42 protein-coding genes and 1 pseudogene are annotated in these 44,562 nt (G+C 67.5%); 18 read left to right on the forward strand and 25 right to left on the reverse strand.

Annotated elements, in window-relative coordinates; translation table 11 throughout:
- Positions 1-223: 223 nt before the first annotated feature.
- A complete protein-coding gene (locus tag U4Y91_RS35495) occupies positions 224-712 on the reverse strand; it encodes an aminoacyl-tRNA deacylase (protein ID WP_044848239.1) in 489 nt (162 codons plus the stop codon).
- Between the two features lie 474 nt (positions 713-1,186).
- Between U4Y91_RS35495 and U4Y91_RS35500 the strand changes: the two genes are divergently transcribed.
- Positions 1,187-1,474 (forward strand): YciI-like protein, encoded by a 288-nt coding sequence (locus U4Y91_RS35500; RefSeq protein ID WP_124485447.1) that lies wholly within the window; start codon positions 1,187-1,189, stop codon positions 1,472-1,474.
- A 19-nt stretch (positions 1,475-1,493) separates the two neighbouring features.
- On the opposite strand, the gene corA is transcribed toward U4Y91_RS35500, so the two are convergent.
- A complete protein-coding gene (gene corA / locus U4Y91_RS35505; protein ID WP_321808991.1) occupies positions 1,494-2,471 on the reverse strand; it encodes a magnesium/cobalt transporter CorA in 978 nt (325 codons plus the stop codon).
- 179 nt (positions 2,472-2,650) lie between these two features.
- Between corA and cydX the strand changes: the two genes are divergently transcribed.
- Complete coding sequence (gene cydX, locus U4Y91_RS35510; protein WP_321808957.1) at positions 2,651-2,797, forward strand: cytochrome bd-I oxidase subunit CydX; 147 nt, start codon at positions 2,651-2,653, stop codon at positions 2,795-2,797.
- The gene (locus U4Y91_RS35515; RefSeq protein WP_321808958.1) at positions 2,794-3,411 is read left to right on the forward strand and encodes an ATP-binding protein; all 618 of its coding nucleotides are present in this window, start codon (positions 2,794-2,796) and stop codon (positions 3,409-3,411) included. The genes cydX and U4Y91_RS35515 overlap by 4 nt, the downstream gene beginning before the upstream one ends.
- Positions 3,412-3,604: 193 nt before the next feature.
- Here the strand turns inward: U4Y91_RS35515 and U4Y91_RS35520 are convergent, their stop codons facing one another.
- On the reverse strand, positions 3,605-4,705 hold the full coding sequence (locus tag U4Y91_RS35520) for a saccharopine dehydrogenase family protein (RefSeq protein WP_040144221.1): 1,101 nt from the start codon (positions 4,703-4,705) through the stop codon (positions 3,605-3,607).
- Between the two features lie 466 nt (positions 4,706-5,171).
- Complete coding sequence (locus U4Y91_RS35525) at positions 5,172-5,636, reverse strand: Lrp/AsnC family transcriptional regulator (RefSeq protein ID WP_006481526.1); 465 nt, start codon at positions 5,634-5,636, stop codon at positions 5,172-5,174.
- A gap of 339 nt (positions 5,637-5,975) precedes the next feature.
- Here U4Y91_RS35525 and U4Y91_RS35530 point away from each other — a divergent pair, with 339 nt between their 5' ends.
- Together U4Y91_RS35530 and U4Y91_RS35535 are read left to right on the forward strand one after the other, a co-directional pair.
- The gene (locus U4Y91_RS35530; protein ID WP_044848243.1) at positions 5,976-6,521 is read left to right on the forward strand and encodes a Spy/CpxP family protein refolding chaperone; all 546 of its coding nucleotides are present in this window, start codon (positions 5,976-5,978) and stop codon (positions 6,519-6,521) included.
- A gap of 132 nt (positions 6,522-6,653) precedes the next feature.
- Positions 6,654-7,085, forward strand: a complete 432-nt coding sequence (locus U4Y91_RS35535; protein ID WP_321808959.1) for a PGDYG domain-containing protein — start codon at positions 6,654-6,656, stop codon at positions 7,083-7,085.
- A gap of 59 nt (positions 7,086-7,144) precedes the next feature.
- On the opposite strand, the gene U4Y91_RS35540 is transcribed toward U4Y91_RS35535, so the two are convergent.
- The 8 genes from U4Y91_RS35540 to U4Y91_RS35575 all read right to left on the reverse strand — a co-directional run bounded on the left by U4Y91_RS35540 (position 7,145) and on the right by U4Y91_RS35575 (position 14,988).
- Positions 7,145-7,507: a DUF3022 domain-containing protein gene (locus U4Y91_RS35540; RefSeq protein WP_321808960.1), complete on the reverse strand. Its 363-nt coding sequence runs from the start codon at positions 7,505-7,507 to the stop codon at positions 7,145-7,147.
- A gap of 13 nt (positions 7,508-7,520) precedes the next feature.
- A complete protein-coding gene (locus U4Y91_RS35545; RefSeq protein ID WP_321808961.1) occupies positions 7,521-8,309 on the reverse strand; it encodes a YhfC family intramembrane metalloprotease in 789 nt (262 codons plus the stop codon).
- 54 nt (positions 8,310-8,363) lie between these two features.
- Positions 8,364-9,407, reverse strand: a complete 1,044-nt coding sequence (locus U4Y91_RS35550) for a LacI family DNA-binding transcriptional regulator (RefSeq protein ID WP_321808962.1) — start codon at positions 9,405-9,407, stop codon at positions 8,364-8,366.
- A gap of 322 nt (positions 9,408-9,729) precedes the next feature.
- Positions 9,730-10,695, reverse strand: coding sequence for an NAD(P)-dependent oxidoreductase (locus U4Y91_RS35555; RefSeq protein ID WP_321808963.1), 966 nt, complete (start codon positions 10,693-10,695; stop codon positions 9,730-9,732).
- A gap of 5 nt (positions 10,696-10,700) precedes the next feature.
- Entirely contained in the window at positions 10,701-11,981 is a 1,281-nt protein-coding gene (locus tag U4Y91_RS35560; protein WP_321808964.1) for an MFS transporter, read from the reverse strand.
- Between the two features lie 165 nt (positions 11,982-12,146).
- On the reverse strand, positions 12,147-13,139 hold the full coding sequence (locus tag U4Y91_RS35565; protein ID WP_321808965.1) for a sugar kinase: 993 nt from the start codon (positions 13,137-13,139) through the stop codon (positions 12,147-12,149).
- A 28-nt stretch (positions 13,140-13,167) separates the two neighbouring features.
- Complete coding sequence (locus U4Y91_RS35570; RefSeq protein ID WP_321808966.1) at positions 13,168-13,932, reverse strand: sugar phosphate isomerase/epimerase; 765 nt, start codon at positions 13,930-13,932, stop codon at positions 13,168-13,170.
- A gap of 162 nt (positions 13,933-14,094) precedes the next feature.
- Positions 14,095-14,988: a LysR family transcriptional regulator gene (locus U4Y91_RS35575; RefSeq protein WP_321808967.1), complete on the reverse strand. Its 894-nt coding sequence runs from the start codon at positions 14,986-14,988 to the stop codon at positions 14,095-14,097.
- 112 nt (positions 14,989-15,100) lie between these two features.
- Here U4Y91_RS35575 and U4Y91_RS35580 point away from each other — a divergent pair, with 112 nt between their 5' ends.
- Both U4Y91_RS35580 and U4Y91_RS35585 read left to right on the forward strand, forming a co-directional pair.
- Positions 15,101-16,177: a YeiH family protein gene (locus U4Y91_RS35580; protein ID WP_321808968.1), complete on the forward strand. Its 1,077-nt coding sequence runs from the start codon at positions 15,101-15,103 to the stop codon at positions 16,175-16,177.
- A 115-nt stretch (positions 16,178-16,292) separates the two neighbouring features.
- Entirely contained in the window at positions 16,293-18,026 is a 1,734-nt protein-coding gene (locus U4Y91_RS35585; protein WP_321808992.1) for a ClcB-like voltage-gated chloride channel protein, read from the forward strand.
- A gap of 106 nt (positions 18,027-18,132) precedes the next feature.
- Here U4Y91_RS35585 and U4Y91_RS35590 read toward each other — a convergent pair whose 3' ends face one another.
- Positions 18,133-18,753, reverse strand: a complete 621-nt coding sequence (locus U4Y91_RS35590) for a TetR/AcrR family transcriptional regulator (protein WP_321808969.1) — start codon at positions 18,751-18,753, stop codon at positions 18,133-18,135.
- Between the two features lie 191 nt (positions 18,754-18,944).
- Between U4Y91_RS35590 and U4Y91_RS35595 the strand changes: the two genes are divergently transcribed.
- The 4 genes from U4Y91_RS35595 to U4Y91_RS35610 all read left to right on the forward strand — a co-directional run bounded on the left by U4Y91_RS35595 (position 18,945) and on the right by U4Y91_RS35610 (position 25,957).
- Positions 18,945-20,054, forward strand: a complete 1,110-nt coding sequence (locus U4Y91_RS35595; RefSeq protein ID WP_321808970.1) for an efflux RND transporter periplasmic adaptor subunit — start codon at positions 18,945-18,947, stop codon at positions 20,052-20,054.
- Complete coding sequence (locus tag U4Y91_RS35600) at positions 20,051-23,200, forward strand: efflux RND transporter permease subunit (RefSeq protein WP_321808971.1); 3,150 nt, start codon at positions 20,051-20,053, stop codon at positions 23,198-23,200. The genes U4Y91_RS35595 and U4Y91_RS35600 overlap by 4 nt, the downstream gene beginning before the upstream one ends.
- 2 nt (positions 23,201-23,202) lie before the next feature.
- A complete protein-coding gene (locus U4Y91_RS35605) occupies positions 23,203-24,801 on the forward strand; it encodes an efflux transporter outer membrane subunit (RefSeq protein WP_321808972.1) in 1,599 nt (532 codons plus the stop codon).
- 127 nt (positions 24,802-24,928) lie between these two features.
- On the forward strand, positions 24,929-25,957 hold the full coding sequence (locus U4Y91_RS35610; protein ID WP_321808973.1) for a MerR family transcriptional regulator: 1,029 nt from the start codon (positions 24,929-24,931) through the stop codon (positions 25,955-25,957).
- Between the two features lie 145 nt (positions 25,958-26,102).
- On the opposite strand, the gene U4Y91_RS35615 is transcribed toward U4Y91_RS35610, so the two are convergent.
- The 4 genes from U4Y91_RS35615 to U4Y91_RS35630 all read right to left on the reverse strand — a co-directional run bounded on the left by U4Y91_RS35615 (position 26,103) and on the right by U4Y91_RS35630 (position 29,094).
- Positions 26,103-26,792 carry a hypothetical protein gene (locus U4Y91_RS35615; protein ID WP_321808974.1) on the reverse strand — a complete coding sequence of 230 codons (690 nt, stop codon included), beginning with the start codon at positions 26,790-26,792 and terminating at the stop codon, positions 26,103-26,105.
- Entirely contained in the window at positions 26,767-26,991 is a 225-nt protein-coding gene (locus tag U4Y91_RS35620) for a helix-turn-helix domain-containing protein (protein WP_048250941.1), read from the reverse strand. Before U4Y91_RS35620 ends, U4Y91_RS35615 begins: the two co-directional genes overlap by 26 nt.
- Before the next feature lie 8 nt (positions 26,992-26,999).
- A complete protein-coding gene (locus tag U4Y91_RS35625; protein WP_321808975.1) occupies positions 27,000-27,560 on the reverse strand; it encodes a DUF2975 domain-containing protein in 561 nt (186 codons plus the stop codon).
- A gap of 136 nt (positions 27,561-27,696) precedes the next feature.
- Positions 27,697-29,094 (reverse strand): sigma-54 interaction domain-containing protein, encoded by a 1,398-nt coding sequence (locus U4Y91_RS35630; RefSeq protein ID WP_321808976.1) that lies wholly within the window; start codon positions 29,092-29,094, stop codon positions 27,697-27,699.
- Positions 29,095-29,298: 204 nt separating this feature from the next.
- Here U4Y91_RS35630 and U4Y91_RS35635 point away from each other — a divergent pair, with 204 nt between their 5' ends.
- Genes U4Y91_RS35635 through U4Y91_RS35645 form a run of 3 tightly spaced genes read left to right on the forward strand, consistent with a single transcriptional unit; the run spans position 29,299 to position 32,762 of the window.
- A complete protein-coding gene (locus tag U4Y91_RS35635; RefSeq protein WP_415750530.1) occupies positions 29,299-30,228 on the forward strand; it encodes an MBL fold metallo-hydrolase in 930 nt (309 codons plus the stop codon).
- 29 nt (positions 30,229-30,257) lie between these two features.
- Positions 30,258-31,937 carry a TIGR01244 family sulfur transferase gene (locus U4Y91_RS35640; RefSeq protein ID WP_321808978.1) on the forward strand — a complete coding sequence of 560 codons (1,680 nt, stop codon included), beginning with the start codon at positions 30,258-30,260 and terminating at the stop codon, positions 31,935-31,937.
- Positions 31,938-31,955: 18 nt separating this feature from the next.
- On the forward strand, positions 31,956-32,762 hold the full coding sequence (locus U4Y91_RS35645; RefSeq protein WP_321808979.1) for a sulfite exporter TauE/SafE family protein: 807 nt from the start codon (positions 31,956-31,958) through the stop codon (positions 32,760-32,762).
- Positions 32,763-32,858: 96 nt separating this feature from the next.
- Here U4Y91_RS35645 and U4Y91_RS35650 read toward each other — a convergent pair whose 3' ends face one another.
- From U4Y91_RS35650 to U4Y91_RS35665, 4 genes are all read right to left on the reverse strand, one after another.
- Entirely contained in the window at positions 32,859-33,680 is an 822-nt protein-coding gene (locus U4Y91_RS35650) for an ABC transporter permease subunit (protein WP_321808980.1), read from the reverse strand.
- Complete coding sequence (locus U4Y91_RS35655; protein WP_321808981.1) at positions 33,677-34,606, reverse strand: ABC transporter permease subunit; 930 nt, start codon at positions 34,604-34,606, stop codon at positions 33,677-33,679. Before U4Y91_RS35655 ends, U4Y91_RS35650 begins: the two co-directional genes overlap by 4 nt.
- Positions 34,603-35,763 carry an ABC transporter ATP-binding protein gene (locus U4Y91_RS35660; protein ID WP_321808982.1) on the reverse strand — a complete coding sequence of 387 codons (1,161 nt, stop codon included), beginning with the start codon at positions 35,761-35,763 and terminating at the stop codon, positions 34,603-34,605. Before U4Y91_RS35660 ends, U4Y91_RS35655 begins: the two co-directional genes overlap by 4 nt.
- 86 nt (positions 35,764-35,849) lie before the next feature.
- Positions 35,850-36,944, reverse strand: coding sequence for a polyamine ABC transporter substrate-binding protein (locus U4Y91_RS35665; protein WP_321808983.1), 1,095 nt, complete (start codon positions 36,942-36,944; stop codon positions 35,850-35,852).
- A 528-nt stretch (positions 36,945-37,472) separates the two neighbouring features.
- Between U4Y91_RS35665 and U4Y91_RS35670 the strand changes: the two genes are divergently transcribed.
- Complete coding sequence (locus U4Y91_RS35670; protein WP_321808984.1) at positions 37,473-37,676, forward strand: DUF1289 domain-containing protein; 204 nt, start codon at positions 37,473-37,475, stop codon at positions 37,674-37,676.
- A gap of 75 nt (positions 37,677-37,751) precedes the next feature.
- Here U4Y91_RS35670 and U4Y91_RS35675 read toward each other — a convergent pair whose 3' ends face one another.
- From U4Y91_RS35675 to U4Y91_RS35685, 3 genes are all read right to left on the reverse strand, one after another.
- Positions 37,752-38,393 carry an OmpW/AlkL family protein gene (locus tag U4Y91_RS35675; RefSeq protein WP_321808985.1) on the reverse strand — a complete coding sequence of 214 codons (642 nt, stop codon included), beginning with the start codon at positions 38,391-38,393 and terminating at the stop codon, positions 37,752-37,754.
- Between the two features lie 65 nt (positions 38,394-38,458).
- On the reverse strand, positions 38,459-39,649 hold the full coding sequence (locus tag U4Y91_RS35680; protein WP_321808986.1) for a nitronate monooxygenase family protein: 1,191 nt from the start codon (positions 39,647-39,649) through the stop codon (positions 38,459-38,461).
- A gap of 128 nt (positions 39,650-39,777) precedes the next feature.
- Positions 39,778-41,214: an aldehyde dehydrogenase family protein gene (locus U4Y91_RS35685; RefSeq protein WP_321808987.1), complete on the reverse strand. Its 1,437-nt coding sequence runs from the start codon at positions 41,212-41,214 to the stop codon at positions 39,778-39,780.
- A gap of 268 nt (positions 41,215-41,482) precedes the next feature.
- Here U4Y91_RS35685 and U4Y91_RS35690 point away from each other — a divergent pair, with 268 nt between their 5' ends.
- Entirely contained in the window at positions 41,483-41,848 is a 366-nt protein-coding gene (locus U4Y91_RS35690) for a hypothetical protein (protein WP_321808988.1), read from the forward strand.
- A gap of 251 nt (positions 41,849-42,099) precedes the next feature.
- On the opposite strand, the pseudogene U4Y91_RS35695 reads toward U4Y91_RS35690, so the two are convergent.
- Positions 42,100-42,225 (reverse strand): annotated as a pseudogene (locus U4Y91_RS35695) (hypothetical protein); the annotation flags it as partial.
- 43 nt (positions 42,226-42,268) lie between these two features.
- Here U4Y91_RS35695 and U4Y91_RS35700 point away from each other — a divergent pair.
- Positions 42,269-43,237: a site-specific integrase gene (locus U4Y91_RS35700; RefSeq protein ID WP_321808989.1), complete on the forward strand. Its 969-nt coding sequence runs from the start codon at positions 42,269-42,271 to the stop codon at positions 43,235-43,237.
- Between the two features lie 331 nt (positions 43,238-43,568).
- Entirely contained in the window at positions 43,569-44,426 is an 858-nt protein-coding gene (locus U4Y91_RS35705; RefSeq protein WP_321808990.1) for an AbiJ-NTD4 domain-containing protein, read from the forward strand.
- Positions 44,427-44,562 lie beyond the last annotated feature (136 nt).

A 44,562-nucleotide genomic window follows, 5' to 3' on the forward strand; every position in this document is an offset into this window, starting at 1 on the left:
GATTTAACGTTGATAATTGAGATTATGTCAAATATGAAATTTACCCGAAAACACCCCTGAAATCCCTCCCGCACACTGCCCGAATCCTTCCTCACCAGTCACCCGCAGCCACCGTTTTTGCAGCGTGAACCCAGCCTCAGCAAAAACTGCGGCACGCAATGCCCCCGACGGCCGCCCGCCAGACGCCGTCTCCAACCACCGCAAACCGCCCGCAACAGGACGATCAGGACAACCACATCCCCTGCATCTTGTGCGAGAAATGCGCGCGCTCGGCCGTCTCCATCAGCGACAGGAATTCATCCTGCATCATGTGGATCAGTGCTTCGTGGTCGCCGGCCTCGAAATACACTTCCGGCTGCTGCGCGAGATGTTCCTCGAGGAACGTCTTCATCCCGTACGCCATGCAAACCGGCGGCAACGCGCCCAGGTCGCAATCCTTGAAGAGTTCGCGCAGTTCGATTTCCCTGGCGAGCACGAGATGGCGGCCGGTCTTGACCCAGAGGTCCGACAGCCGCACTGCGTGCGACGTCGGCAGCACGGCGGCGACGTAGCCTTCGTCGTCCTCGAGCAGCACGGTTTTCGCGAGGCGATCGCCGGGGATATGCGCGGCGGCGGCCGTCTCCATGCTGGTATGGCTATACGGGTGGTACACGACTTCGTACCGCGATGACTTCTGGCGCAGGCAATCCTGCAGGGTGGCTGAGACAGGCATGGCACACCTCTCTGGACGAATCGGACGAACGAAGTTCGCTCCGGGTTTGTTCAGCATAGGTCGCATTGCGGCCAATGGAAACGCCCTCGCGCGGCGCCCGCACCGACGGCTCGCCCCGGCTTCGGCCCCTTTTCCGCGCAACGCGGTCATCCTTGCCGGCACGCGCAATCCGGGCCCGGAATCCGCATGGAACATGCCTGCCTGCCCCGCCTTTCCTGAAGACACAACCAGACACAACGGGCGATAACGGTTCCGGTGCGAGGACCCCAACACATGTGATGGCGGATCCGCACTAGACCGTTAGTTGCATTTTAACGAAGGGCGTCGAAGCCTGAAAATCATCGTCATCGGCCGCCGGGGATCGACCGGCCACGCACCAACGAGGCCGCCGCAAACCGCGCCGACAAAGACCGAACCTCGCCCTATACTGAGCCAACACCCGTCATCCCGCGGCGGCCGATTCCGGGAGCGACCATGCATTACCAGCTGATCTACGAACTCGTCGACGATTACCTGTCCCGGCGCGAACAGTACCGCGCCGAGCACCTCGCACTCGCGCGGGCGGCAACCGAACGCGGCGAACTCGTGCTCGCCGGCGCGTTGCAGGATCCGGCCGACCAGGCCGTGCTCGTGTTCGAAGGCGATTCGCCGGAAGCCGCCGAATCGTTCGCGCGCGCCGATCCATACGTGCAGAACGGCCTCGTCAAGTCCTGGCGCGTGCGTCCGTGGCGCGTCGTGGTCGGCAAGCACGCCCCGCGCTGACGGGTGCACGGGGCAACGGCTACAGCCACCCCGCCCGCTTGAAGCGCCACCACAACGCGAGATCGGCTCCGACCATCACGGCGATGCAGCCGTAGAAGCCGTACTTGAGGTGCAGTTCGGGCATGTTCGCGAAGTTCATCCCGTAGATGCCGGCGATCATCGTCGGTATCGCGAACAGCGCGGCGAACGAGCCGAGCCGCTTGGTCACCTCGTTCTCCGCGAGCGAGATCATCCCGAGATTGACCTGGATCGCGGTCACGACCATCTCGCGCCGCCCTTCGATCGTCTTCACGATCCGCTGCAGGTGGTCGTACACGTCGCGAAAGTAATGCTCCATCCCGCTGCAGACCTGCGGAATGCGTCCGCCGGTGAGCTTCGCGAGCGGCTCGATCAGCGGCGCCGTGTGCTGGTGCAGCATCACGAGCCGGCGTTTCAGCGAATAGAGATCCTCGATGATCGCGCGCGACGACGCGGGCGTGGCCTTGGTGAAGATGCGGTCCTCGAGTTCCTCGAGCTCGTTGCCGAGCGTCTCGAGGATCGGGAAATAACGGTCGACGACCTGGTCCATCAACGCATAGAACACGAACGCCGACCCTTCCTGCAGCAGATGCGGCTCGCGCTCGCAGCGCTTGCGCACCGCGCGGAAGTCCTGTTCGGTATGGTTACGGATCGACAGCACGTAGTTCGGGCCGACGAACACGTTCAGCTCGCCGACATTGAATTCGCCGTCGTGGTCGAGCTCGACCGTGTGCAGCACCGCGAACAGCGAATCGCCGTACTCCTCGATCTTCGGACGCTGATGCCCCTTGCGGGCATCCTCGAGCGCGAGCTCGTGCAGCCCGAATTCCTCGCCCATCAGGTCGATCTCGTCCGGCGTCGGATCCTTCAGCGCGACCCATACGAAACATTCGGGTTTCGACACGTAGTCGCTGATGACGTCGATATCGATGTCGGCCAGCTTGCGGCCGTCCTGGTATGCAGCACAATTGATCAGCATGATGTCCGTCATGTTGCCGTTATCACACCAGTTTACCGGTTTGCCGCGCGGGCGGCCCGGCTTGCACGGCACGCCGATATTGGTCATGATCGGACTGCGTGCGCCGCGGCATGCGCACGGCATCGCTTCGACAGGTGCACGGCACGGCCGTGCGGCCCAACCGTCAAGGAGACAGACCCATGTGGTATTTCTCGTGGATACTCGGCATCGGCGTGGCGCTCGGCTTCGGCATCATCAACGCGATGTGGCTGGAGGCGGAAGTGTTCTCGAGCGACGACAAGCGCACCGCCGCACCGCGCGCGGATTCGGGGAGCCGGTATTCGTGACGCACCTGGTGTTCTTCTGCGGTCATGCCGGCACCGGCAAGACCACGCTCGCGAAGCGGCTGATCGGGCCGCTGATGCGCGCGACCGGCGAAGCCTTCTGCCTGCTCGACAAGGACACGCTCTACGGCCGCTACAGCTCGGCCGCGATGGGCGCCCTCACCTCCGATCCGAACGACCGCGACAGCCCGCTCTACCTGAAACATCTGCGCGATCCCGAATACCAGGGCCTGCTCGACACGGCCCGCGAGAACCTCGCGCTCGGCATCGGCGCGCTCGTGGTCGGCCCGCTGTCGCGCGAAGTGCGTGACCGGCGCATCCTCGACCGCACGTGGCTCGGCATCGGGCCGGACGTCGCGCTGACGGTCGTGTGGGTCCACACCGCGGAGGACGTCGCGCACCAGCGGATCGTCGCGCGCGGCAATCCGAACGACGCGTACAAGCTCGCGCACTGGGACGAATACCGGCAACGCCGCTTCGTGCCGACCGGCCACGAATGCGACGGCATCGTGATGTTTGACAACACCGCACCGTCCGACGCGGACATCGATGCGCTGCTGTACCGCATCGTGCCGCCCCCGCCGGCGGCAACGATCGTCCCGCCGCTGCCCGCCTGAGCGGCGCGTATCGCCCTGCTCTTCGTCGCTTCGCCATGCCGGGTGAAGGCATCGCGACGCAACGTGTCGATTCGGCCGACGCCAATGCGATCCGTGAAGCCGTGAAGGGCTTCGATGCGCTCGTCAAAAAAACAACGCCGGGAGCGCTGTTGCGCTCCCGGCGTCACACGGCCCTCGTGCCTGAGACCGATCGTCAGGCGACTTCGTGCACGCGCTCCATCGTGCCGCCTTCGTACAGCTTGCCGAAGCGGTTCGCGAGGAACGCCTTCAGCGACACCTTTTCCTGCGGGATGAAACCGCTTTGCGGCAGCTTCTTTTCGCGGAACAGATCCAGCACCGCGCACATCGCGCCGGCCGTCGTGATCTGGATGGCGCTCATGTGCATCCCGCACACGTCCTTCGCGAAGATCTTGCGGGTGAACACGTCCTGCACGAGCTGGCCGTCCTTCACGCCCGTCACTGTGACGAACACGAGCACGACGTCCTGCTTCGTCGACGGCACCGCGCGGCGCATGATCGACTTCAGCGTGTCGCGGTCGCTCGACAGGCGCAGGTCCTCGAGCAGGAACTGCACGAGTTCGCGGTGGCCCGGATAGCGCACCGACTTGTAGTCGAGCGTCTCGACCTTGCCCGACAGCGTCTCGCACAGCGTACCCAGGCCGCCCGACGTGTTGAAGGCTTCGTATTCGGTGCCGTCGAGCGAGAAATGCTCGAGGCCTTCGAGCGGCTGCACCCACTGCTTGCGGCCATCGCGGATCGCTTCGCACGGCTGGCAGTATTCGTTGATCAGGCCGTCGACGCTCCACGTCAGGTTGTACTTCAGCGCGTTGGTCGGATACTCGGGCAGCGCGCCGACGCGCATCTTCACGTCGCGCACTTCGCTGAAGCCGTTCACGAGCTCGTGCGCGGCGATGCCGATGAAGCCCGGTGCGAGGCCGCACTGCGGCATGAACGCGCGGTCCGAACCGTCGGCCAGTTCGCGGATCGCGTGGGTCGCGCGCACGTCTTCGGTCAGGTCGAAGTAATGGACGCCGGCCGCCTTGGCCGCCGCGGCGACGTTGACCGCCAGGTAGTACGGCAGCGCGTTGACGAGCGCATCGAAGCCCTTCACGGCTTCACGGATCGCATTGGCGTCGGCCGAATCGACACGTTGCGTCGCGATGCCTTCACGCGACAGCTTGGCGAGCGCATCCGCATCGCGGTCGAACGCGACGACTTCGTAGTCGCCCGTTTCACGCAGCATGTGAGCAATGGTGTGGCCGATCAGACCTGCGCCGACGATGGCGATTTTCATGCGCTTATCTCCTGATGATGGGTTTGGTGTTGGTGTACGGCATCGAGCCATGAACACAGTTTAGGGACGTGCAAAATCAGTTCCAAGACGAAGAATGATGCGAAACGACCGATACTTTCGACGAAATGACTACACATTTCGTCACAACGACCAAATCATCTAAAAAATGCGTATACGACGTGCCGCAGACGGGCCGCAGACGGGCCGCGATCGACGCGTGTGGACGCGTGTGGACGGACAGGAAGGAAAACGCAAGGCGGGACATGGCAGGCGAATCAATCGTTGCGCGCGCCCGGGCACGCATTCGACACAACGACGCGCGCGTGCAGATGCACGAGGCAACGCCCCGCCCCGCGGCGAGCGCAGGCGGCGGGCATCAAGGCATCAAGGGAAGGGAAAGGAGGAAAAGCCTGCGCGACGAATCGAATCGCGCCGCGGCGTCACACGCGACACCGCATGCGACGCGTCATCCGCCGATCGTGCCGCGATCGATCTTGCGCGACAGAATGATCGACGTCGTCGTGCGCTCGACGCCTTCGAGCGTGCCGATCTGGTCGAGCAGATCGTTGAGCCGTTCCGGCGAATCGGCACGCAACCACGCGACATAGTCGTATTCGCCGCTCACCGCGCACAGCAGCTGCACCTCGGGCATCCGGTCGAGCTTGCGCAGCACGTCCTTGCCGAACTTCGGCGTGAGAATGATGCCGACGTACGCGTAAATGCTCGCGTCGAGCACGTCCTGACCGAGCCGCACGCTGTAACCGGCGATCACGTTGGTACGCTCGAGCCGCGCGATGCGCGCGACGACCGTCGTGCGGGCAACGTCGAGCTGTCGCGCGAGATCGGCGACGCTTGCGCGCGCATCCGCTTGCAGCAGCGCGACGAGTTGCCGGTCGAGGTCGTCGAGTTGGTCGAGGCGAGGAGGACGCATGAGGCTGGGCCGGCGTGCAACGCGCCGGCGAAATGGAACGTGACGCGATGATAGCGCCGAACGCCGGTGCGCCCAAACGGCATCGCACGCGGTCACGGGTTCGCGCGTTCGCATCGCCCCACCTCGTTCGCGCGCGGCGCCCGACGTGCCGATCGAACACCATCGATCGTCGGACTTCACCATGTCCCTTTCAATTTCGATTCGTATCGGATGTAAGCAAGTGTCGCTTTCGCTGCTGCACTGCACGCAACGTGCTACTAATAAGGTGCGACGCGAGATGCGCGCTCGCGGCACTGACCGCCGCGCCCGCTCGCACGACACCACCCCGGAGAGCCACCCATGAAGAAGATCTCGCTCACCCTCGCTACGCTCGCCGTTGCAGCCAGCGCATTCGCGCAAACCCCGCCGCAACCGCAGACGCCCGCTCCGGCGGCGGCAACGGCCGCGTCGGCCCCGAGCGCCGAGCAGCGTGCGGCGCGCCACGAAGCGCGCATCGAGCAGCGCATCAAGTACCTGCACGACCAGTTGAAGATCACGTCGGCGCAGGAACCGCAATGGAAGACGTTCGCCGACACGATGCGCGAGAACGGCGACACGATGGGCCGCCTCTATCGCGCCCGGATGGAAAGCCACGACGTGTCCGCGGTCGACGACATGAAGCAGTACGCGGAACTCGCGCAGGCGAACGCGGACGGCGCGAAAAAGCTCGCCGACGCATTCGCGCCGCTCTACGAGCGCTTCCCGGCCGACCAGAAGGCGCTCGCCGACACGACGTTCCGCAGCTGGCTGCACCACGGCGGCGAACACCGCGGCAAGGGCAAGGCCGCGAGCAAGGAAGGCAAGGCAGCGGCCGCGCCGGCCGCCAGCGCGCCCGCGCAACCCTGACGTCCGCCCCGCCGGCGCCGCGCTGCCCGTCCGGGCCGAACGGCGTCGCGCATCCCGCCGGGAATCCGGCGCGTCACACGGCGCGCCGGATTCGGGATAAGCTCCCGGCTTTTCCCGCACTTCCCCCCTGCCATGCTCGAACTCAAGCACATCGATCTGCGTACCGACCCGCAGGCCCGTCGCGTCGTGAAGGATGAAACCGTCACGGTCGCATTCGCGGATGCCGACGGCGAACTGATGAGCCTCGAAGGCCCGAACCGCTATGTTGCGGGCGACGCGCTGATCACCGGCTCGACCGGCGACCGTTGGGTCGTGTCGCGCGCGCGCTTCGACGCGAAGTACCTGCCCGCCGATCCGGCGCTCGCGCCCGGCGCGCCGGGCGCCTACCGGAACCGGCCGGCCGTCGTGCTCGCCCGCCGCATGGACGAGCCGTTCACGATCGCCCGCTCGGAAAACGGCGACACGCTGAGCGGCATGGCCGGCGACTGGGTCATGCAATATGCACCCGGCGACTATGGCGTCGTGCAGGCGCAGCGCTTCGCGCAGGTTTATCGCGACGCGTAAGCGCGCGTCGCGTGACACGCGCTGCGCCGCATCGAGCCGGCGCGCGCCGGCGTCACCGCTCACGCAAAGTCTTCGTCGAGTTCGAGTTCGGCGTCGCGCTCGACGGCTTCACCCGCCGCGTGCCGCTCCTCGAGCGAGCCCAGCATCGCTTCCGTGTACGCATGCAGCACCGCGTGGCTGCGGGCACGCTGCATCGGCCTGAGCGCCAGATAGCGCGCCAGCGCGGCCGGCACGATGCGGATATCGAGCGTCATCCGTTTCGGCGTCGAACCGAAACGCATCGCGAGCCACTGCACGGACAGGAAGCGCCCGCGTTCGTCGCTGCTTTCGGCAAAACGCGTCTGCTCCGGAAAGAGATCGCAGATCACGCGCGCGAGCGCGTCGAATTCCGCGCTCTGGCATTCGATCAGATAGTCGTCCACTCCGCCTCTCCCGTCAGACCGCCGCACGCGGCGACCGGCACGTCTTCACCAGCACGGCGACCAGGATCGCGGTCAGCACGAAATACACGGCCTCGATCGATCCGGCCGGCAGCACGCGCACCTGGTACAGCAACGCCGGTGCAGCCGCCAGCGCATGCAGCACGATCGCGAGCGGCAGTACGCCCGCGCGGCCGGCACGCACGCCGCGCCAGACCAGCACCGACAGCGCGAGCTGCACCGCAAACGCCGCGCAGCGCTCGATCAGCAACAGCAGGATCGACTGTGCCGACAGCGTCGCCAGCATCACGTGCAGCCGCACGACGGTATCGCCCGGCAGGTCCGCGAGCTGCGTCTCGAGCTGCCCGCGGCTCGCGAGCCACGCGAGATACGACCACTGGCCCCAGACGAGCACACCGACGAACCAGACTTCGGCACCGGCATGGCCGATCCCGTAGCCGATGCCGCGCCCGTCGCCGGCCGACGCGCCGTAGCGGCGGTTCAGGAACCGCATCCCGAGATAACGGCCGACTTCCTCGAACACGGCGGTCGCGAGCGCGCTGTACGCAACGAATGCGAGCGGCTGCGTGAGCCAGCCGCCGGCGGGCGTCTGGCTCAGCACGAGGCCATGGAATGCGCGTTCGACGATCATCGCGAACAGCGTGAAGACGGCGACGCCGACGATCGTGTCGCGGCGGTCGAGCGCAAGCGGCTTGCGCAGGGTACGGAAGAGAACGAACGGCAGTAGCGCGATGATCAGCGTGGCGGCGATCAGCACCGCCAGCGTGACGGGAGCGACAGTCATGAATTTCCTTGTTCGGGGCAGCGCACCTGACGCGCCGCGTGCCCCGCATGATACTCAGCTTGCGGTCGACGCGCGCGCAATCAGCTCGCCCGGCAGCATCGCGACGCGCACGTCGCCGACCGCGCCGTCGATGCGCTCGTGCACGAATTCGACGGCCTTGTAGCCGATCTCGTAGGTCGGCTGGCGGATCGTCGTGATGCCGATCAGCTCGGCCCACTCCGGATCGTCGATCGACAGCAGCGCGGCCTGTTCCTGCCACGCGGCGCCGAAGCGTGCGCGCAGGTGGCGCGCGATCGCGAGCGCGACCGGCGCGTTCGCGGCGAACAGCGCCGCCCGCACGCCGCGCTGCGTGGCCGCGTCGACGCGTGCGTCGAGGTCGGCGAGCGCTGCTGCGGCCGCGGCCGGCTCGTTCAGGTCGAGCACGACCGTCGGCGGCACCGGCAGCCCGCGCGCGTCGAGCGCCGCGCGGAACGCGGCCTCGCGCAGGCGCCGCGAGCTGACGTGCTCGAACGGCTGCACGACGAAATGAATCGCATCGAAGCCGCGCGCGATCAGGTGCGCGAGCGCCGTCTCGATCGCATCGGTGTTGTCGAGTCCGATCAGGTCCGCCTCGAAGCCCTCGACCGTGCGGTCGACGAGCACGGCCGGGATGCCGCCGCCGCGCAGCGGGCGCAACACGTCTTCCTCGGCGCCCAGCGCATTGACGATCAGCCCTTCGACCCGGTAGGTCGTGAGCAGCTGCAGGAAGCGCCGCTCCATCTCGACTTCATTCGCTGCGTGGCAGATGAGCGGCATGTAGCCGAGCGCGTGGCACGCGGCCTCGACGCCCTGCAGCACTTCGACGGTATAGGGATTGGTCAGGTCGGCCGCGAGCATGCCGAGCAGCCGGTTGCGGCCGCGCTTCAGCCCGCGCGCCATCTGGTTCGGCCGGTAGTTGAGGCGCGCGATCGCCGTCTCGATCCGCTGGCGCAGATCGGCGGACAGCACGTGCGTCTCGCCGTTCAGATAGCGCGAAACGCTGGTCTTGCCCGTGCCGGCTTCGCGTGCGACATCGCTGATCGTCGCCGGACGCTGCGTGGAAGGTTGCGAATCGCTCAAGTCGTGCCTCGCGACGTACGATCCGCGCCGCTTCGTGTGCGGACGGACCTTTGTTGTTGGATACGAAAGCCAGCCGGCGCACGCCGCCGCTCCCCTGCTTCGCGGTCGATCGAAGCCGGCGCATTCGCGCCCGCTCCGCTCGCCTGACACGCACGGCGATCGGCCGCACCGGGCTGGCGCGGATGCCCGTCGCCGGACGCCGCCGGCCGCGTGGCCGGGTCGTCGATGCGCGACGAGCGGGCGATCATAACGCAGCCTGCCCTCCCGCACCAAGACCATCGACTCTAACGGCAGCGGCGGCCCCCCGGCCGGCCGCCGCCGCTCAGACGCGCGCGAGCGCGTCCGGATTGACGAGATTCGTGCGCAGCGTGCCGGCCAGCGCGCCGACCAGGTTTTCTGCGGCGCAGCGCGCCATCGCATGGCGCGTCTCGTGCGTCGCCGAGCCGATATGCGGCAGCGCGACGACGTTGCTCATCCGCAGCAGCGGCGAGTCCGCCGCCAGCGGCTCCTTCTCGAACACGTCGAGCCCCGCGCCGCGGATCGTGCCGGCCCGCAGCGCGTCGATCAGCGCGGCCTCGTCGACCACCGGCCCGCGCGACGCGTTGATCAGGATCGCGCCGCGCTTCATCTTCGCGAATTCGGCCGCGCCGATCAGGTGATGCGTTTCCGGCGACAGCGGCACCTGCAGGCACACGAAGTCCGACTGCGCGAGCAGTTCGTCGAGCGTCACGCGGCGGGCGCCGTACTGCGTCTCGGCTTCGGCGTGCGCGGCACGGTTCGTGTACAGCACCTGCATCCGGAAGCCGAGCGCCGCGCGGCGCGCGACCGCGCCGCCGATCCTCCCGAGCCCGACGATGCCGAGCGTCTTGCCCTGCACGTCGGTGCCGTACAGATCGGGGCCGATGCTGCGCTGCCAGTGGCCGGCCTTCACCCACTCCGCCAGTTCGACCACACGCCGCGCGGACGCGAGGATCAACGAGAACACGGTATCGGCGGTCGATTCGGTCAGCACGTCGGGCGTATGCGCGAGCACGATCCCGCGCCGCGTGAGATCCGCGACGTCGAAGTTGTCGTAGCCGACCGAGATCGTCGACCAGGCCTTCAGCCGCGGCGCGCGATCGAGCATCTGCGGCGTGACCTTCAGGCTCGCGCCGATCGCGCCGTCCGCGTCGCCGAGGGCGTCGGCGAGCGCGTCGGCGCCGTCGGCCTGCACGAGCTCCGCGTGCTCGCGCAGGTACGCGAGAACGTCATCGGGCAGCGGCTTGTACGCGACGATACGAGGCTTCATCGTTTTCATTTTCCTTGCAGCGGCGTCGCGAGCGGGTGCGCATCGCGCGCCTGGGGTTTGACGGACAGCGTGAGGATCACCGCGGCGATGAGCGCGACGCTCATGAACGCATACGATGCGACGGGCGACCCGGTCGCCCCGTTCAGGTAGCCGACGAAATACGAGCCGACGAACGAGCCGAGCGCGCCCATGCTGTTGATCAGCGCCATCGCGCCGCCGGCGACGTTCCTCGGCAGCAGTTCCGGCACGATCGCGAAGAACGGGCCGTACGGCGCGTACATCGCGGCGCCCGCGACGACCAGCAGCGCATACGAGATCCAGAAATGCGACGAGCCGAGCGCATACGACGCGGCGAACGCGGCCGCGCCGACCAGCAGGAACGGCCACACGAAGCCGCGGCGCGAGCCGACCTTGTCGGACGCCCACGACGCGACCAGCATCGCGATCGTCGCCGCGAGGTACGGCAGCGCCGACAGCCAGCCGGTCGCGACCATGCCAAGCTCGGAGCCGTTCTTGACGATCGACGGCAGCCACAGCACGAAGCCGTACACGCCGATGCTCCAGCAGAAGTACTGCGCGCACAGCTTGATCACGGCCGGCGAGCGGAACGCCTCGCCGTAGTTGCGCACGGGCTTGATCGCCGCCTGTTCGGCCGCGAGCGCGGCGTCGAGGTCGCGCTTTTCCTGCGCGGTGAGCCACGGCGAATCGGCCGGCTTGTCCTGCACGAGGAACCACCAGCATACGGCCCAGATGATGGCCGGCACGCCTTCGGCGATGAACATGTGGCGCCAGCCGAATTCGTGCACGAGATAGCCCGACACGATCGACATCCACAGCACCGTGACCGGGTTGCCGAGGATCAGGAACGTGTTCGCGCGCGAGCGTTCGTTCTTCGTGAACCAGTTGCTGATGTAGATCAGCATCGCCGGCATCACCGCCGCCTCGACCACGCCGAGCACGAAGCGGATCGCCATCAGCGACGGGATGTTGGCGACCACCCCCGTGAGCGCCGCGCACGCGCCCCACAGCACGAGGCTGACGAACACGAGCTTCTTGACGCTGCGGCGCTCCGCATAGATCGCGCCCGGAATCTGGAAGAAGAAGTAGCCGAGGAAGAACAGCGCGCCGATCAGCGACGACAGGCCCTTGCTGATCCCCAGGTCCTGGTTGATGCCGGCTGCGGCCGCGAACCCGTAGTTCGCGCGGTCGAGGTAAGCGAGGCTGTAGGTGATGAACACGATCGGCATGATCGTCCACCAGCGTCGTGCTGCGAGATTGGCTGCCATCAAAGTGTCTCCTTGGGTGATCGGAGTGGGCGGGTCAAACGCCCGGCTCCGCTCCCGTCCTTTCGGGAATCGACCGGCGTCGGCGCGATGGCGCCTGCTCCGGCCTCATGCAAAACCGTGCACGAAGCACGAATTGGGTCCGCGGATTGTGCCGTGTCCGGCCTCTCATTGCGCGGTGACGGTTTCCTCTAAGCGATCGGCGCGATTGCTGACGTTTTCGAGCCGATCGAGCGCCGTGCGGGTCGGCAAGCCTTCCGAATCGCCGATCACCTGGATCGCGAGCGCCCCGATGCGATTGCCGCGCGCGACCGCCTGCTCGACGGAGCGGCCTTCCAGCAGCGCGCTGACCACGCCGACCGCGAAGCCGTCGCCGGCGCCGACCGTGTCGACCACGTTCGCGACACGCTCGCCCGCCACCGTGCCCTCGCGGCCGTCGGCCGTGCGGAAGTACGCGCCCTCGGCGCCCAGCTTGATCACCACGCCGCGCGCCCCCTGTGCCAGGTAGAAGGCCGCGATGTCGGCCGGCGTGTCGTGCCCGGTGAGCTGCTGCCCTTCGGCCAGGCCCGGCAGCACCCAGTCGGCGAGCGACGCGAGCGCGTTCAGCGTCTTCGCCATCACGTCGGCGGACGGCCACAGCGTCGGGCGCAGGTTCGGATCGAACGAGATCGTCTTGCCGGCCGCACGCATCTCGCGCGCCAGCCGGAACGCAAGCTCGCACGACGTCGCGGAGATCGCTGGTGCGACGCCCGTCAAATGCAGATGCCGTGCGCCGAGCACGTAGTCGGCCACGTAGTCGTCGCACGACAGGTGGCTCGCGGCCGAGCCCTTGCGGAAATATTCGACGGTCGGGTCGCTGCCGTCGTCGTTGCGCGACTTCAGCTGGAAGCCGGTCGGATAGCGCGGATCGACGGTCACGCACGACGCGTCGATGCCTTCGCGCGCGAGCGTGTCGAGCACGTAGCCGCCGAACGAATCGCGGCCCACCCGGCTCATCCAGCCGACCCGGAAGCCGAGCCGCGACAGGCCGATCGCGACGTTCAGGTCCGCGCCCGCGATCCGTTTCGTGAATTGCGCGGCGTGCGCGAGGTGGCCGGGCTCGGCGGCGACGAACATCGCCATCGCTTCGCCGTAGGTCACGACATCGAGTGCTGCCTTCATGAGTGCATTCCTCCGTATCCTTCGGGCGTCACGCGGCGGCGAGCCACGCGACGCGCCGGCCGGCATCGCCCGCCAGGTCGGCCGCATCGAACGGGAATTCGATGCCGCGCGGCGCCGCTTGCGGCAGGGCCGCGAGCACGCCCGTGACGAGCGTGTCGCCCGACGCCGGCGCCACCGCGAAACGGCGCGCGCCCTCGCCAGCGACCGCCTTGCAATGAATGTATTCCACATGCGGCGCGAGTGCGTGCGCGCATGCGAGCGGCGCTTCGCCCGGCCACTGCCAGTTGCCGATGTCGAACGTCATGCCGAGCGCATCGGGCGCGCCCGCTTCGGCCAGCGCCGCGAACAGCCCGCTGAATTGCGCGAGCGCGCCGCCCACCGGTAGCTGGCCGTTCTCGACCACCACGCGGGCACGCGCGCCGCGCGACAGCGCGACGATCTCGGCTGCGTGCGCGTCGCCGGCGAAGCCGCCGAGCTGGAACTTGACGAAGCGCGCGCCGAGCGCGTCGGCTTCGACGAGCGTGTCGCGCAGCGCGTCGGCATCGAGCGCGCCGGTTTCCGTGTACAACGTGGCCGGCGTCGAATAGACCGACCACAGCCCTTGCGCGGCGAGTGCCGTGCCGAGCTCGGCCAGCGCGCCGGGCGTCGCGTCGTCGTCCGATGCGAACAGTTCGCGCCGCACCTCGAAACCGGTCGCGCCGGATGCCGCCGCGGTCGCGATGAATGCACGGTGGCCCTCCTGACGCACGCGGTCCATCCCGAATGCGCTCGCCACGATCACGATGTCTGCCATGTCTGCCCTTTTTTCTCCGGAATGGAACCGGTTCCATTTGCTTGAGACGGATGGTGCGCTTCGCCCCGGGTGCACGCCATAGAGGAAATCCCTAAGGACGGCCGCCGCACGAACGTGCGCGGGCGCATGGGCATCCGGCGTTCCCGGACCGGCTTCGATCGCCTATCCGGCGTCGTGCGCGAGGCTCATTTCGAGGAACTGGGCGGCCACGCGCGACGGCGCCGCGCCGTGCGGCACCAGGATCGAGAAATGACGCGTGAGCGGCGCGGGGGCGAGCGAGCGCGGCACGAGCACCGCGTCCTCGTGACGCAGCGACATCGCGGACACGAAGCCGACGCCCATCCCCGCGCGCACGGCCTCCTTCACGGCCTCGACGCCGGCAATCTCGAACGCGACACGCATCGGCGCGCCGCCGTGCGCGAACGCGCGTTCCACGAGTTGCCGCACACCGGAGCCCTCCTCGCGCAGCACGAGCGGATGCGCGGCAAGTGCCTCGAGCGTGACGCCGGCTTCGTACTCGGGGGCGGCGAGCGCATGCCCGGCCGGCACGACCGCGACGATCTCGTCCTCGTGCCATGCATGCACGGCGGTGCCGGGCGGCAGCGCCTCGCCGGGCGGCCCTTCGATCATCGCAATGTCGAGCGATGCCAGCGCGGCGACCACGTCGGCCGTGTTGCCGCTCATCGTGTGGATCGCCACCCGCGGCACGCGCGGCTGGAACGCCGCGATCAGGTACGGCAGCAGGTAGCTGGCCGGCGTCGTGCTCGCGCCGATCCGCAGCGTGCCGGCATCAAGCCCGCGCACCGCGTCGCGAAACGCGCGCGCCTGCGCGAACGTGTCGCGCTGGGCCTTCGCGTACTGCGCGAGCTGTTCGCCGACCGGCGTCAGGCGGATCCCGCGGCCGTCACGCTGGTACAGCGGCTCGCCGAACTCGTCCTGCAGCAGGCGCAGCTGGCCCGACACGGCCGGCTGCGACAGATGCAGCGCCACGGCAGCGCGGCTGATGTTCAGATGTTCGGCGACGGCCGCGAACGTTATCAGTTGATCCGGGGTCATGGGGATGAATTATCGGCTTTCCGGATAGTTTACGTCACAAATCACAATTTCTCATATCGATATAACCAAATTAGGATTAGGCCATCGCAACCTGTTTTCATCACGGTGCCCCATGTCCACTGCTCCGACTCCTCATCTCAGCCACGCCGCGCCGTCGCTGCGCGGCCAGTTGAACGGCGTGCTGTTCGTCGCGCTGTTCGCCGCCGCCGTCACCAGCCTGTCCGAACTTCCGGCGATCGCCGGGCTCGGCCTGTCGCCGCTGATCGTCGGCATCGTCGCCGGTGCGCTGTACGGCAACGCGCTGCGCGACGGCATGCCCGCGAGCTGGGCGGCCGGCGTCAACTTTTCCGCGCGCAAGCTGCTGCGCATCGCGGTCGCGTTCTTCGGCCTGCGCGTGAGCCTGCAGGAGATCGCGCAGGTTGGCCTGCCGGGCCTGACGGTGTCGGTGCTGATCGTCGTCAGCACGCTTGCGATCGGCACCTGGGTCGGCATGAAGGTGATGAAGCTCGATCGCGACGCGGCGTTTTTGACCGCCGCCGGCAGCGCGATCTGCGGTGCGGCCGCCGTGCTCGCGTTCGAGTCGACGCTGCAGTCGAAGCCGCACCAGAGCGCGATGGCCGTGGGCAGCGTGGTGCTGTTCGGCACGCTGTCGATGTTCCTGTACCCGTTCGCGTATCACGCCGGCCTGCTCAACCTCGACCCGACCGGCCTCGGCCTGTTCTTCGGCGGCACGATCCACGAGGTCGCGCAGGTGGTCGGCGCGGCGAGCGACATCAGTCCGGAGGTCACGCACGTCGCGACCATCGTGAAGATGACCCGCGTGATGCTGCTGGTGCCGGTGCTGCTCACGCTCGGCTGGTGGCTCGCCCGCTCCGCGCGCTCGGCAGATGCGACCGCCGACGGCGCGCAGGGCAAGCGCAAGGTCGCGGTGCCGTGGTTCGCGCTCGGCTTCCTCGGCTTCGTGATCGTCAATTCGCTGGACGTGCTGCCCGCCGACGTCACGCACACGCTGAACCTGCTCGACACCTTCGCGCTGACGATGGCGATGACCGCGCTCGGCATCGAGACCCGCGTGTCGCAGATCCGCGAGGCCGGCCCGCGCGCCCTGACCACCGGCCTGATCCTGTACGTGTGGCTGATCGCCGGCGGCTACGGGATCACCTGGGCGGTACAGCACTGGCGTGGCTGAGCCGCGCAGCCACGCCGCGACACGCGCCGCGCCCGACGGGAAGGTCCCGCGGGCGCGGCGCAGTGCTATGCTTCGCGTCGTTTTCCTTCGTCCTCTTCATCACCTTCTTTCAGCCGTGCTCTCGTTCCTGCTGAAGCTGCGCACTCGCGCCCAGACGCTGTTCCGCCTGTCGGACGCCCATACGATGCTGATCTGGTCGGCCGTCGTCGGCGTCGGCGGCGCCTTCGCCACCATGGCGTTCCGCGAAGGCATCGACCTGATGCAGCACCTGATCTCCGGGCACAGCGGCAGCTTCGTGCAGATGGCGAAAAGCCTGCCGTGGTACGTGCGCTTCTGGATGCCGGCCGCGGGCGGCTTCCTCGCCGGCTGCGTGCTGTTGCTCGCGACGCGCGGCGACGGGAAATCCGGCAAGACCGATTACATGGAAGCCGTCGCGCTCGGCGACGGCGTCGTGCCCGTACGGCAGAGCCTGTGGCGCAGCGTGTCGTCGCTGCTGACGATTGGCAGCGGCGGCTCGATCGGCCGCGAAGGCCCGATGGTGCAGCTCGCGGCGCTCGCCGCGTCGCTGGTCGGCCGCTTCGTGCACTTCGACCCGCCGCGCCTGCGCCTGCTCGTCGCGTGCGGCGCCGCAGCCGGGATCACGTCCGCGTACAACGCGCCGATCGCCGGCGCGTTCTTCGTCTCCGAAATCGTGCTCGGCACGATCGCGATGGAGAGCTTCGGGCCGATGGTCGTCGCGTCCGTCGTCGCGAACATCGTGATGCGGGAATTCGCCGGCTACCGGCCGCCGTACGAGATGCCGGTGTTCCCGGCCGTGACGGGCGCCGAAGTGCTGCTGTTCGTCGTGCTCGGCGCGCTGTGCGGCGTGCTCGCGCCGCAGTTCCTGCACCTGCTCGATGCGTCCAAGAGCCAGTTCAAGCGGCTGCCCGTGCCGCTGCCGGTGCGACTCGCGCTCGGCGGCCTCGTGGTCGGCGTGATCTCGGTGTGGATTCCGGACGTGTGGGGCAACGGCTACAGCGTCGTGAACCACATCCTGCATGCGCCGTGGACCTGGCAGGCGCTCGTCGCGGTGCTGGTGTTCAAGGTGATCGCGACCGCCGCGACCGCAGGCTCCGGCGCGGTCGGCGGCGTGTTCACGCCGACGCTGTTCGTCGGCGCCGTGTTCGGTTCGCTGTTCGGGCTCGCGATGCACGCGCTGTGGCCCGGCCACACGTCCGCGTACTTCGCGTATGCGATGGTCGGGATGGGCGCGTTCCTGGCCGGCGCCACGCAGGCGCCGCTGATGGCGATCCTGATGATCTTCGAGATGACGCTGAGCTACCAGGTCGTGCTGCCGCTGCTGGTGTCGTGCGTGTTCGCGTATTTCGTCGCGCGCGCGACCGGCACGACGTCGATGTACGAGATCACGCTGCACCATCACCAGGACGCACAGGAACGGCTGCGGCTGCGCACCACCCAGATGCGCGAGCTGATCCAGCCCGCGCAGACGATCGTGCCGCTCACCGCGAGCGTCGCCGACATGACGCGCGTGTTTCTCGAATATCCGGTGAAGTATCTGTACGTGACCGACGACGCCGGGCGCTTCCGCGGCGCGGTCGCGCTGAAGGACATCACGTCCGACCTGCTCGACAAGCGCGACACGACCGACAAGACGGCCGCGCACTACACGCATACGCCGTTTCCGCTGCTCACGCCCGACATGCCGCTCGCGACCGCGCTCGAACGCTTCATGGCGTTCCAGGGCGAACGGCTGCCGGTGATCGAAAGCGAAGCCGAGCCGACGCTCGCGGGCGTCGTCTACAAGACGTCGCTGCTCGACGCGTACCGGCGGATGACCGGCGAGCGGTGACGGTGCCGGTGAGCGGCGCCCGATGTGGCATCGCGGTCTTGTCGATCGCAGCGCCGGCGCACCACCCGTGGGCCGCGGCCGCTTCTCCATCCGCCCGCCCGACCGTTCAGTCCGGCGCGCGCCCCAGCACGACCCGTGCGAAGAACCCCGCGAGCACCGATTCGGCCACGTCGGCCGATACGTGCTGTGGATCGGCCGTGTAGTACGACTGCACGCCGTCGCACAGGCACATCAATCCGAACGCGAGCGTCTCGGCCGGCAGCAGCAGCGGCGTGCCCGCGCGCTCGGCGAAGCGCTGGATGAATTCGGCCATCTGCAGCCGCTTGCCGTGCAGGAACTGGTTGAAGCGCACGCGGAACTTCGCGTCGCGCGCCGCCTGCAGCTTCGCCTCTCCCCACAGCAGCGAATATTCGTCGTCGCGAAAGAGTGTCCGGTAGTACGCGAGCGCCATCGACTCCATCTGCTCGCGCGACCCGCCTATCTCGAAGATCGCCTCGAAATCGGCCTGCACCGAATCGTGATCGCGCTCGAGCAATTCGAGCAGCAGTTCCGATTTGCTGCGGAAGTTCGAGTAGAACGCGCCGCGCGTGTAGCCGGCCGCCGCGGCGATGTCCTCGACGCTCGCCGCGACATAGCCTTTCTTCATAAAAATCCGGTGCGCGGCAGTCAGCAGACGTTCGCGCGTCTGGTCCCTGCTCTGCTCGCGAGTTAAGCGCTGTGGTTTCATGGCGCGCAGTCTAGCACCAACTCCCTTTCAGATTCATCTTTGCACTCAGATACAGGTGTGTATTAGAATCCACCGCAGTTTCCGAACGACCTCGTTCGGCTGTGTTCGTGTGCGCCGGACTGGCGCCACTCGGGGCAAGCGCCCGCCGCGCTTGCCGGCTTCGTTCCGCTCTCACCTCATCTGGGGGTTTCGTGAATCGCTCCGGTTCCCGCGCCGTGCTGCTGATCGGCACCGCGCTCGTCCTCGCCGCCTGTCATCCGAAGGAAGCCGCGCCGCCCGCGCCGCGCCCGGTCGTCGCGCTGCCCGCGCGCGCCGACGGCGCCGCGGCCGCCGCCACGCTGCCCGGCGAGATCCAGCCACGTTATGCGACGCCGCTGTCGTTCCGCATCGCGGGCAAGATCGTCGAACGCAAGGTGCGGCTCGGCGATACCGTCAAGGCCGGCCAGGTCGTCGCGCTGCTCGATCCGTCCGACGTCGAGAAGAACGCCGCGAGCGCGCAGGCGCAACTCGATGCGGCATCGCACAGCCTCGCATTCGCGAAGCAGCAGCGCGATCGCGATCGCGCGCAGGCGCGCGAGAACCTGATCGCAACGGCGCAGCTGGAGCAGACCGAGAACAGCTACACGTCAGCGCTCGCGCAGCGCGACCAGGCGCAGCAGCAGCTCGCGCTCGCGAGGAACCAGCTCCGCTATGCGACCCTCGTCGCCGATCACGCCGGCACCATCACCGCCGAACAGGCCGACACCGGCCAGAACGTATCGGCCGGCCAGGCCGTCTACCAGCTCGCGTGGTCGGGCGACGTCGACGTCGTCAGCGACGTGCCCGAGGCCGCGCTCGCGTCGCTCGCGCCCGGTCACGCGGCGAGCGTCACGCTGCCGTCGCTGCCGGGCCGCCAGTTCGCCGCGAAGGTGCGCGAAATCGCGCCGGCCGCCGATCCGCAAAGCCGCACCTGGCGTGTGAAGCTCACGCTTGCCGCGCCCGATCCGGCCGTGCGCCTCGGGATGACCGCGAATGTCGCGTTCGACGGCGCGCCGGTTGCCGGCAACGCGCCGAGCGTCACGCTGCCCGCGACCGCGCTGTTCCACGACGGCCCGCATCCGGCCCTGTGGGTCGTGCGCGCGAAGGACGACACGCTCGAGCTGCGCCGCGTCGACGTCGCGCGCTTCAACGAACGCACCGTCACCGTGTCGCACGGGCTGCAGCCGGGCGAGCGCGTCGTGCTGCAAGGCGTGCATACGGTCAGCGCGGGCGAGAAGGTGCGGCCGATCGCGCCGCTGCATCCGGAGGAATTCCCGTCATGAGCGGCCCCCGCGAAGAAGGCCGGTTCAACCTGTCGGCATGGGCGCTGCGCCACCAGGCGCTGGTCGTCTACCTGATCGCGCTCGCGACGCTCGCGGGCATCCTCGCGTACACGCGGCTCGCGCAATCCGAAGACCCGCCGTTCACGTTCCGCGTGATGGTGATCCGCACGTTCTGGCCCGGCGCGAGCGCGCGGCAGGTGCAGGAACAGGTGACCGACCGGATCGGCCGCAAGCTGCAGGAAACGCCGGCCATCGACTTCCTGCGCAGCTATTCGCGGCCCGGCGAATCGCTGATCTTCTTCACGATGAAGGACTCGGCGCCCGTGAAGGACGTGCCCGAGACCTGGTACCAGATCCGCAAGAAGGTCGGCGACATCGGCTATACGCTGCCGCCCGGCGTGCAGGGCCCGTTCTTCAACGACGAGTTCGGCGACGTCTACACCAACATCTGGACGCTCGAAGGCGACGGCTTCACGCCCGCGCAGCTCCACGACTATGCGGACCAGCTGCGCACCGTGCTGCTGCGCGTGCCCGGCGTCGGCAAGGTCGACTATTTCGGCGATCCCGACCAGCGGATCTTCATCGAAGTGAACAATGCGCAGCTCACGCGCCTCGGCATCTCGCCGCAGCAACTCGGGCAGGCGATCAACGCGCAGAACGACATCTCGTCGGCCGGCGTGCTGACGACCGCCGACGACCGCGTATTCGTGCGGCCGAGCGGCCAGTTCGACAACGTCGCCACGATCGCCGACACGCTGATCCGCATCAACGGCCGCACGTTCCGGCTCGGCGATCTCGCCACCGTGAAGCGCGGCTACGACGATCCGGCCGTCACGCAGATGCGTGCGAACGGTCATGCCGTGCTCGGCATCGGCGTGACGATGCAGCCGGGCGGCGACGTGATCCGGCTCGGCAAGGCGCTCGACGCCGAATCGAAGGATCTGCAGGCGCAGCTGCCGGCCGGCCTCAAGCTGACGCTGGTGTCGAGCATGCCGCATGCGGTCGCGCATTCGGTCGACGACTTCCTCGAAGCCGTCGCCGAAGCGGTCGCGATCGTGCTGGTCGTGAGCCTCGTGTCGCTCGGCCTGCGCACCGGGATGGTCGTCGTGATCTCGATTCCGGTCGTGCTCGCCGTCACGGCCCTGTTCATGTACCTGTTCGACATCGGGCTGCACAAGGTGTCGCTCGGCACGCTCGTGCTCGCGCTCGGGCTGCTCGTCGACGACGCGATCATCGCGGTCGAGATGATGGCCGTGAAGCTCGAGCAGGGTTACAGCCGCGCGCGCGCCGCCGCGTTCGCGTACACGAGCACCGCGTTCCCGATGCTGACGGGCACGCTCGTCACGGTGTCGGGCTTCCTGCCGATCGCGCTCGCGAAATCGAGTACCGGCGAGTACACGCGCTCGATCTTCGAGGTGTCGGCGATCGCCCTGATCGCGTCGTGGTTCGCGGCCGTCGTGCTGATCCCGCTGCTGGGCTTCCACCTGCTGCCCGAACGCAAGAAGCACGCGCACGAAGCGCACCTGCCGGACGATCACGAGCACGACATCTACGACACGCGCTTCTACACGCGCTTGCGCGGCTGGATCGACTGGTGCATCGAGCGGCGCTTCGTCGTGCTGCTGATCACCGGCGCGCTGTTCGTCGTCGCGCTGGCGGGCTTCTCGCTCGTGCCGCAGCAGTTCTTCCCGAGCTCCGATCGCCCCGAGCTGCTGATCGACCTGCGCCTGCCCGAAGGCGCGTCGTTCGCGGCGACGCTGCGCGAGACCGAACGCCTCGAGAAGGTGCTCGACAAGCGGCCCGAGATCGACCATTCGGTGAATTTCGTCGGCAGCGGCGCGCCGCGCTTCTACCTGCCGCTCGACCAGCAGCTGCAGTTGCCGAACTTCGCGCAGTTCGTCGTCACCGCGAAATCCGTCGAGGACCGCGAGAAGCTCGCGGCCTGGCTCGAGACCACGCTGCGCGACCGCTTCCCGGCCGTGCGCTGGCGCCTGTCGCGGCTCGAGAACGGGCCGCCCGTCGGCTACCCCGTGCAGTTCCGCGTGAGCGGCGACGACATCGCGACGGTGCGCGCGATCGCCGAGAAGGTCGCGGCGACGATGCGCGGCGACGCGCGCGCGGTTCACGTGCAGTTCGACTGGGACGAGCCGGCCGAACGTTCGGTGCGCTTCGAGCTCGACCAGAAGAAGGCGCGCGAGCTGAACGTCACGTCGCAGGACGTGTCGAGCTTCCTCGCGATGACGCTGTCCGGTACGACCGTCACGCAATACCGCGAACGCGACAAGCTGATCGCGGTCGACCTGCGTGCGCCGCGCGCCGATCGCGTCGATCCCGCGCAGCTCGCGGGCCTCGCGATGCCGACGCCGAACGGCCCCGTGCCGCTCGGTTCGCTCGGCCGCTTCACGCCGACGCTCGAATACGGCGTCGTGTGGGAACGCGATCGCCAGCCGACCATCACCGTGCAGTCCGACGTCCGCGCCGGTGCACAGGGCATCGACGTCACGCATGCGATCGACGGCAAGTTGAATGCGTTGCGCGCGCAACTGCCGGTCGGCTACCAGATCAACATCGGCGGGTCGGTCGAGGAAAGCGCGAAGGCGCAGACGTCGATCAACGCGCAGATGCCGCTGATGGCGATCGCCGTGTTCACGCTGCTGATGATCCAGCTGCAGAGCTTCTCGCGCGTGCTGATGGTCGTGCTGACCGCCCCGCTCGGCCTGATCGGCGTGGTCGGCACGCTGCTGCTGTTCGGCCAGCCGTTCGGCTTCGTCGCGATGCTCGGCGTGATCGCGATGTTCGGGATCATCATGCGCAACTCGGTGATTCTCGTCGACCAGATCGAGCAGGACATCGCGGCCGGCCACGGACGCTTCGACGCGATCGTCGGCGCGACCGTGCGGCGCTTCCGCCCGATCACGCTGACGGCCGCGGCCGCCGTGCTCGCGCTGATCCCGCTGTTGCGCTCGAACTTCTTCGGGCCGATGGCGACCGCGCTGATGGGCGGCATCACGAGCGCGACCGTGCTGACGCTGTTCTACCTGCCCGCGCTGTACGCCGCGTGGTTCCGCGTGAAGCGCGACGAACGCGACCCGCGCGACGCCCCGCCGCACGACGGCGGCACGCCCGCCGCGCGGTCGGGAGCCTGATCATGGAACTGTCGATGAACCTGAAAACGAAGGCCGCGCGGGTGCTCGCGGCCGCGAGCCTCTCCGGCCCGCTCGCCGGCTGCGCATGGTTCGCGCCGAGCGGCGAGCCGCCCGCGATGCCGTCGCCCGCGCATTACGGCGCCGCGCCGCAAGTGCCGCAGACCGTCGCCGCGCAAGGCGTCGCGCAGCAGTTCGACGTCGGCGCGCAGCCCGTGCCCGACTGGTGGACGCAGTACCGTTCGGATGCGCTGAACGCACTCGTCGACGAAGGGCTGCGCAACAGCCCGACGCTCGGCGCGGCCGCGCACTCGCTGGATGCCGCGCGCGAGCAGCTACGCGGGCAGATCGGCAGCTCGATGCTGCCGTCAATCGACGCCGGCGGCCAGGCCACGCGCCAGCGTGCGCTCGGCGTGCCGATCCCCGCGCTCGGCGCGCCGACGTTGCTGTACGACACGTTCGTCGGGCAACTGCAGGCGAGCTATACGGTCGACCTGTTCGGCGTATCGCGCTTCGCGAACCGTGCACTCGCGAAACGCGTCGACGTCAGCGCGTTCCAGCTCGAATCGGCACGCCGGGCACTCGCCGCGAACATCGTCACCGCGTCGATCACGGTGTCGGTGCTCAACGCGCAGATCGCCACCACCGAACGGCTCGTCGCGCTCGCGAACGACCAGGCGCACGACGCGCAACGCCGCTACGCGCTCGGCTCGGCGTCGCGCAGCGACGCACTGAACGCGCAGCAAAACGCGGACACCTTCGCCGCGAGCCTGCCCGCGCTGCGCCAGCAGCGCGATTCGGCACGCCATGCGCTGGCCGTGCTGGTCGGCCGCACGCCCGACCGGCCGCCCGCCGACCTCACGCTCGCCGACCTGCACCTGCCCGCGCAAGTGCCGGTGGTCGTGCCGTCGGACCTGCTGCAAAGCCGCCCCGACATCCAGGCCGCCGACGCGGGGCTGAAGGCGGCCGCCGCCGAAGTCGGTCTCGCGACCGCGCAGCTGTTCCCGCAGCTGTCGCTGTCGGCGGCGATGGGCAAAGGCGGTTTCAGTTGGCCGGCGATGCTGTCGGGCGCCGGTTCGATCTGGAACGTCGGTGCATCGCTGAGCCAGCCGCTGTTCCACGGCGGCGCGCTGCTCGCGCAGCGCCGTGCGGCGAAGGCGACCTACGAGGCGGCAGTCGACCAGTACAAGCAGACCGTGCTCGCCGCCTTCCAGAACGTCGCGGATTCGCTCGCCGCGCTCGAGCACGACGCGGAGGCGCTCGATGCGTCGTCGCGCGCCGCGCTGTCCGCGCGCGGCGCGTACGACGACGCGGCCGCCCGCGTGCGGCTCGGCGCACTGCCGCCGTCGGCCGCGCGAGCAAGCGAGCTGCAGTACCGCAACGCGCGGCTCGACGAGATCCGCGCGACCGGCGCACGCTTCGCGGATACCGCGCGGCTCTATCAGGCGATGGGCACGCCGCCGGTCGACCCGACCGGCAAAGCCGGCAAGGCTGAAAAGGCTGGAAAGGCCGACCCGGCCGGCGACATCGGCAACGCGGCTCGAATCGCCCCCACCGCCCAGGCGCGCGCGGCCACGCCCGACGCGCCGCCGTCGCCGCAATGACCGCAATGGCGTGCCGTTTGCGTCGGGCGCGCGGGATCACCCCCGCGCGCCGATCCGCGATCTTCCGCTTGACCCTCACGTAGCGTAACGTTCGAGACTCCAGTGTGCGCACCGAACGGAGGACACCATGCGGCTGAAAGTGGGAGAACTGGCGAAACGCAGCGGCCTGACCGTCCGCACGCTTCATCACTATCACGCGATCGGCCTCCTGACGCCTTCGGCGCGTGCCGACAACGGCTACCGGCTGTACGACCGCGACGACATCGCCCGGCTCCACCAGATCCAGGCCCTGCGTCGCTTCGGACTGTCGCTCGCCGAAATCGGCGACTACCTGAACCGGCCCGGCACCCCGCTCGTCGCGCTCGTCGCGAGGCAGATCGCGTCGCTCGACCATCAGCTCGCGCAGACCGCGCAGCTGCGCGAGCGGCTCGTGCACCTGCACGCACAACTCGCCGCGGGCACGGAGCCGGAGCTGGCCGATTGGCTCACCACACTGGAGTTGATGACCGTGTACGACAAATACTTTTCCGAGGAAGAACTCGCGCGTCTGCCGATGTATCGCAAGAGCCAGGCCGGCGACGCGGAATGGATCGCGCTCGTCGCCGACGTGCGTGCGCTGCACGACGCGGGCGTGCCGCCCGAGGACGCGCGCGCACGCGCGCTTGCCGGCCGCTGGATGGCGCTGCTCGTGCGCGACACGAACAACGATCCGCGGCTGCTGGCGAAGCTCAACCTGATGCACGAGCGCGAACCGTCGATGCAGTCGAAACTCGGCATCTCGACCGTGCTGCGCGACTATGTGCTGCGCGCGTCCGCGGAAACGAAGATGCGGATCTTCGAGCAGTATCTCGCGCCGGACGAGATCCGCTTCATGCGGGCGCACTTCGGTGAACGCTCGATGGAATGGCCGCAACTGATGGGCGACGTGCGCGACGCGATCGATGCGGGCGCGCAGCCCGATTCGCCGGAAGGCCGCGCGCTCGCGCAACGCTGGCTCGACCTGTTCCGCAGCTACGCGGGCAACGACCCGGCCACGCACGCGAAATTCCGCAAGGCGATGATGACCGAGCCGGCGCTGACGAAGGACTCATGGGTCGACGACACGCTGCTCGGCTTCATGCGCGAGGCGATGGCGCAGCTTGCGCCGGCGCGTTGAGGGTCCAACGCCCGGGCGGCCCGGGCGGTGCGTGGCCGTTGCGCGCCGCCCGGACACGTCGTCAGGCGAGCCGGCTCGTCTCTGGTCGCGCGTCGGAAGCGCCGCGCGATCACGTCTCACCTGCAGCGCCGAGCCGCGTGCTTCCTTACCACTTGCAGCCCGTATCGCGAACCGCATCCAGCGCGAGCATCGGGAGTGCGAGCAAGCCGGCACTCGAGTAGGCGCGTCGGCAGTCGGCGCGCCGTGCGTCCGACACCCCGCTTGCCAGCGTCTCGTCGACCGAATGGCGACGCGCGGCCGGGAGGCCGGACGATGCGCCCAGCGCACCGACCGTGGCCGCCGCAGGGCTGCGCCCCGTCGGGCGACGCGTGCCGATCGTCGCCAGATCACGCCCCCAGTCGACGACGGGGGTCGGCACACGCACCGGGCTGCTTTCAACCGAATCCGGCGCGCCGCCGGTCGTTGCCTCCGCGGGCGCGGCCGAAAGCGAACGTGTCGCCCTGCGCGGCGTCGCTGCGCCGGGACGGGTTTTCGGTTCGCGCGGCCCTCGCATGGCCGCTGTCGGACCGGTGCGCCGGTCGACCTCGGTTGCGGGCGCAGGTTCGGGCGTCACGGGAATCAACCGGACGCTCAATGCAATCCGGCCCGACGACGCATCGACCCGGGCCGCAACCGGCCCGCGCGCCGCCGGCATCCGCTGCAGCGCATACCAACCGATCGCATGCAGCAACACGGCGACCACGCTTGCAACTGCCACGATGCCCGGCCGACGCCGCCGCGCCGCGTCGACGACCGGCGGCTGCGGCACGTCAATCCGGCTCGCCGCCGCCGTCATCGCTGAACGCGAGCAGGTCGCCCGGCTGACAGTCGAGATACCGGCAGATCGCCTCCAGCGTCGCGAAGCGGATGCCCTTGACCTTGCCTTGCTTGAGCAGCGACAGGTTCTGCTCGGTGATCCCGACGGCCGCCGCGAGATCCTTCGAGCGGACCTTGCGGGTCGCGAGCATCACATCGAGTTTGACCACGATCGACATCGCGCGCCTCAGACGAACTGCCGGTGTTCGGCATCGAGCTCGCTCGCCTGCCGCAGGATGTGCGCGATCACCGCGATACAGGCCGCCGTGAACAGCGCGACGACGTACGGCAGGCTGAAGCCGATGCTGACGACGCGATGGCCGACCGGTTCGCGAAACGTCGCCCACACGCTCAGCAGCGGTTCGCACAGCAGGCTCAACAGCACCCACAGACCGATCGCGCGCCCCGTCTTGCCGAGATGGCCGGCCGCCTGTGCCGAGAAATAGTCGCGCCGTGCGTAGGTCCGGAACAGCTCGCGCAAATGGCGCAGGCCGCCCGCGAGCGCAACGAGCGGGACGCTCGACAGCAGGATGCCGACGGCCTTCTGCCACCACGGGAACGCGCCGACATCGACGCCCAGGTTCGTGACCACCGAATCGGTGAGGCCGAATACGAAGCCGGGCCCGGTGGCCGCGCTCAACGACGGGAACGCCCAGCACGCGGCGTTGAGCACCAGCATGCCGACGATGAACCACAGCGTGACGGTAGCCATGCGCTGACTGATACGGGCAATGCGATTGGAATGCATGCGACCTCCTCGACAGGGTGTGAACACGCATCGATTGTAAGCCAAATAATTATCGTAAAACGATAATTATTTTGTGTAGATCAGTCATTTTTTATCGTCAATCATGATAGACGACTGCCAGGCACGACGCGCCCGCTCACCGGTCGCGCACCCCGAGCCCGAGCGCCTTCATCCGCCGGTACAGCGTGCGCTCGCTCATCCCGACGTGCTCGGCCAGTTGTTTGCGCGTACCGTCGAACGTGCCGGCAAGCCGCACGAGCTCCGCGTCCGACAGGCCGCGCGCGTCCGCCGCACGCGCCTGTGGCGTCGCCGAAGCCGCGACCAGCTCGGCCGGCAGATGCTCGACGCGAATCGTGCCGTCGTCCGCGAACAGGCACGCGCGCTCGAGCACGTTGCGCAGCTCGCGGATGTTGCCCGGCCATGCATAGGCATCGAGGCACGCGCGCGCACGCTCGGTCAGCACGAACGGCCGGGCCGCGAACGGCCGCGCGCTCGCGTCGCCCGCGCCGGCGCGCGCATTCGCGATGCGCCGCAGGATCGACTCGGCCAGCAGCGCGACGTCGCCACGCCGCTCGCGCAGCGCAGGCAGCGGAATCGGGAACGCGTTGATCCGGTAGTACAGGTCCTGGCGGAACCGGCCGTCGTCGATCATCTCGCGCAGCGGCTTGTGGGTCGCCGCGACGAGCCGGAAATCCGCGCGCAGCGCCTCGACGCCGCCGACGCGCCGGAACGTCCCCGACTCGATCAGCCGCAGCAGCTTCACCTGCATCGGCAGCGGCACGTCGCCGATCTCGTCGAGAAACAGCGTGCCGCCCTGCGCGGTCTCGACGAGGCCCGGCTTGCGCTGGTTCGCGCCGGTAAACGCGCCCTTCTCGTAGCCGAACAGTTCGCTCTCGAACAGCGTCTCGGCGATGCCCGAACAGTCGACCACCACGAACGGCCCCATCGCACGCTCGCTCGCCTCGTGCAGCGCCCGCGCGAACAGTTCCTTGCCGGTACCCGATTCGCCGAGCAGCAGCACGGGCAGCATCGACGGCGCGACGCGCTGCAGCGCGCCGAGTGCCGCATTGAACGCGTCGGCGCCGCCGACGAGCCCTTCCGCACTCGGCTGCGCCGACGCGCTGCGCACCGTCGTCAACCGCTCGACGTAGGCGATCACGTCGCCGCGCGCATCGAAGATCGGCCGCAACTCCACGTCGACGTGCTCGGGGCCGCGCGGCGTATGGTGAATGTGCAGCACGCGGTTCAGGCTGCGCGACTCGCGCGCCTGCTTCATCGGGCAATGCTCGCCCGCCTGGTCGCACGGCACGTCGTAATGATGCGAAACCTGGAAGCAGTGCCGGCCGACGTGCTCGACGCCCGCCACGCCGAACTGGCGCCGGTACGCATCGTTCGCGGCGAGGATGCGGTAGTCGGGATCGACGACGATCATCGGCTGCGGATCCTGTTCCAGATACGCGACGAGCGCGCGCACGTCGGGCATGACGTCGCGCGACGGCGCGGGAGCGATCGGAATGGTGTCGTGCGGATTCATGGGGAGGCTCGGGAACGGATGGGCGGACGGACTGCCAAGTGGACTGCCAATTCTGCCATGACACTGCCAGATATGGCAGTCGTCATCGACGGCACCCCGTCGGCGGTGCCCGCGACACACCACGGCCACGCCAAAAATCCGAACCGAATCAAGCACCTGCCACATCGCCCGGCATCGCAGCGCGAATTGGCATGCTTCTTGAACATGGGATGCCCGATTGCAGACGCAGAACCCGATCGAGGACATCCCGTGAGCCATGCCCCCCTGCTGTCGGTCGAAGGCTTTTTCGACCCGGCGACCCACACCGTCAGCTATCTGCTGCTCGACACCGAAAGCCGCGCATGCGCGCTGATCGACAGCGTGCTCGACTACGACCCGAAATCCGGCCGCACGCACACCGCCAGCGCCGACCGGCTGATCGCACGCGTCGCCGAACTCGGCGCGACCGTCCACTGGCTGCTGGAAACGCACGTGCATGCCGACCATCTGTCGGCCGCGCCGTACCTGAAGGCGCACGTCGGCGGACAGATCGCGATCGGCTCGCACGTGCGCCGCGTGCAGCACGTATTCGGCACGCTGTTCAACGCCGGCCCCGGCTTCGCGCAGGACGGCCGCCAGTTCGACCGCCTGCTCGACGACGGCGACACGCTCGCGCTCGGCGCGCTGACGATCCGCGCGCTGCACACGCCGGGCCATACGCCCGCGTGCCTGACCTACTGCGTCGACGACGCGACGCAGCGCGCAGCGTTCGTCGGCGACACGCTGTTCATGCCCGACTACGGCACCGCCCGCTGCGACTTCCCGGGCGGCGACGCGCGCACGCTGTACCGTTCGATCGCGCGCGTGCTCGCCCTGCCGCCCGACACGCGCCTGTATCTGTGCCACGACTACCAGCCGGGCGGCCGCGACGTGCAGTTCGTGACGACGGTGGCCGAGCAGCGTCGCGCGAACGTGCACGTGAAGGACGGCGTGACCGAGGACGATTTCGTCGCCATGCGCACCGCGCGCGACGCGACGCTCGACATGCCCGTGCTGATGCTGCCGTCGGTGCAGGTCAACATGCGCGCCGGCCACCTGCCCGAGCCCGAAAACAATGGCGTGCGCTACCTGAAGATCCCGCTCGACGCGATCTGAGCCGCCGCCCCGACCGGAGAACCCCCGACATGACCATCCGCCCGCTGACCGACCTGCTGTCGGTCTCGCCCCAGATCGCCGCGACCGACCTGCCCGCACTGCACGCGGCCGGCATCCGCACGATCGTCTGCAACCGCCCGGACGGCGAAGGCGCCGACCAGCCGACCGTCGCCGAGATCCGCGCCGCCGCCGCGCCGCTCGGCATCGCCGTGCACTACCTGCCCGTCGATACCGGCAAGGTCACCGACGACCAGGCCGCGCAGTTCGGCACGCTCGTCGCGTCGCTCGCCGGCCCGGTACTCGTGTACTGCCGCAGCGGCACGCGTTCGGCGACGCTGTGGGCGCTGTCGCAGGCAGGCCGGCGCCCGGCCGGCGACATCGTCGCGATCGCCGCCACGGCCGGCTACGACCTCGGCGCGCTCGCGCCGCGTCTCGCACGAGGTCTCTCGCAAGATGGCCGCCAGGCCGCGCCGGCCATCGACGCGCGGCACGACATCGTGATCGTCGGCGCGGGTGCGGCCGGTGTCGCGGTCGCGTCGAGCCTGCTGGCACGCGACGCATCGCTCGATATCGCGGTGATCGACCCGGCCGATACGCACTACTACCAGCCGGGCTGGACGATGGTCGGCGCGGGCGTGTTCCGGCCCGACACGACCGCGCGCCCGATCGTCGACCTGCTGCCGCGCGGCGTGAAGTGGATCCGGGCCGCCGTCGCCGGCTTCGAGCCTGACGCGCATACGGTGGTGCTCGACGGCTGCCGGCGCATCGGCTATCGCAAGCTGGTCGTGTGCCCGGGCCTCAAGCTCGACTGGCACGCGATCGACGGCCTCGCGGAAACGCTCGGCCGCAACGGCGTCACGTCGAACTATCGCTACGATCTCGCGCCGTACACGTGGGAACTGGTGCAGGCGTTCCGCGGCGGCAACGCGCTGTTCACGCAGCCGCCGATGCCGATCAAGTGCGCGGGCGCGCCGCAAAAGGCGATGTACCTGTCGTGCGATCACTGGCGGCGCGCGGGCCGCCTCGGTGCCGCGAACGTCGAGTTCCTGAATGCGGGCGGTGCGCTGTTCGGGGTCGCCGATTACGTGCCCGCGCTGATGGAGTACGTGAAACGCTACGACATCGCGCTGTCGTTCGGCCACAACCTCGTCGCGATCGACGGGCCGGCGCGGCGCGCGACGTTCAGGCGCGCGCTGCCCGACGGCGGCACGGAAACCATCGAGCGTCCGTTCGACATGATCCACGTCGTGCCGCCGCAGAAGGCGCCCGATTTCGTGCGCGCGAGCCCGCTCGCCGACGCGGCCGGCTGGATCGACGTCGATCCGGCGACGCTGCGGCACAAGCAGTTCGCGGACATCTTCGCGCTCGGCGACGTCACCAACACGACCAACGCGAAAACTGCCGCGGCCGCGCGCAAGCAGGCGCCCGTCGTCGCGCACAACGTGCTCGCGTCGCTGGGCCGCGCGCACGGCGACGCCGCGTACGACGGCTACGGCTCGTGCCCGCTCACCGTCGAGCGCGGCAAGATCGTGCTCGCGGAATTCCTGTACGGCGGCAAGGTCGCGCCGACCTTCCCCGCGTGGCTGATCGACGGCAGGCGCCCGTCGCGGCTCGCGTGGCTGCTCAAGGAGCGCGTGCTGCCGCCGCTCTACTGGAAGGCGATGCTCAAGGGCCGCGAATGGCTCGCGAAGCCCGCGATCGCACGCTGACCGGAACCCGATGACACCATGCTGATTTCCCTCGTACTCGGCGGCTTCGTCGGCGCCGTGCTCGGCCTCACCGGCGCGGGCGGCGGCATTCTCGCGGTGCCCGCGCTCGTCGTCGGGATGGGCTGGCCGATGCAGCAGGCCACGCCCGTCGCGCTCGTCGCGGTCGCGGGCAGCGCCGCGCTCGGCGCGCTCGAAGGGTTTCGCCGCGGGCTCGTGCGCTATCGCGCGGCGCTGCTGATGGCCGTCGCCGGCGTGCCGCTCACGACGCTCGGCGTGAAGCTCGCGCACGTGCTGCCGCAACGCGTGCTGCTCGCGCTGTTCGCGCTGACGATGCTGGTCGTCGCGGGCCGCCTGCTGCGGCAGGCGCTGCGTCACGCGCCCGGCGACGCGGACGCGTCGCCGCTGTGCGTCGGCCGCGTGAATCCCGACACGGGCCGGCTCGTCTGGTCCTGGCCGGTCGGGCTCGCGCTCGCGTCGACCGGCGCGGTAACGGGGCTGATGACGGGCTTGCTCGGTGTCGGCGGCGGTTTCGTCATCGTGCCGATGCTGCGCAAGTTCACGAACGTGTCGATGCACGGCGTGGTCGCGACGTCGCTGATGGTGATCGCGCTGGTCGGCACCGGCGGCGTGTTCGCGACGCTCGTATCGGGCACGCGGGCGCCGCTCGACATGATGCTGTGGTTCACGGTCGCGACGGCAATCGGGATGGCGATCGGCCGCAGCGCGTCCCGGCACCTGTCCGCGCGGCATGTGCAGGCCGGCTTCGCTGCGGTGCTCGTGTGCGTCGCGCTCGGGTTGCTCGCGAAGGCCGCATTCAGCGCATAAGCCGCACGCGGCTCGCACACCAAACAAAACGCCCGGGCCGACTCGTCGTCGGCACCGGGCGTTGTTCGTTGCGTCGGCAACCTGTGCGTGAGCGCGTCAGACGGCGAACGCGGCCATCCGCTTGCGTTCCTGGCGCAGCATCACGAAGTTCGCGATCACGACGCCCGCCGTCACCGCGACGATGAACAGCGTCGCGAGCGCGTTCATCTCCGGGTTCAGGCCGAGGCGCACGCGCGAGAACACGACGAGCGGCAGCGTCGTCGAGCCGGGGCCCGACAGGAACGCCGACAGCACGAGGTCGTCGATCGACAGCGTGAACGACAGCAGCCAGCCCGCGATCAGCGCCTGCGAGATCAGCGGCAGCGTGATCGTGAAGAACACCTTCAGCGGCGTCGCGCCGAGATCGAGCGCGGCTTCCTCGAGCGACGGGTTCAGCTCGCGCACGCGCGACTGCACGATGATCGCGACGTACGAGATGCACAGCATCACGTGGCCCAGCCAGATCGTGAATACGCCACGCTCGGCCGGCCAGCCGATCCACTTCGCGAGCTCGATGAACAGCAGTAGCAGCGAGATCCCCTGGATCACCTCGGGGATCACCAGCGGTGCGTTGATCATCCCGCTGAACAGCGCAAAGCCGCGAAAGCGCCCCATCCGCGCGAGCACGAAACCGGCCCACGTGCCGATGAACACCGACGCGAACGCGGTCAGCACGCCGATCTTCAGCGACAGCCACGCGGCCGTCAGCAGCTCGTCGTCCTCCACGAGCGCCGAGTACCAGCGGAACGAGAAACCCGACCACACGGTGACGAGCTTCGACTCGTTGAACGAATAGACGATCAGGCTGATGATCGGGATATACAGGAACGCGAAGCCGGCGAACAGCGCCGCGAACTGCAGGTAACGATTCGGCTTCATCGACGACGGCCCTCCTGCTCCTTCGCCTGGAAATGCTGGAACATCGCCATCGGCACGAGCAGCAGCAGCACCATCGCGCAGGTCACGGCCGACGCCATCGGCCAGTCTGCGTTGTTGAAGAACTCATTCCACATCACGCGGCCGATCATCAGCGTGTTCGCGCCACCGAGCAGTTCCGGAATCACGTACTCGCCCACCGCCGGAATGAACACCAGCAGGCAGCCCGCGATGATCCCGTTCTTCGACAGCGGCAGCGTGATCTGCACGAACGCCCTCCACGGCTTCGCGCCGAGATCGTACGCGGCTTCGAGCAGGCGCAGGTCCATCTTCACGAGATGCGCGTACAGCGGCATCACGAGGAACGGCAGGTACGAATACACCATCCCGATGTACACCGCGTAGTTGGTGCGGTACAGCTCGATCGGCGTATGGGTCAGGCCGATCCACATCAGGAAGTTGTTCAGGAGCCCGTTGTTCTTCAGGATCCCGATCCACGCGTACACGCGGATCAGGAACGACGTCCAGAACGGCAGCATCACGCCCATCATCAGCAGGTTGCGGGTCGCCGGGTTCGAACGCGCGATGTAGTACGCCATCGGATAACCGATCAGCAGGCACAGCAGCGTCGTGATCGCCGCGACCACCACCGAATTCACGTAGGTCGCGAAATACAGGCTGTCGGTGAGCAGGAACGCGTAGTGCGACAGGTTCAGCGCGATGTGCACCACGCCGTCCGCAAACGACGCGAGTTCCGTATACGGCGGGATGCCGAGCTGCAGCTCCGCGAAGCTGATCTTCACGACCAGCACGAACGGCACGAGGAAGAACAGCACGAGCCACGTGTACGGCCCCGCGACGACCGCCGAGCCGCCGGTCAGGTTGAAGCGTCGCACGGGCCATGCGAGCAGGGACTTGAGCGTGCTCATGACGTCAGCACCACGCCAGCGGTCGCGCTCCAGCGCACGTAGATCTCGTCGCCGAGCGCCGGCGTGTCGAGCTCGGAGATCGCGAGGCTCGACACGTTCGCGATCACCGTCTTGCCCGCGTCGAGCTTCACGTGATACAGCGAGTAGCCGCCCATGTACGCGACGTTGGTGATCTTGCCGTGCGCCCAGTTGAACGCGCCTTCGGGCGGCTTGCGCGTGAGCGCGATCCGCTCGGGGCGCACCGACACCGTGACCGGCATCCCGAGCGGACCCGTGATCCCGTGGCTCACGTACAGCCGGCTCGGCAGCTCCGGCGATTCGATGTACACGTAATCGGGTTCGTCCTCGACGGTGACGCCTTCGAACAGGTTGGTCGAGCCGATGAACTCGGCCGAGAAGCGGCTGTTCGGATATTCGTAGACTTCGTTCGGCGAGCCGATCTGCACGATCTGCCCTTCGCTCATCACGGCGAGCCGGTTCGCCATCGTCATCGCCTCTTCCTGGTCGTGCGTGACCATGATGCAGGTGACGCCGACCTTGTTCAGGATGTTGACGAGCTCGATCTGCGTGCGCTGGCGGATCTGCTTGTCGAGCGCCGACATCGGCTCGTCGAGCAGCAGCACCTTCGGGCGCTTGACGAGCGAACGCGCGAGCGCGACGCGCTGCTGCTGGCCGCCCGACAGCTGGTGCGGCTTGCGCTTCGCGTACTTGCTCATCTGCACGAGCTCGAGCGCCGCGGCGACGCGCTCTTTCAGCTCCGCCTTCGGCGTGCCTTCCTGCTTCAGGCCGTAGGCGACGTTCGATTCGACCGACATGTGCGGAAACAGCGCATACGACTGGAACATCATGTTCACGGGCCGCTTGTACGGCGGCAGCTGTGCGAGGTCCTCGCCGTCGATCAGGATCTTGCCCGACGTGACCGTCTCGAGGCCCGCCAGCATGCGCAGCAGCGTCGACTTGCCGGAACCCGAGCTGCCGAGCAGCGCGAACAGCTCGCCCTGGCGCACCGTCAGGTTCACGCTGCGCACCACTTCGGTCTCGCCGAATTTCTTGACGACGTCGACGATCTGGACAAAATTCTCGGCGCGCGTATCGGCGCCGGACGAAGGAACGAAGGACGGTGCGCCCGCGACCGGCGCACCCGACTGGCTATTCATGATGTGCTGCTTCTCTCCTGCGTTTGACGAACAAAGCCCCCGGGGACACCAGGGGCTTCATGACTGCTGGCTGACTCCGGTTCGCTTCAGCGGCCCGATTTCAGCTCGGTCCACAGACGCGTCTGCAGACGCTGGATTTCAGGCGGCAGCGGCTTGAGCAGGAACAGCGTCTTCACGACGTCGGCCGGCGGATAGACGGCCGGATCGTTCGCGACGTCGGGCCGCACGTACTTGCGCGACTCGGCGTTCGCGCTCGGGTAGTACACGGCGTTCGTGATCGCCGCGTGCACCTTCGGATCCTCGATGTAGTTGATCCACTGCAGCGCGGCGTCCTTGTTCTTCGCGTCCTTCGGGATCGCCATCACGTCGAACCAGACCGGCGCGCCGCCCTTCGGGATGTAGTACTCGACCTTGTACGGCTTCTTCGCCTCGATCGCGCGATGCTTCGCGATCACGACGTCGCCCGACCAGCCGAACGCGAAGCAGATGTCGCCGCCGACCAGGTCGTTGATGTAGCCCGACGAGTTGAACTGCGTGATGTACGGGCGGATCTTCTTCAGCACCTCCATCGCGGCCTTGTAGTCGGCCGGGTTCGTGCTCATCGGATCCTTGCCGATGTAGTGCAGCGCCGCCGCGAACATCTGGTCCGGCGCGTCGAGCACCGACACGCCGCAGGTCTTCAGCTTCGAGATGTTTTCCGGCTTGAACAGGATGTCCCAGTTGTCGAGCGGGACCTTGCCGAGCGCCTGCTGCGCCTTCGTCAGGTTGTAGGCGAGACCGGTCGTGCCGTACGCCCAGGGCACCGAGTACTTGTTGCCCGGGTCCGCGCCGGCGACGAGCGCCATCAGTTGCGGATCGAGGTACTTGAGGTTCGGCAGCTTCGACTTGTCGAGCGGCGTGAAGATGCCGGCGGCGATCTGCTTGCCCGCGTAGTTGCTGGTCGGCACGACGATGTCGTAGCCCGAGCTGCCCGTCAGCAGCTTCGCCTGCAGCGTGTCGTCGCTGTCGTAATTGTCGTAGCGGACCTTGACGCCCGCCTGCTTCTCGAAGTTCGGGATCGTGTCCTTCGCAATGTAGTCCGACCAGTTATAGACATTGAGCTGCGTATCCTTCGCCGCCGCCGCCGATGCACCCACGCACAGCGCGAGCGCTGCGAACCGGCCCACTACGTTTGCTTTCATCCCGTTCTCCCTTCGGCCGGACCGCTTGTCCGGCTGCCGTCTGCCTCGTCATGGCGGCGCGTTCCGGCACGCCGCCCCTCGAAAACCCCGAACGCTACCACCATTCGCGCTCCGTCACAAAAAAATCATGCCCGTGTCGCGCAAACGGAACAGATTCCCGCCGCCGGCCGCTCGGGCGGCCCGCGCAGCGGGGCGTTCCGGGGGAATTCTATCGGGTAATCTGCGTCTGTCCATCGGGAAAAGAAAGCGGTGGCGAAACCGCGTGCCGCATGCAGCACAAGCGGCACGCGCGACGTGCGGTGTATGCGGCCGTTTCACCGGTGAAATCGCGGCACACACTGCGACACGCGACGCGCGCCCTGCCCGGCACGGCACGGCGGGCCAGCCGTCGCCGACGGCGATCCGGCCACCGGCCGGCCGCACTGTCACGGCAACGCGACCGTACGGCACGATAGCGGCGCCCGACGGCCGCCCCGTCCCGATGCATTAAAATGACGCCCTGACGATTTCACTGCGCGAACCCTTCCGATGGCCTCCAATCTCCACGACCTGCCCGACAGCCCCTGCATCGGCGTGTGCTCGACCCTCTTCGACGAAGTCTGCAAGGGCTGCGGCCGCACGGCCGGCGAAGTGTCGAACTGGGTGTTCCTGAGCGACGCCGAGAAGCAGGCGGTGTGGGAGCGCATTACGCGCGAAGGCACCGCGATGCGCTTCCAGTACGACAAGCTGTAAATCGGCCGCACAAAAAAAGAGCGGCATGCAGACTGCCATGCCGCCAACCCCAACTCTGTTCTTGTCCTCGAACCTTTAGAACTTCATCCCGACGCCCACGCCGACGATCAGCGGATCGATGTGCAGCGTGCCGATGCCCTTGTCGCCGAGCGTCGCATCGGTGCTCATCCAGATCTTCTTCACGTCGACGTTCATGAACACCTTCTTCGTCAACTGCACGTCGACGCCGAACTGCAGCGCGGGACCGAAGCTGCTCTTGTTGATCGACACGCCTTCCCCGCCGACGTTGAGCCCGTTGTTGTAGAAGTACGTGTAGTTCAGGCCCGCGCCGACGTACGGACGCACCTTGCCGGCATGGTTGAAGTGGTACTGCAGCAGCAGCGTCGGCGGCAGCACGCCCACGCCGCCCAGGTTGCCGAGGCTCGACGTCATCTGGTGCCGCGACGTGCCGAGGATCAGCTCCACGCCGAGGTAGTCGCGGATCATGTACGTGAAGTCGAGTTCCGGCACGATCGCGTTGTTCACGCCGGTATTGATCGCGCCGAGCGTGTCGCTCGCGCGCTCGTTCGGCTGGATGCTGATCGCGCGCAGGCGGACCAGTACGTCACCCTGGTTGATCCCGTCGCCCTGCGACGCCGCGTGCGACAGCGTGGGTATCGTGACCAGACTCGCCGCGACGGCGGCAGCGGTGACACATGTTCGAATCGTTTTATGCATGGTAAAGACCCCTGAAGAATGCATTCCATTCTGCTCGTAGGGTCTTTTCGTCGTTTTGATATCCGTCAAGCCAGCGTAAACATCGGACGGTTTGTCGCAGTCGCCGCGGCACGGCCCGTCAGCAGCAGATCGAGCAGATCGCGCACGCTGCGGATCGCGTTGCCGAACGGCAGTGCTTCGCGGCCGCGGAAGAACAGGCCGTTCGCGACGTCGCCTCGCAACGCGGCCGCGAGCCGCGTGTCGATGCAGAAATGGCCGAACTTTTCGATGCCGTCGCGCAGCCCGCAGACGCTCAGGCACTCGAGCGCGGTCGGGCAGCGCTGCCTGAACGCGCCGAGCTTGTCGCGAATGCGCGTTTCGTTGCGCAGGTAGCGATCGAGCCACGGTGTCTTCACCGCGCGCGCCGGCAGCCCCGTCACGCTGACGAATTCGACGATGTCGTCGGGTAGCGCGTCGGCCAGTACGCGCTTGAAGTTCGGATGCGCGTCACCTTCCTCCGTCACCGCGAACGGCGTTCCGACCTGCACGCCGTTCGCGCCGGCCGCGAGCGCCGCACGTACCGTGTCGTGACTGTTGATCCCGCCCGCGACGATCAGCGGGATCGTGTCGCGCGCCAGGCCGAGCGACGCCATCACCTGCGCGGCCTCGTCGAGCACGCGCGCGAAATCGAAGCGCGCATCGTGCATGTCGTCGATCTGCGTGACCCCGAGGTGGCCGCCCGCATGCGCGGGATGCTCGATCACGATCGCATCCGGCAGCCGCCCCTTCTTCATCCACTTCTTCAGCACCAGCGCGATCCCGCGGCTGTCCGACAGGATCGGGATCAGCGCGATGTCGCGGCCCTGCGTGAGATCGGGCAGATCGAGCGGCAGGCCCGCGCCCATCACGATCGCGTCCGCGCCTTCGTCGCACGCGACGCGCACGTAGTCCGCATGCGCGCGCACCGCCTTCATCACGTTGACCGCGATCATCCCGCAGCCTTCGCCGTAGGTCTTCGCGAGGCGAATCTCGCGCGCGAGCGCGTCGAGGTTCGCGGCCTCGAGCGTCGCGCGGTCGGGATTCACGCGACAGCGCGCGAGCAGGTCCGCGTGGTGGTGACGCAGGTCGATGCTCGCGATCGTGCCGAGCGCGCCTTCGCGCGCGACGCTGCCCGCGAGGCGGTGCGCGGAGATGCCGACGCCCATGCCGCCCTGCACCACGGGCAGCAAGGTGCGGCCGCGAATCGTGAGCGGCGGGAAGGAAGTGCGTGCGGTCATCTGAACCTCGTCGAAACATCGGAAATCGGAAACGCGATGATCGACGATCCACCGACGCGCATCTTGACGGCCGTCAATAAAAAAACGGCACGCGAGCGTGCCGTTTCGGGTCAAGCGGCGTGAGACGCTCAGGCCGGATTCGCCGGCTTGAGCTGCATCGACTTGTATTCGAGATACTCTTCGAGCCCGTACACGCCGTTCTCGCGGCCATGCCCCGACTGCTTGTAGCCGCCGAACGGCGCGGCGCTGTTCCACGTGCCGCCGTTGATGTCGACCTGCCCCGTGCGGATGCGGCGCGCGACGCGCATCGCGCGTTCGTCGCTGCCCGCCCACACCGCGCCGCCGAGCCCATAAGGCGAATCGTTCGCGATGCGCACGGCTTCGTCTTCGTCGCGATACGTGATGATCGACAGCACCGGCCCGAAGATTTCTTCCTGCGCGATCGTCGATTTCGGATCGACGCGGCCGAACACCGTCGGCTTCACGAAGAAGCCCTTCGCGAGCCCTTCCGGCAGGCCCGTGCCGCCCGTCACGAGTTCCGCGCCGTCGTCGATCCCGCGCTGGATGTAGGCCTGCACGCGCTGCTGCTGCACGGCCGATGCGAGTGCGCCGAGGCGCGTCGTTTCCTGGCGCGGGTCGCCCGCGACATACGCTTCGGCCGCCGCCTTCGCGAGCGCGCGCGCCTCGTCGTAGCGCGCTTCCGGCACCAGCATCCGCGTGTGCGCCGAACAGGTCTGGCCCGCGTTCAGGTAGCACGCGTTGACCGTGCCCTTCACCGCCGTCGCGAAATCGGCATCGTCGAGAATCACCGACGCCGACTTGCCGCCCAGTTCGAGCGCGACGCGCTTCACGCCCGCAGCCGCGAGTTCGGCCACGCGCTTGCCGGCGCGCGTCGAACCCGTGAACGACACCATGTCGACGTCCGGATCGGTCGCCAGCACCTCGCCGACGACCGGGCCGTAACCGCATACGAGGTTGAACACGCCCGGCGGCAGGCCCGCTTCGTGAATCGCCTCCGCGAGCATGAACGCGTTGAGCGGCGCGACTTCGGATGGCTTCAGGACGACCGTGCAGCCGGCCGCGAGCGCCGGCGCGACCTTCAGCGTGACCTGGTTGAGCGGGTAGTTCCACGGCGTGATCGCCGCGACGACGCCGACCGGCTCGCGCACCACCAGCGAGTTGCCGACCGTCGCCTCGAATTCGAACGATTCGGCGAGCTTCGCGTACGCCTTCCAGTTGTAGATCGGGCCGCCGACCTGGATCGCACGCGACAGCTTGATCGGCATCCCGACTTCGCCGGTGATCGACTGTGCGAGTTCCTCGCTGCGCGCCTGCAGACGCTCGACGATCTTGCGCAGGTAGCCCGCGCGCGTCGCGGCCGGCGTCGCGGCCCACGCGTCGAACGCCGCACGCGCCGCGCGGATAGCATCCTGCGCGTCCGACGCCGCGCCCTCGGGAATCCGGCCGATCACGGCCTCGGTGCCCGAGTCGATCACGTCGATCGTGCCCGTTCCGGCCGGCTTGCGCCATGCACCGTCGATGTAGAACTGGTTGTAGATTTTCATCGCTTCCTGTCTCCCGGAAAACGGCCATTCTAACGAGTGTGGCGCGGCCCGGCGATCACACCGGACCAGACCGCAAACGCCACCGAACGGTCCGCACGGACGCCGGCGAACGGGTGCCGGATGCCGGCTGCCCGCGGCTGCGGCATCCGCGCCACGCCGGCACGCCACGAGGCCGCACGACGTGGCCCGCATCGTGCTATGTTTTTAGTATCGGCGCCGGCCGCTGCAGCCCGCGCCACCCGGAATCGATGCCTTCGTGAGCGCTGCCATGACCGACGCATCCCATATCCTCGGCTCGCAAGATCGCCTGGAGCTGCTGTGCTGGCTCACCTGCGGCAATCTCGGCGCGTTTTACCTGAACGAAACCTGGCCGGACGCATCGTTCCAGGTGCAGGCCGCGCACCGCTGGCTCGACCACCATCACCGGCAGGCCGACTGGCTCGCGATCGCGAAGCTGGCCGCGCTGGCGCAGGACATCGCAAAGCGGCACGCCGACTTCGTCGACGCGTCGTGGGCGCGTGACGCGGTCGAGGAAATCGTCGATACCGACGATCTCGATTACCGGGCGAAACTCGTGCAATGGGTGTACGAAGATTGCTGCAAGGCGCTCGCCGACAAGCGGCTCGCGGATTGACGCGACGGGCGCCGGGCGACGGGCGACGCGCGAGATGGCGCGCCTGTTGCGGTCGCGGCGGCTGCCGGCCGGAAACGGCGCCGCCGCGTTGAATCGTCATTGAGGGTGCCGCACCCGACCTGACATTTCCCCTTCAATGGCCGTCGAGCCGATCCGGTAACGGCGAGCGTCTGCCCGAATACGAAAAAGCCCGCCAGGCTTGCACCTGGCGGGCTTCCGGTACATCAGGCCGGGCATGGCCGCCCGGGCAATTACTCCTGCCCCTGACTCGTCAGGAACTCCTCGTAATTCCCGCCGAAGTCGAACAGCGTGCCGTCCGTGCGCACTTCGATGATCCGGTTCGCCAGCCCGCTCACGAATTCGCGGTCGTGCGACACGAGACCACTTTCATGTTCTTAATCAATCACTTGGAGAGCATGAATGGCCACAATCACCCTGCGTGGGACAAAATGGCAGGTCAAAATCCGCCGTAAGGGGCTCCCCAGCCTGTCCGCAACCTTCGCCAGTGAGGAAGCTGCTACGCGCTGGGCTGCGGAACACGAGCCCGGACATGCGGCCAAGGTCATTGATACCGGCCCGACTGTCGGGGACCTGTTCCGGAAGTACATAGAACATCCTATGCCGGGAAAGCGGTCGAGCGAATGGGACCGCCGAACGCTTCAACGGATGCTCAGGAAGGAAAAGAAACTCTGTTCCGTTCCCGCTGCCCAGCTCAACAAGTCCCACCTTGCCGAATGGCGCGACCGGCGCATAACGGAAGTGCTCGGTAGCTCCGTAGGTCGCGAGCTGGACGCTATCTCAGCCGTCTACCGAGTCGCGATAGACGAATGGGACGTGGGTATCACGGTCAACCCTGTACGTGGCTTCCGGCGCCCTAAGCTCCCCCTTCCGCGTGACGTGCGGCTAATGGCCGGTGACGATGAGCGGCTGATTGAGAAGGCGCTAGACTTCAACCGCGAGATTGCCCCCGCAATCATCCTTGCCATTGAGACAGCCATGCGCCAAGGTGAGATAGCAAAGCTGCGCTGGGAACACATCGACCTTGAAGCGCGCACGGCATTTCTCCCTATGACAAAGAATGGAACGCCCCGCAAGGTCCCTTTATCCAGTCGAGCTATCGAAGCGCTCACGTGGTGCGCCCCACCTCATAAGGGGCGGGTCTTCAAGCTCACTCAGTCCGCCATGAAGTACGCTTTCTGCCGTGTCCGCGATGAATGCGGCCTTGGCACACTTCATTTCCATGACCTGCGGCACGAAGCAGCTAGCCGCCTGTTTGAGAAAGGACTGAATGTGATGGAGGTTGCGGCCATCACCGGCCATAAGAATCTGAAGCACCTCCAGCGCTATACACACCTTCGCGCTGAAGACTTGGCGCTCAAACTGGGCTAAGGGATGGCGGGCCACTCGCGCCCGCCCTTTTCCCTACCAGCGTTACACTTCAGATACCCAAGGCTGTAATACTGACAGCACATCAGCTACCGTTGCCAGCGACTATGGGCGAACAAGTGGGAACACGCAGCGCCCGAATTTCAGCATTCGATGGCTGACCGTCTTCGCGATGTTGGCTGCCCTACGGAAGTTCGCCATTCAATTGGCGGATGGGCAACCAAGGATGAAGCTGCGGGGTACGGCAAGGGGTACAGCCTTCCCATCAAGCGCGAGTGGCTAGGTAAGGCTGTTGGCTAAACCACCGGCTTATTGATAAAAAGAAGCGGGACCAATGAGACCACGATTTTCCGACCGTATCGGCGTGACCCATACGCCCCAGTTGCTACAAGTCAATGAGATGGACCTTCCGCTCAGGTCGTCTCTATGGAACGTCATCTATGCGCTATTTGAATCGCATGACTTCTCGAAATGGGTCAGCATGGCGCGCGCGCTGTCTGTCAGTATCACGAAAACTCCGGTCGATGACTTGCCGCACGGCCCATACAGGCAAAAGCAATGGGTGCGGGACCAGTATGACGAGATGGAATGGTATGAGGTGTACAACCTCATCGAGTTCCTAGCGGAATCTGCCTATTCGATTCTGTACGGTACGGGTGGCCCAAGCACAAAGGTTATCAGCTTGTTCAACAACGTATTGGAGCGTGAGCGCTCAGGCTATCGATTCGTGGCCGGCGTACTCACGCCGATAACGAACAAAGAAGAGGTTGGTGCGGTTGAGGATGCAATCCGCTCGACAGAAAGGGCAGCGCTTGCAGGAGCAAACGAACATCTACAGACCGCCCTGGCCCTGGTAGGCAAAAAGCCGGAACCGGACTACCGAAACGCCACGAAAGAAGCGATTAGCGCGATTGAATCGGTCGCTAAAATTCTTGGCACGTCATCAGCGCAGGGGCTTTCGGGTGCGCTGGCCGACCTGAACAAGAAGGTGGAGATTCATCCGTCGTTGCGTAATGCGTTCGTCAAGCTCTATGGGTACGCGAGTAACGAGGAGGGGGTGCGGCACTCACTAGGCGATGAAGCCGCAAACGTCGGTTTCGATGAAGCCAAATACATGATTGTGGCTTGCTCGGCATTTATGAACTATCTCATCTCGAAAGCTAATGCCGCTGGTCTACTGACAGGGAAGTAGCAAGCACGGCTTCGTCGTCTGCTCGCTGGCCTCACGGCGGCGATTCACTAGGGAACCACACACCCTAGTGGAACGCTCACGGGTTAAGGCTGCTTTTCCACTATACCCTAGGGGCTTCTGACCTTTCCCCTCCGAA

The sequence above is a fragment of the Burkholderia sp. BCC1993 genome (genome assembly GCF_905339865.1).
Lineage (GTDB): Bacteria > Pseudomonadota > Gammaproteobacteria > Burkholderiales > Burkholderiaceae > Burkholderia.

Coding starts and splice junctions, on each gene's coding strand:
- U4Y91_RS35495 (WP_044848239.1), bottom strand. CDS start 712: ATGCCTGTCTCAGCCACCCTGCAGGATTGCCTGCGCCAGAAGTCATCG.
- U4Y91_RS35500 (WP_124485447.1), top strand. CDS start 1,187: ATGCATTACCAGCTGATCTACGAACTCGTCGACGATTACCTGTCCCGG.
- corA (WP_321808991.1), bottom strand. CDS start 2,471: ATGCTGATCAATTGTGCTGCATACCAGGACGGCCGCAAGCTGGCCGAC.
- cydX (WP_321808957.1), top strand. CDS start 2,651: ATGTGGTATTTCTCGTGGATACTCGGCATCGGCGTGGCGCTCGGCTTC.
- U4Y91_RS35520 (WP_040144221.1), bottom strand. CDS start 4,705: ATGAAAATCGCCATCGTCGGCGCAGGTCTGATCGGCCACACCATTGCT.
- U4Y91_RS35525 (WP_006481526.1), bottom strand. CDS start 5,636: ATGCGTCCTCCTCGCCTCGACCAACTCGACGACCTCGACCGGCAACTC.
- U4Y91_RS35530 (WP_044848243.1), top strand. CDS start 5,976: ATGAAGAAGATCTCGCTCACCCTCGCTACGCTCGCCGTTGCAGCCAGC.
- U4Y91_RS35535 (WP_321808959.1), top strand. CDS start 6,654: ATGCTCGAACTCAAGCACATCGATCTGCGTACCGACCCGCAGGCCCGT.
- U4Y91_RS35545 (WP_321808961.1), bottom strand. CDS start 8,309: ATGACTGTCGCTCCCGTCACGCTGGCGGTGCTGATCGCCGCCACGCTG.
- U4Y91_RS35555 (WP_321808963.1), bottom strand. CDS start 10,695: ATGAAGCCTCGTATCGTCGCGTACAAGCCGCTGCCCGATGACGTTCTC.
- U4Y91_RS35560 (WP_321808964.1), bottom strand. CDS start 11,981: ATGGCAGCCAATCTCGCAGCACGACGCTGGTGGACGATCATGCCGATC.
- U4Y91_RS35565 (WP_321808965.1), bottom strand. CDS start 13,139: ATGAAGGCAGCACTCGATGTCGTGACCTACGGCGAAGCGATGGCGATG.
- U4Y91_RS35570 (WP_321808966.1), bottom strand. CDS start 13,932: ATGGCAGACATCGTGATCGTGGCGAGCGCATTCGGGATGGACCGCGTG.
- U4Y91_RS35575 (WP_321808967.1), bottom strand. CDS start 14,988: ATGACCCCGGATCAACTGATAACGTTCGCGGCCGTCGCCGAACATCTG.
- U4Y91_RS35580 (WP_321808968.1), top strand. CDS start 15,101: ATGTCCACTGCTCCGACTCCTCATCTCAGCCACGCCGCGCCGTCGCTG.
- U4Y91_RS35590 (WP_321808969.1), bottom strand. CDS start 18,753: ATGAAACCACAGCGCTTAACTCGCGAGCAGAGCAGGGACCAGACGCGC.
- U4Y91_RS35600 (WP_321808971.1), top strand. CDS start 20,051: ATGAGCGGCCCCCGCGAAGAAGGCCGGTTCAACCTGTCGGCATGGGCG.
- U4Y91_RS35605 (WP_321808972.1), top strand. CDS start 23,203: ATGGAACTGTCGATGAACCTGAAAACGAAGGCCGCGCGGGTGCTCGCG.
- U4Y91_RS35610 (WP_321808973.1), top strand. CDS start 24,929: ATGCGGCTGAAAGTGGGAGAACTGGCGAAACGCAGCGGCCTGACCGTC.
- U4Y91_RS35615 (WP_321808974.1), bottom strand. CDS start 26,792: ATGACGGCGGCGGCGAGCCGGATTGACGTGCCGCAGCCGCCGGTCGTC.
- U4Y91_RS35620 (WP_048250941.1), bottom strand. CDS start 26,991: ATGTCGATCGTGGTCAAACTCGATGTGATGCTCGCGACCCGCAAGGTC.
- U4Y91_RS35625 (WP_321808975.1), bottom strand. CDS start 27,560: ATGCATTCCAATCGCATTGCCCGTATCAGTCAGCGCATGGCTACCGTC.
- U4Y91_RS35630 (WP_321808976.1), bottom strand. CDS start 29,094: ATGAATCCGCACGACACCATTCCGATCGCTCCCGCGCCGTCGCGCGAC.
- U4Y91_RS35635 (WP_415750530.1), top strand. CDS start 29,299: ATGGGATGCCCGATTGCAGACGCAGAACCCGATCGAGGACATCCCGTG.
- U4Y91_RS35640 (WP_321808978.1), top strand. CDS start 30,258: ATGACCATCCGCCCGCTGACCGACCTGCTGTCGGTCTCGCCCCAGATC.
- U4Y91_RS35645 (WP_321808979.1), top strand. CDS start 31,956: ATGCTGATTTCCCTCGTACTCGGCGGCTTCGTCGGCGCCGTGCTCGGC.
- U4Y91_RS35650 (WP_321808980.1), bottom strand. CDS start 33,680: ATGAAGCCGAATCGTTACCTGCAGTTCGCGGCGCTGTTCGCCGGCTTC.
- U4Y91_RS35655 (WP_321808981.1), bottom strand. CDS start 34,606: ATGAGCACGCTCAAGTCCCTGCTCGCATGGCCCGTGCGACGCTTCAAC.
- U4Y91_RS35660 (WP_321808982.1), bottom strand. CDS start 35,763: ATGAATAGCCAGTCGGGTGCGCCGGTCGCGGGCGCACCGTCCTTCGTT.
- U4Y91_RS35665 (WP_321808983.1), bottom strand. CDS start 36,944: ATGAAAGCAAACGTAGTGGGCCGGTTCGCAGCGCTCGCGCTGTGCGTG.
- U4Y91_RS35670 (WP_321808984.1), top strand. CDS start 37,473: ATGGCCTCCAATCTCCACGACCTGCCCGACAGCCCCTGCATCGGCGTG.
- U4Y91_RS35675 (WP_321808985.1), bottom strand. CDS start 38,393: ATGCATAAAACGATTCGAACATGTGTCACCGCTGCCGCCGTCGCGGCG.
- U4Y91_RS35680 (WP_321808986.1), bottom strand. CDS start 39,649: ATGACCGCACGCACTTCCTTCCCGCCGCTCACGATTCGCGGCCGCACC.
- U4Y91_RS35685 (WP_321808987.1), bottom strand. CDS start 41,214: ATGAAAATCTACAACCAGTTCTACATCGACGGTGCATGGCGCAAGCCG.
- U4Y91_RS35690 (WP_321808988.1), top strand. CDS start 41,483: ATGACCGACGCATCCCATATCCTCGGCTCGCAAGATCGCCTGGAGCTG.
- U4Y91_RS35700 (WP_321808989.1), top strand. CDS start 42,269: ATGGCCACAATCACCCTGCGTGGGACAAAATGGCAGGTCAAAATCCGC.
- U4Y91_RS35705 (WP_321808990.1), top strand. CDS start 43,569: ATGAGACCACGATTTTCCGACCGTATCGGCGTGACCCATACGCCCCAG.